At 34.6% G+C, this 57671-nt stretch carries 45 protein-coding genes, 1 tRNA gene and 1 pseudogene (2 of these 47 cut by a window edge); 14 read left to right on the top strand and 33 right to left on the bottom strand.

The window, feature by feature from the left end; all coding sequences use genetic code 11:
• From F6K15_RS10205 to F6K15_RS10185, 5 genes and pseudogenes are all read right to left on the bottom strand, one after another.
• Positions 1–628: the 5' portion of a tetratricopeptide repeat protein gene (locus F6K15_RS10205; RefSeq protein WP_363267656.1), read on the bottom strand. Its footprint begins 518 nt before the window's first position; 628 of the gene's 1146 nt are visible here — the first part of the coding sequence; its start codon is at positions 626–628; its stop codon lies beyond the left edge, outside the window.
• 280 nt (positions 629–908) lie between these two features.
• Positions 909–1037: a hypothetical protein gene (locus F6K15_RS10200; RefSeq protein ID WP_293060416.1), complete on the bottom strand. Its 129-nt coding sequence runs from the start codon at positions 1035–1037 to the stop codon at positions 909–911.
• 301 nt (positions 1038–1338) lie between these two features.
• Positions 1339–1905, bottom strand: a pseudogene (locus F6K15_RS10195) (Uma2 family endonuclease).
• A 322-nt stretch (positions 1906–2227) separates the two neighbouring features.
• Positions 2228–3499 carry a 4-fold beta flower protein gene (locus tag F6K15_RS10190; RefSeq protein WP_293060414.1) on the bottom strand — a complete coding sequence of 424 codons (1272 nt, stop codon included), beginning with the start codon at positions 3497–3499 and terminating at the stop codon, positions 2228–2230.
• A gap of 370 nt (positions 3500–3869) precedes the next feature.
• Complete coding sequence (locus tag F6K15_RS10185) at positions 3870–5363, bottom strand: isochorismate synthase MenF (protein WP_293060412.1); 1494 nt, start codon at positions 5361–5363, stop codon at positions 3870–3872.
• 770 nt (positions 5364–6133) lie between these two features.
• Between F6K15_RS10185 and F6K15_RS10180 the strand changes: the two genes are divergently transcribed.
• The 3 genes from F6K15_RS10180 (at position 6134) to msrB (ending at position 8220) form a co-directional block, all read left to right on the top strand.
• Positions 6134–6292 (top strand): hypothetical protein, encoded by a 159-nt coding sequence (locus tag F6K15_RS10180; protein WP_293060410.1) that lies wholly within the window; start codon positions 6134–6136, stop codon positions 6290–6292.
• A 68-nt stretch (positions 6293–6360) separates the two neighbouring features.
• Positions 6361–7257 (top strand): 2-carboxy-1,4-naphthoquinone phytyltransferase, encoded by an 897-nt coding sequence (gene menA, locus F6K15_RS10175; RefSeq protein ID WP_293060408.1) that lies wholly within the window; start codon positions 6361–6363, stop codon positions 7255–7257.
• 564 nt (positions 7258–7821) lie between these two features.
• The gene (gene msrB, locus F6K15_RS10170) at positions 7822–8220 is read left to right on the top strand and encodes a peptide-methionine (R)-S-oxide reductase MsrB (RefSeq protein ID WP_293060406.1); all 399 of its coding nucleotides are present in this window, start codon (positions 7822–7824) and stop codon (positions 8218–8220) included.
• 40 nt (positions 8221–8260) lie between these two features.
• On the opposite strand, the gene F6K15_RS10165 is transcribed toward msrB, so the two are convergent.
• On the bottom strand, positions 8261–9478 hold the full coding sequence (locus F6K15_RS10165; RefSeq protein ID WP_293060405.1) for a transposase: 1218 nt from the start codon (positions 9476–9478) through the stop codon (positions 8261–8263).
• Between the two features lie 257 nt (positions 9479–9735).
• Between F6K15_RS10165 and F6K15_RS10160 the strand changes: the two genes are divergently transcribed.
• The 5 genes from F6K15_RS10160 to F6K15_RS10140 all read left to right on the top strand — a co-directional run bounded on the left by F6K15_RS10160 (position 9736) and on the right by F6K15_RS10140 (position 16982).
• Entirely contained in the window at positions 9736–9912 is a 177-nt protein-coding gene (locus F6K15_RS10160) for an anacyclamide/piricyclamide family prenylated cyclic peptide (protein ID WP_293060404.1), read from the top strand.
• Between the two features lie 189 nt (positions 9913–10101).
• Positions 10102–10920, top strand: coding sequence for a 2-succinyl-6-hydroxy-2,4-cyclohexadiene-1-carboxylate synthase (menH, locus tag F6K15_RS10155; RefSeq protein WP_293060402.1), 819 nt, complete (start codon positions 10102–10104; stop codon positions 10918–10920).
• A gap of 770 nt (positions 10921–11690) precedes the next feature.
• Entirely contained in the window at positions 11691–12638 is a 948-nt protein-coding gene (locus F6K15_RS10150) for an o-succinylbenzoate synthase (protein ID WP_293060400.1), read from the top strand.
• A gap of 645 nt (positions 12639–13283) precedes the next feature.
• On the top strand, positions 13284–14777 hold the full coding sequence (locus F6K15_RS10145) for a 2-succinylbenzoate--CoA ligase (protein ID WP_293060399.1): 1494 nt from the start codon (positions 13284–13286) through the stop codon (positions 14775–14777).
• A gap of 1104 nt (positions 14778–15881) precedes the next feature.
• Positions 15882–16982 carry an alkene reductase gene (locus tag F6K15_RS10140; RefSeq protein WP_293060397.1) on the top strand — a complete coding sequence of 367 codons (1101 nt, stop codon included), beginning with the start codon at positions 15882–15884 and terminating at the stop codon, positions 16980–16982.
• Between the two features lie 498 nt (positions 16983–17480).
• On the opposite strand, the gene F6K15_RS10135 is transcribed toward F6K15_RS10140, so the two are convergent.
• From F6K15_RS10135 to F6K15_RS10045, 19 genes are all read right to left on the bottom strand, one after another.
• Entirely contained in the window at positions 17481–18482 is a 1002-nt protein-coding gene (locus F6K15_RS10135) for a glycosyltransferase family 2 protein (protein WP_293060396.1), read from the bottom strand.
• 214 nt (positions 18483–18696) lie between these two features.
• Positions 18697–19398 (bottom strand): TVP38/TMEM64 family protein, encoded by a 702-nt coding sequence (locus F6K15_RS10130; protein ID WP_293060394.1) that lies wholly within the window; start codon positions 19396–19398, stop codon positions 18697–18699.
• Positions 19399–19464: 66 nt separating this feature from the next.
• On the bottom strand, positions 19465–20433 hold the full coding sequence (locus tag F6K15_RS10125) for a glycosyltransferase family 2 protein (RefSeq protein WP_293060392.1): 969 nt from the start codon (positions 20431–20433) through the stop codon (positions 19465–19467).
• Between the two features lie 261 nt (positions 20434–20694).
• A complete protein-coding gene (locus F6K15_RS10120; RefSeq protein WP_293060390.1) occupies positions 20695–22296 on the bottom strand; it encodes a hypothetical protein in 1602 nt (533 codons plus the stop codon).
• A gap of 755 nt (positions 22297–23051) precedes the next feature.
• Positions 23052–24674 carry a 6-pyruvoyl-tetrahydropterin synthase-related protein gene (locus tag F6K15_RS10115; protein ID WP_293060389.1) on the bottom strand — a complete coding sequence of 541 codons (1623 nt, stop codon included), beginning with the start codon at positions 24672–24674 and terminating at the stop codon, positions 23052–23054.
• A gap of 190 nt (positions 24675–24864) precedes the next feature.
• Positions 24865–25146 carry a hypothetical protein gene (locus tag F6K15_RS10110; protein WP_293060387.1) on the bottom strand — a complete coding sequence of 94 codons (282 nt, stop codon included), beginning with the start codon at positions 25144–25146 and terminating at the stop codon, positions 24865–24867.
• A 51-nt stretch (positions 25147–25197) separates the two neighbouring features.
• Positions 25198–25539 carry a hypothetical protein gene (locus F6K15_RS10105; protein WP_293060386.1) on the bottom strand — a complete coding sequence of 114 codons (342 nt, stop codon included), beginning with the start codon at positions 25537–25539 and terminating at the stop codon, positions 25198–25200.
• Positions 25540–25680: 141 nt separating this feature from the next.
• Positions 25681–25893, bottom strand: a complete 213-nt coding sequence (locus tag F6K15_RS10100) for a hypothetical protein (protein ID WP_293060385.1) — start codon at positions 25891–25893, stop codon at positions 25681–25683.
• Positions 25890–26051, bottom strand: a complete 162-nt coding sequence (locus F6K15_RS10095; RefSeq protein WP_293060383.1) for a hypothetical protein — start codon at positions 26049–26051, stop codon at positions 25890–25892. Before F6K15_RS10095 ends, F6K15_RS10100 begins: the two co-directional genes overlap by 4 nt.
• Positions 26044–26445, bottom strand: a complete 402-nt coding sequence (locus F6K15_RS10090) for a hypothetical protein (RefSeq protein WP_293060381.1) — start codon at positions 26443–26445, stop codon at positions 26044–26046. The genes F6K15_RS10095 and F6K15_RS10090 overlap by 8 nt, the downstream gene beginning before the upstream one ends.
• Before the next feature lie 407 nt (positions 26446–26852).
• Positions 26853–28739 (bottom strand): HTTM domain-containing protein, encoded by a 1887-nt coding sequence (locus F6K15_RS10085; protein WP_293060379.1) that lies wholly within the window; start codon positions 28737–28739, stop codon positions 26853–26855.
• A 391-nt stretch (positions 28740–29130) separates the two neighbouring features.
• Positions 29131–30426, bottom strand: coding sequence for an arylsulfotransferase family protein (locus tag F6K15_RS10080; RefSeq protein WP_293060378.1), 1296 nt, complete (start codon positions 30424–30426; stop codon positions 29131–29133).
• A 663-nt stretch (positions 30427–31089) separates the two neighbouring features.
• The gene (locus F6K15_RS10075; protein ID WP_293060376.1) at positions 31090–31212 is read right to left on the bottom strand and encodes a hypothetical protein; all 123 of its coding nucleotides are present in this window, start codon (positions 31210–31212) and stop codon (positions 31090–31092) included.
• 180 nt (positions 31213–31392) lie between these two features.
• Positions 31393–32637, bottom strand: coding sequence for an NAD(P)/FAD-dependent oxidoreductase (locus F6K15_RS10070; protein WP_293060375.1), 1245 nt, complete (start codon positions 32635–32637; stop codon positions 31393–31395).
• 515 nt (positions 32638–33152) lie between these two features.
• Positions 33153–34148: a sulfotransferase gene (locus F6K15_RS10065; protein ID WP_293060369.1), complete on the bottom strand. Its 996-nt coding sequence runs from the start codon at positions 34146–34148 to the stop codon at positions 33153–33155.
• A gap of 97 nt (positions 34149–34245) precedes the next feature.
• The gene (locus tag F6K15_RS10060) at positions 34246–35706 is read right to left on the bottom strand and encodes an MBOAT family protein (protein WP_293060368.1); all 1461 of its coding nucleotides are present in this window, start codon (positions 35704–35706) and stop codon (positions 34246–34248) included.
• Between the two features lie 562 nt (positions 35707–36268).
• Entirely contained in the window at positions 36269–36676 is a 408-nt protein-coding gene (locus F6K15_RS10055) for an acyl carrier protein (protein WP_293060367.1), read from the bottom strand.
• Positions 36648–38450 (bottom strand): acyl-CoA dehydrogenase, encoded by a 1803-nt coding sequence (locus F6K15_RS10050; RefSeq protein WP_293060366.1) that lies wholly within the window; start codon positions 38448–38450, stop codon positions 36648–36650. The genes F6K15_RS10055 and F6K15_RS10050 overlap by 29 nt, the downstream gene beginning before the upstream one ends.
• A gap of 44 nt (positions 38451–38494) precedes the next feature.
• Positions 38495–40312 (bottom strand): fatty acyl-AMP ligase, encoded by a 1818-nt coding sequence (locus tag F6K15_RS10045; RefSeq protein WP_293060365.1) that lies wholly within the window; start codon positions 40310–40312, stop codon positions 38495–38497.
• 1031 nt (positions 40313–41343) lie between these two features.
• Here F6K15_RS10045 and F6K15_RS10040 point away from each other — a divergent pair.
• Together F6K15_RS10040 and F6K15_RS10035 are read left to right on the top strand one after the other, a co-directional pair.
• Positions 41344–41682, top strand: a complete 339-nt coding sequence (locus F6K15_RS10040) for a hypothetical protein (RefSeq protein ID WP_293060364.1) — start codon at positions 41344–41346, stop codon at positions 41680–41682.
• 608 nt (positions 41683–42290) lie between these two features.
• A complete protein-coding gene (locus tag F6K15_RS10035; protein WP_293060363.1) occupies positions 42291–44441 on the top strand; it encodes a pentapeptide repeat-containing protein in 2151 nt (716 codons plus the stop codon).
• Between the two features lie 528 nt (positions 44442–44969).
• On the opposite strand, the gene fba is transcribed toward F6K15_RS10035, so the two are convergent.
• The 5 genes from fba to F6K15_RS10010 form a co-directional block, all read right to left on the bottom strand.
• The gene (fba, locus tag F6K15_RS10030; RefSeq protein ID WP_293060362.1) at positions 44970–46049 is read right to left on the bottom strand and encodes a class II fructose-bisphosphate aldolase; all 1080 of its coding nucleotides are present in this window, start codon (positions 46047–46049) and stop codon (positions 44970–44972) included.
• 836 nt (positions 46050–46885) lie between these two features.
• Positions 46886–47098, bottom strand: coding sequence for a hypothetical protein (locus F6K15_RS10025; protein WP_293060361.1), 213 nt, complete (start codon positions 47096–47098; stop codon positions 46886–46888).
• Between the two features lie 107 nt (positions 47099–47205).
• Positions 47206–47277, bottom strand: a tRNA-Lys gene (locus tag F6K15_RS10020).
• A gap of 224 nt (positions 47278–47501) precedes the next feature.
• Positions 47502–48374: an aldose epimerase gene (locus tag F6K15_RS10015; RefSeq protein WP_293060360.1), complete on the bottom strand. Its 873-nt coding sequence runs from the start codon at positions 48372–48374 to the stop codon at positions 47502–47504.
• Between the two features lie 301 nt (positions 48375–48675).
• Complete coding sequence (locus F6K15_RS10010) at positions 48676–50433, bottom strand: CapA family protein (RefSeq protein ID WP_293060359.1); 1758 nt, start codon at positions 50431–50433, stop codon at positions 48676–48678.
• 697 nt (positions 50434–51130) lie between these two features.
• Here F6K15_RS10010 and F6K15_RS10005 point away from each other — a divergent pair.
• Positions 51131–51268: a hypothetical protein gene (locus F6K15_RS10005; protein ID WP_293060358.1), complete on the top strand. Its 138-nt coding sequence runs from the start codon at positions 51131–51133 to the stop codon at positions 51266–51268.
• 127 nt (positions 51269–51395) lie between these two features.
• A complete protein-coding gene (locus tag F6K15_RS10000) occupies positions 51396–51710 on the top strand; it encodes a DUF6679 family protein (RefSeq protein ID WP_293060357.1) in 315 nt (104 codons plus the stop codon).
• 114 nt (positions 51711–51824) lie between these two features.
• Here the strand turns inward: F6K15_RS10000 and F6K15_RS09995 are convergent, their stop codons facing one another.
• The 3 genes from F6K15_RS09995 to F6K15_RS09985 all read right to left on the bottom strand — a co-directional run bounded on the left by F6K15_RS09995 (position 51825) and on the right by F6K15_RS09985 (position 55085).
• Positions 51825–53426: an MBL fold metallo-hydrolase gene (locus F6K15_RS09995; protein WP_293060356.1), complete on the bottom strand. Its 1602-nt coding sequence runs from the start codon at positions 53424–53426 to the stop codon at positions 51825–51827.
• A gap of 9 nt (positions 53427–53435) precedes the next feature.
• Positions 53436–54683: a transposase gene (locus tag F6K15_RS09990; RefSeq protein WP_293060355.1), complete on the bottom strand. Its 1248-nt coding sequence runs from the start codon at positions 54681–54683 to the stop codon at positions 53436–53438.
• A gap of 156 nt (positions 54684–54839) precedes the next feature.
• The gene (locus F6K15_RS09985) at positions 54840–55085 is read right to left on the bottom strand and encodes a zinc ribbon domain-containing protein (RefSeq protein WP_293060354.1); all 246 of its coding nucleotides are present in this window, start codon (positions 55083–55085) and stop codon (positions 54840–54842) included.
• 761 nt (positions 55086–55846) lie between these two features.
• Between F6K15_RS09985 and F6K15_RS09980 the strand changes: the two genes are divergently transcribed.
• Both F6K15_RS09980 and F6K15_RS09975 read left to right on the top strand, forming a co-directional pair.
• Complete coding sequence (locus tag F6K15_RS09980; RefSeq protein ID WP_293060353.1) at positions 55847–56716, top strand: phycobilisome linker polypeptide; 870 nt, start codon at positions 55847–55849, stop codon at positions 56714–56716.
• 269 nt (positions 56717–56985) lie between these two features.
• Positions 56986–57671, top strand: partial view of a phycobilisome rod-core linker polypeptide gene (locus F6K15_RS09975; RefSeq protein WP_293060352.1) — the 5' portion only. Its footprint extends 76 nt past the window's final position; the window shows 686 of its 762 coding nt (coding positions 1–686); it begins with the start codon at positions 56986–56988; its stop codon lies beyond the right edge, outside the window.

Below are 57671 nucleotides of genomic sequence, written 5' to 3'. Positions count from 1 at the left end.
TTAGCCAAGACTCCAGGGAAAAATCTAACATTTGTTCTGCGAAAGTAGGATTAGATAAACCAGTCAAACCAAAAGCAATATCCGCAGCAAATTCTGGTACTAATTCCGAGCGGTCTTTTTCCATAGCTCTGAGACTTCCAATATAACTTTCAACTACCATTTGAAACAGGTGGTCTGCCAAACGTCGATCTATAGAAAATTCCGTTTCTAATTCTGGCAATAATTCTGGCAACTTCGGCGATAAGTTAGTGTGAATTAAATAATGAATGTCGGTAAATAGGGCGACAATAATATTATGATATGCTCCTAACAAAGCCGATAATTTGCCAAAATCTTTGCTATTAGTTTTGTAGTGACGTTCAAAATCTATTCCAGCTAATTTGTCTTGTTCAGATTTTCTATAAATCTGCAAATTTAAAAGATTATCTCCTCCATATTCTTGATTTATTTGTTGTTCGCTTCTGCCTTGCGCCAATAGTTTCTGTTTAATATTCGTTTGCCAATATAAGGCACGTTGAATAGCAAATTCATAGAGAATTTTGGGATAATGCAAATGAGAAATTATAGTTTTGTAGAAAGGATAAATTTCTTGTCCGCCACTCCAATAGGCAACTTGAATATTAATCAAATCTCCATATAATTTCTGATTCTGATTGAAAGTACCCCCGAAGCAATTTTAATTTCTGAGAGATTACTTTTCTAATGTTAGGTTTGTCTAGGCGATCGCCTCCACTCAAAATTCCTCAACCGAGATTATCTAGGTAAAAATTTCTCTACATTTTTTCTCCTCTCATTATTAATTTAGCAATTTGAGTAATATAAAATTTCTCCAAATTAGATGTAAATCTTATCTAAATGTTGGGTTTCGTTGCCATGACAGTAACATTAAAAATGGTGCGTCACGCTACCTACTCGACTGCGGGAAGTAAAGGTAAAACCATAATTTTTTTCTCCTGTAGTTTGAAATATTTAGTAGGTTCAAATAATTTGATAAATGTTGGTTTTTTTACCTCAATCAAACCTAGATTATCTGTCATTGCAAAGGGAATATTTCTGCATAATTTATGATTATTATTAAAAGTACCCCCGAAGCAATTTTAATTTCTGAGAGATTACTTTTCTAATGTTAGGTTTGTCTAGGCGATCGCCTCTACTCAAAATTCCTCAACCTAACCGAGATTATCTAGGTAAAAATTTCTCTATATTTTTTCTCCTCTCATTATTAATTTAGCAATTTGAGTAATATAAAATTTCTCCAAATTAGATGTAAATCTTATCTAAATGTTGGGTTTATCCTCCGAATAAGCTGCGAATATCGTTCCTCGACCTAACCTACGGCTAAACAGATAAAATTTTATCTACTGTTAATTGTAAATCTGAAAAAATACCAGAAATAATTACATCCCGATCGCTAAATTCTTCTGCTTCATAAAACCCATTTACCAAAGTCAACACAGATATTTTTTGTGCCTCATAATCAACTATCCAATATTCAGGAATTTCTCTAACAGCATATTCCGATCGCTTAAACCGATAATCATCATCTCTATTACCAGGACTGACAATTTCTACTGCTAAAATAGGAGCATAATCTAAAATAGCAGTAGTCATATTTTTGAGTAATTCTGTTTGTTCGGAAGTAATAATTGTTAAGTCGGGAATGCGAGATTTATTAATAGCAGTTCTAATGCCGATATTTCCTGGCATTACCTGCCAAGGAGCATTTATTCTGATAATTTATCGATAAAATTCCTGAAATAAAAAAGTCAAAATTAAAGCATGAATTCCACTAGGAGGTGTCAAAGATATAAGTTCTCCATTCACTAATTCATATTTATTATCTGTACTATCTTGATATTGCGAATATTCAGCAAAGGTGTAAATTTTTGGTTTAGTTTCAATCATTTGTCAGTCATCAAGAAAGTTATACCAATTTCATAAAATATTGTTACAGTGAGGACACAGGGAACAGGGAACAGGGAACAGGGAACAGAGAAAAAACATAAATATTAAAGAGGAAAAAAGGTGGAAATTTTAGAATTTATGGAATTTATAATTTTTTCTTTTAGGAATAAATCACAAATTAAGATGTAACTGCCTTTTTTGAATTTGGTATTAAATTGGAAACGTATAGGTTTGGTCTCCAAACCCTCCAAACTCCATAAATATTTGAGGTTGAATTAAGTTATTTTTTCTTTCCTCCTTCTTCCTTATTCCTTCCCAAAAATTAATTTGCTCCACCATAATAAGAACACAATAAATAGGCAGCAGCACCAACCACTCCTCTGCTAGTATGGTACACTTTACAACCTCCATTATTATAAACATTACCGTTATTATCTACCCAACCAACTGCATGATTATGGTTATCATAAACTTTGCCGTCTGTACCTGCATATCCTAGATAATTATAACCAGAATTATAAACTTTACGACCTTTTAAATAACCTACATAATGACCATAGCGATCGCTACTTGTATGTAGGTCAATATGACCTGAATTATCTATAGTTGTATAAGGATATTTATCGTCAGAATAATTATATGCAGCAGTGGTGGATGAATGAAATTCCAAACGATGACTAGATAAACCAATATTTTGACTCTCAAAAGTATGAGAACTTAAACTTAAATTATTTTGCTCATGCTGAAAATTAGAAATTTCTGGTGTTAGAGCATGAGAGTTTACCCCAGAAATTTCTGTACCAAAATTTTGATGTTCAAATTGCTGCTGCTGATGGAAATTATCGGTCAAATTCTGGTTTAAATCTTCATTTATCTCATCCAGGGTTGAGGATAAATCATCATTGTTAAGTAAACCAGAATTGTCACTAATACCACCATTTTGATTTGCCAAATTATCGGATGAAAAATTATTTTGAGCAAAGTCTGGATTTTCCCCTAAACCCATACTTGAATTTTGATAGTGGAACTGTTGTTGCTGATGGAAACCATCGGTCAAATTCTGGTTTAAATCTTGATTTATCTCATCCGGAATTGAGGATAAATCATCATTGTTAAGTAAACCAGAATTGTCACTAATACCACCATCTTGATTTGCCAAATTATCGGATGAAAAATTATTTTGAGCAAAGTCTGGATTTTCCCCTAAACCCATATTGAAATTTTGATAGTCGAATTGTTGTTGCTGATGGAAACCATCGGTCAAATTCTGGTTTAAATCTTGATTTATCTCATCCGGAATTGAGGATAAATCATCATTGTTAAGTAAACCAGAATTGTCACTAATACCACCATCTTGATTTGCCAAATTATCGGATGAAAAATTATTTTGAGCAAAGTCTGGATTTTCCCCTAAACCCATATTGAAATTTTGATAGTTGAACTGCTGTTGCTGATGGAAACCATCGGTCAAATTCTGGTTTAAATCTTGATTTATCTCATCCATGGTTGAGGATAAATCATCATTGTTAAGTAAACCATAATTATCATTAATACTGCTATCTTGATTTGCCAAATTATCAAATAAATTGTTCATAGTATGACCTGCTAAATAAATAGAATAGTTGTATTTCTAGCAAAGAAAAAGTTGGTTAGGACAGAGATTGATAATGAACCTGAGAGGATATCTGAAAAGTTTTTTGATACTGAATTTTGCCCCCCTGGCCCCCCAACTTTGGGGGGAACAAGATTCAATTTGCTTCTAAAAGTACCCCAAAATTGGGGGATTTAGGGGGCTTAGATGTGGCATAAGGGACTTCTCAGACAACCTCTGAAACAGAGAAAAGCTTTTACCGAATAATTAAGGTTTAAAGCCTCTCCTTTAAAGGAGAAACAAGAAAAAATTTTCCTTTTTAGGGAGAGGTAATGATCAATTATCCATTATTGAACACTGTTCCCTACTTTAATTAAACTAAAGCTTTTAATAAAGTCTGAAGTTTTAGTTGAACTTCTGCTAATTCTTTCTCTGGTTTTGAACCAGCAACTATGCCTGCACCTGCAAAAAGTCTGGTGCGGTCTCCGTCTATTAATGCTGACCTAATACCTACAACAAATTCTCCATTTCCTTGATAGTCTATCCAACCTATAGGTGCTGCATAAAGCGATCGCTCGAATGTTTCAAAATTATGTATTTGTTGTTTAGCTGTATCTCTAGGAACTCCTGCTACTGCTGGGGTGGGATGTAGTTCTGCTAGGATTTCTAATATATGAATATTTTGGGAAATTTCTGTTGTAATTGGTGTCCATAAATGCTGAATATTTGACAATTGTAATAAATGGGGTTGAGGTGGGTAATGAGGATTTAATCCTAAATCTTGGAGATGTTTAATAATAAAATCTATGACAAATTGATGTTCTCGTAAATCTTTTTCACTGCATAATAAATTCTTGGCTAATTTGATGTCTTGAGTGGAGGTTTTACCTCTGGGTGCTGAACCTGCTAAAGCGTCTGTAATTAATTGGTTATTATTAATACTAATTAACCTTTCTGGACTTGCGCCTATGAAGTTTTGACCTTTGCCATTACTGGTAGAAAATACATAGCAGTCTGGATAAATGAATCGTAAGTTATTTAAAGACTGAATTAAGTTAACAGGGGTTTGAGAATATATATCTATGGCGTGGGCTAAAACTATTTTTTTTAAAGAATTTGAGTTAATCAAATCTAGAGCGGAAGCTACCGATTTTTTAAAGTCCTGTAAATGATTGGGATTAATTTTACGAAGATTTCCGTGAGGCTTAATTAAACTTGATAAAGAAGTATTATTTATTTGAGTAATTTGCTGGTATTTCTGCCAAATTATCTGGGAAATATTTTTAATATTTATAGATGTAGTGATAACTGTATTAATAACAAGTATATAGCGATTATTTTTCTGAGTAATTTGCCACTGTGGTAAAAATATAGTTGCGGAAGGAAAGTGAGGGTTTATAGATGGTTTCTCCTGATAATTACCATTTTGAGAAATATGTAGATTGATTGGGGAATCTTGTTCAAAGAAAGTAAAACTACAAAAAAAGTGAGGACCTGAAAATGGTAAATGTGTTGCACCTAAAACAATTGTATTGTTAAGACATGACTGAATAAAAGATCGAGCTTGTGAAAAACGGTTCCCACTCGTAACAGTCAAGTGGGTAGCAGCATCTACAGCAGCGATCGCCAAAGTATTTTTGTCAGTATTTGTTTTTCCAATAACTTGTTTTTCTAGATAAAAATGTAGTTGATGGGGTTCACAAATTTCCTGCAATACTGTTAGGGGATCTACTGGTAATATTTCCACAGAAATACTAATGACTTTTTTCTGCACCTTTTTTGTTAATGTCTGTTGACAATTTAACAGAAACTGATGCAGGTCCTGGCAGCTTTGAAATAGATTAACAGAAGTAGGTATTACAGGCATGAAAACTAATGAATAGGAAATTGTCACTGAATATTAAGAGAGAGTGATTGGTAGGGCTGTTCAATTCCTAAAGGCGACCCAATTTATCCCCTAGTTTTAATTAAGATTATCACCTTTATTTACGTTAGATTTATTGTCAAAATTAAATTTTTTTTCCTCCTTTTATTTGTGTTTCTCTTTACTGTTCTCTTTTTGAGACTTTTATTTTACATATTGTTAGCGCTAGGATCTTGCCAAGAGCTTTAAGTTTGGTTTTACCATATTTAAGATATAATAGCAGTCCTAAGTAAGTAGGTATAAATAAATATCAAATATCAAACTAAAAGACAGGTATGAGGTAGGGTGAAAAAAATTGCTTAATTCCTTGTTTAATAAAGATTTTCTATAAAGTCTTAATTTGACCTACCTACTTAATTCTTTTTTGTAAAAAATCCCAAAATAGATAAAAAGTCTAAAACTCTTACCTTTTCTAGAGCTATTACCTAATTCCAAGATATTTTACACAACCACTCTGATAACTGCCATGTAAGTCATAGAGGATTATTTAGGCAAGTATCAAGGCCAAATCTAATTAAATGTAAAGGAAAAATAAATTAAATTATTTTTTGTTAAGTTTTATGCATAACTCGGAAATTAGAGTCTTCACAGAGGAACAATTGTTGTGAGCGAAAAATATTTCTGAAGTATGTTTATCATTATCTAGAGTTAGGATTGAGAAGTTTGTCACAACTCATTAAACTATAAAAATCAACGTCAGCATTTCCTGCGGAATGCTGCGCAAACAGCAGTCAGCTATCAGCTTTATTACCTTTAAAGGAGAAAAAAGTAATTTTATCAAAGCTTCAGAGTACGAATATCTGGTTGAGAATGTAGTAGAAATTAAACGAATGCTTGCTTTATTAATTAAAAAGCTGATAGCTGACCGCTAATAGCTGAATACTTACAAATCAACTTCCATAACTATTGCTACAATCTAAAGATTAATTATCAAATTAAGATGACATTTCAAACAATAAATCAATCTCAAAAAAAATTATGGCTAGCTGCCATCAAACTACCTATGTATAGTGTAGCTATTATGCCTATATGGGTAGGTACTGCAATAGCTTTCTGGGAAAAAAATTCGATTAACTGGTCGATTTTTTCAACATTTATTACATCAGCAATTTTAATTTTGGCCTGGGAAAATATTAGTAATGATGTATTTGATTCAGAAACAGGTATCGATAAAAATAAACATCATTCTTTAGTAAATTTGACAGGAAATAAATCTTTGATGTTCGTCCTGAGTAATTTGTTTTTACTGTTAGGAATTTTAGGAATTTCAGGAATTAGTTGGTGGCAAAAAGATGTAACGGTAATTGGATTAATATTATTGTGCTGTTTTTTGGGATATATTTATCAAGGTCCTCCTTTTAGATTAGGATATCAGGGCTTAGGAGAAATTATCTGTTTTTTTGCTTTCGGTCCTTTGGCAATTTCTGCTGCTTATTATAGTCAAACTAAAAGTTGGTCAATGATAAGTTTGACCGCATCAATAATTATTGGAATTACTACTACTCTTATTCTCTTTTGTTCTCACTTTCACCAAGTAAAAGATGACTTAGCAGCAGGGAAGCGATCGCCTATTGTGAGAATGGGAACTAAAGCAGGTTCTCAATTATTAAGTTGGTCTTGTGGTATTGTTTTTGTTCTCATTTCTATCTGTGTAGGTTTAGGAATTTTCCCAGTTTGGACTCTGTTAAGTTTTGGTGGTTTACCATTTGCTATTCAGTTATGTCGCCATGTTGGTAATTATCACGATCAACCAGAAAAAGTTAGTAACTGTAAATTTATTGCTGTTTATCTACATTTTTTTAGTGGATTATTATTTGGTTTGGGATTTATGATCTAAACATGAGATATGAGGAGCAATTAATAATTAATAATTAATAATTAATAATTAACAATTACCTCTTCTTTAAAACGGATAGGATGAGTGCATCTCAATATTTGCAAAAATACTTTTTTCCTATATATTCTCTGTTGCTTTCCGGAGCTGTTGCCTAAAAGCGATAAATTTTTGGCTTTATTCACGCATTGAGATGCACCAGATAGGATTGACTAATTATGAAAATTTTTCTTCTCTTGGTCGATTGGATATGGCGATGAGACCTCGCCATCCCACCCTTCGGGAAGCTACGCAACGACCGCTTATTATCCCCTTAAAAGGGGAGGCTTTAAACCACAATTTTTCGGTAACAGGGAAAAATGGGAAAAATATTTCCCTGTCTAAGATTTATCATCACTCTTGTGTTCTCAGTAACTCAATATTTTCTATATAATTTTCTGCCCAAGGAAAAAGACAATCCTCAGAACGCTTAACAATATGTTACAATTAGTCAAGCATGACAATCTATAGCACTTAAAAATTAATTGTTGTGCTCAAAAATAATCTGTGAATAGGAATATTAAAAGTATGGTTAGTAAAGTTCAAAAAAGTGAAAAAGAATGGAAAGAACAACTCACACCAGAACAGTTTAATGTAACTAGAAAGAAGGGAACTGAAAGACCATTTACAGGGGAATATCACAACAATAAAGAAAAAGGAATATACAAATGTGTTTGTTGTGGTGCTGACTTATTTACTTCCGAAGAGAAATATGATTCTGGCACAGGTTGGCCGAGTTATTGGGCACCGATTAATCAGGATAATATCAAAGAAGAAGCTGACTGGAGCTTATTTATGCGAAGAACAGAAATTCTCTGTAGTAATTGTGATGCTCATCTTGGTCATGTTTTTCCTGATGGTCCTCCACCAACTGGATTGCGTTATTGTTTGAATTCTGCTGCACTGAAGTTTGTTAAGTCTGATTGACGTTCTCTTCTGCCTAAAGGCAAGAGGATTCTAAATATCACTATTTAGACTTTCTCTTTCGTCGAGTCGGCTTATCTGTTTGGGTTTCCCCATCCAGACAGAGGCCAGTCTCTCCAGAGATGTTACTTTCCCCGCGCCCCGGGGTAGTTGATAGTTGCTTGAGAGCAGATTGGAGAATATTAATTGCGGCATTTTCGTCCCGATCTGCTTCATAACCACAGTGGGGACATTTATGGGTTCTAGTGCTTAAAGTTTTGCTTACTTTTTTACCGCAGTTCGAGCAGTTTTGAGATGTATTGAATGGCTCAACTGCAATAACCGGAACTCCATAAATTCTGCCAAAATATTCCAACCATTCCCTAAATTTGTACCAAGCTGCATCATTAATTGATTTGGCCAGATGATGATTTTTAACCATGTTACGCACTTTTAGGTTTTCTATCGCTACCAAGTCGTTAGACCGGATGACGCGCTGTGCTGCTTTGCAAGCCCAATCGTTACGTCTGCGTGATACTTTGAGATGCTTTCTACCCAACTGATTCCTTGCTTTTATCCTGTTTTTGCTACCTTTTTTAGTACCAGATAAACGCTTCTGTAGCTTTTTGATTTGGCGCTCATCTTTTCTGAAAAACCGAGGATTATCGACTTGATTACCTTCAGAATCGGTGTAGAAATGATTTAAACCTACATCTAATCCCGTTTGTTTTCCTGTTAATTCTTTTTTTTCCTCCCTAGTGTGGTCAATCAAAAACTGAGCATAATAACCATCATGCCTTCTAATTATTCTGACTCGTTTAATTTGTTTGAGTTGATAATAATGAAGGTTGCGACTTCCCCATAGTTTAAAAGTACCAGCCTCAAATTTATCCGTTAAAGTCAAATAACGTCTATCTTCTGAAAGTTTCCAACCAGAGGTTTTATATTCAACCGATGCTCTGAGCTGGTATTTTTTAAACTTAGGATAGCCTTTCTTTCCTGGGATTTGATCTTGGCAATTCTTATAGAATCTTTCAATAGCTGCCCAGCCTCTCTCGGCGTGAGCTTGTCTTGCCATTGAATTCAGCTTTTTTGCCCAGGGAAAATTGAGGTTATCTGCTAAGATTTTACAGTATTTGTAGGCATCACTACGACTCTTAACCTGCCCGTCAATCCATGCTTTGATGATGCTATTGCGGACAAAACGTCCAGTACGAATAGCTTCATCCAGCTGTTCGTATTGGACTTTTTCTCCTTCTAATTTCATCTCATAAACCAGCATGGTTTTATTGTTTTTACCTACGATAATGTTGTAGCATTAAAAGCCAGAAAATGACAACTAACTTGGCAAAAAAGCCGTCCTGAAAGGACGGGGCTTTAAACCCATTTTTTTCGGTAACTTTAAAAACTATCTAAAATAAAAGTTTAAAGTTACTAAAATTAAAGATATATCAAAAAAAATATTAAGAAACAGTTGACAATTTAAGTAGTGTAGCGATAATCTAAAATTGTAAAACTCTTTAACATGGAGAAAGCACAATGAAAAAAGAAAAGAAAAATCTTCTACCTCAACTATCTGCACCAGTCCAACGACAAATAACAGGTCAAGAAGTAACAGCTGAAAGCTCAAATAATGGGATAGCTTCATCTGTATGGGGTATTCAGGAGCGTGGTGACGGAGTTTATTTAACTTTTGCAGGAGATGATGCAGAGTAAAGCTCTTAAATAATTACATATCTCAGAATACTTCAAAATTTTTTCTCTAACTTTATCAGTTTTCATTAATTTTAAATCATGCAAAAGTAAATGAGTCTAGAGAAAAATAACAAAGGTAGTAAAAAATTAAATATCTGTGAATAATCTACCGCCCATTCTTACCCTATCTAGGGTTTTTTTTTGACAAAATTGGCAGAAATATCTCGTTATTATCAACTCAACTATTATTTAACAGGTAAAACTAATAAGCCTGTTATTCTATTACTACATGGATTTATGGGAAGTAGTAATGATTTTGTCGATTTTATTCCCCAGTTATGTAAATATTTTTGTTGTCTAACTGTTGATTTACCTGGACATGGAAAAACTATAGTTACTGGCAGTGATGGGTATTACGATATGGAAAATACTGCCATAGGATTGATTCATTTATTGGATGAGTTGAAAATTGATAATTGTTATTTATTTGGTTATTCAATGGGTGGCAGATTAGCTTTATATATGGCAATTAATTTTCCCACTAGATTTAATAGGGTGATATTAGAATCAGCTTCCCCAGGATTAAAGACTGAAGTTGAGCGATCGCTCCGTTGTCAATCAGATTTAAGGTTAGCTGATAAGTTAGAAAATAGTAATTTTCAAGAATTTTTATCTAATTGGTATAGTCAAGCATTATTTAAATCTTTGAGGCAAAATAATAGTTTTGAGAAAGTCATAGAAAGACGGTTAGAAAATAAACCATTAGAATTAGCAAAATCTCTCCTAAATTTGGGAACAGGCAATCAACCTTCTCTCTGGGATAAATTATCAAATCATCAGATTCCTACTTTATTAATGGTGGGAGAATTTGATGATAAATTTCAAGCTATTAATTTAAAAATAGTAGAATTATGTCAGGTTGTTCATCTGAAAATAATTCCTGAATCTGGTCATAATATTCACTGGGAAAATCCTCAAAAATGGATTGAAAGTCTGATAAATTTTTTAGTAGAAGGAAGTAAGAAGTAGTAGCTCAAGTAGGTATAAACTTCATAGAAACTATAAAGTCAGTTGTCGAAGATATGGTGGTGGTGCATAGTAATGGTAAAAATTAGGGGGAGCGATAATTTTTTCACCACTTACTATCAAAATATTGTTGAATATCTAGGAGAATAAATATTTGGGTAAATCTCAAATTTTTTTCTTAAACATTACTATGACTATGCAAGACTACCGAAGATATTATTCTCGTAAAAAGTAACCTTTTCCACACTCATCTAATTTTATAAATGCAGATTTAGCAGTTGCTTCATCTCAAGCAATAGCTAGGAAAAATTGTATATATTTAGATTCAGAAATAGTTTCATAATTATCAGCCTCAAGGTAACTGAAAATAGCATTAGCTTTGTTCATTAATGGATAATGGATAATTACTTCTCCCTTTTAGGGATAGGATTGACCAACGCCGAAAAAATTTCTTTTTTTCCCCTTGAAAGGGGAGCCTAATAAAGCTGAATTGTTTAATTATTTAATTATTTAATTATTAATTATTCGGTAATATGGGATTCCTAAATTTATCGTGAATTAGAAACACAATCGATATATACTTTGACAATTTTTTAGTATTTCTGAAGACTTACTTTTCTATCACAATTAATATCAGTAGGTTGACAGTATCGTAATTGAGCAAGATTTTTAGATTTAGCCTAATTTAATTAATACTGCTATAAAATCTCTCTTTACCTTGTAAAAAAGAGACAAAGAGGTTAAATTTTTCAAAGAAAACTTTCCCAAAAATTATGCACTACCAAATAAAATTTTTCCTCTACAAAAGGAACTTTAAACAACCCCTCAAAACCAGTCATGGTATCTGGGATATTAGAGAAGGAATTATTTTACAACTAACCAGCGAAACAGGGAAAATAGGTTTAGGTGAAATTGCTCCTTTGAGTTGGTTTGGCTCTGAAACTTTGTCGGAAGCTTTAGATTTTTGTCACCACTTACCAACAGAAATTACAGTAGAAACAATTTTATCTATTCCTGAAAGTTTACCTACTTGTAAGTTTGGTTTTGAGTCAGCTTGGGAAAATCTTAGGGAAAGAGAAGTAGATAAGAAAGAAGAATCGAAAAACTCTAATTTTTACAGTGCTTTATTACCAGAAGGAGAGGCAGTTCTAGAAGTTTGGCAACAACTATGGCAAGAGGGATATCGTACTTTTAAATGGAAGATAGGAGTTAGTAAAATTAAAACGGAACTACAAATTTTTCAGCAGTTAGTTAAAGCACTTCCTACAGAAGCAAATCTCAGATTAGATGCTAATGGTGGATTAACTTTCGAGGAGGCAAAACAATGGTTAGAAATATCTGAAAATTTCAATTTAATTGAATTTATAGAACAGCCTTTACCTGCTGATAAATTTGAGGAAATGTTGAAATTAAGTCATCAACACTCGACTCCTATTGCTTTAGATGAATCTGTTGCCAACTTCAGTAAAATGCAACAATATTATCAACAGGGTTGGCGAGGAATATTTTCGATAAAACCTGCTATTTTTGGTTCACCTTCGCAACTCCGTAATTTTTGTAAAAATCATACTATTGATGTAGTTTTTTCTTCAGTATTTGAAACAAAAGTTGGTAGAAAATCAGCACTACGACTGGCGATAGAATTACAACCAAATCTACTCAAAAATCGTGCTTTTGGTTTTGGAATTACCCATTGGTTTGATGAACAAGAAGAAATATGACAAGATAATTTATGAATCAAATTTTTAACTATCTGAGTGCAAGTAGTAATTTACCGAAAAATTGTGGGTATGAGCCTCCCTTTTTAAGGGGATAAAAAAAGAGAATATTTGCCAAGGTCAAGCCTCCTTATTACAGAGGTATTGATAACTGATAACTGATAACTGAAATTACCCATTGGTTTGATGAACAAGAGGAAATATGGCAAGACAATTGATGAACCAAATTTTTAACTATCTGAGTGCAAATAGCAATCGAATAATTGGTAATAATACCGTTTCATGGAAGTCAAAAATTAAAAGTTAAAAGTTAGATTTTATAGGATCAAAACTTTGATGCACTCAGTAATTTCAGGAAATTATTTCACATTTCAGTATAAGATAATTAATGTAGCCTAATTTGATTAAATTAGTATAAGTAGGTAGGTATAATTAAACGTTAAAAAAATTGTAGGGGCGGGTTTAAGCGAAAGACTTGAAGTAAGAGCTTCTAGTTCTCAAAACCTGCCCTCTTTATTCCATTTAGTATTTGAAACAAAAGTTAGTAGAAAAAAAGCACTATGACTCGCGCAGAATTACAACTAAATCTACTCAAAAATTCCACCTTTTGCTTTGAATTACCTATTGCTTTGATGAACAAGAATAAATATGACAAGACAATTTATGAACCAAATTTTTAACTATCTGAGTACAAATAGTGATTTACTGATTAGTAATGAAAGTAGCGTCCTCTATTCCATTAGTCAAAAAAAGTTTGATTACTTGAGCGAAAAATTTCATTCAGAATCTGCACCAAAGATATTTATATCAGAATCAAAATCAACAGAATTTATTACAAGTTTCATTGCTGCTGTTGCTACTGGTTTTCAAGTCTTTCTATGTAATCCAAATTGGGGGAAACATGAATGGGAACAAGTATTAGAATTAGTACAACCAGACATAATTTTTGGAAATACTCCCGACGAAAATTTTCTAGGGTCATATATAGATAACAATGATGTATCTCCTGAAAATAGCATCTCTCTAAAATCAATACATACTAATAATAAAACCAAGGAAATTTTTCCAGAAAATTTGATTATGATTCCTACTGGTGGCTCATCTGGAAAAGTTAAATTTACCATTCACACATGGGAAACATTAATAGCATCAGTAGAAGGTTTCCAAAAATATTTTCAAGTACAACAAATTAACTCATTTTGTGTTTTACCCTTATATCACGTCAGTGGTTTAATGCAGTTTATGCGCTCCTTTACTACTGGAGGAAATTTAGTAATTTTGCCATCGTATAAAGAAATTTTCGACAAAAAAGAATGGAATATTAATCCCAATAAATTCTTTATTTCTCTAGTACCAACTCAGTTACAAAAGCTGATACAAAATTCAGAAACAGCCAAGTGGTTATCTAATTTTCAGACAGTTCTTTTAGGTGGCGCACCTGCTTGGCAAGAATTATTTGATGTAGCCAGAAAATATCAGATTAAATTAGCACCTACTTACGGAATGACTGAAACTGCTGCTCAAATTGCTACTCTTAAACCGGAAGATTTTTTGACAGGAAATAATAGCAACGGTCAAATTTTACCCCACGCAGAAATTATGATTAAAAGTGAAAATGGCGATATTTTAGGCAAAAAGAAAAAGGGAATTATTAACATCAAAGCTCATTCTTTAGCATTAGGGTATTATCCCAACTTATTTAATTCTTCTGAAACTTTTGTGACGGATGATTTAGGATTTTTGGATAATCAAGGTTGCTTAAATATAGTAGGTCGTCGTAGTCAAAAAATTATTACTGGTGGGGAAAATGTTTTTCCGGCAGAAGTAGAAGCAGCTATTTTAGCAACTGGATTAGTTATTGATGTTTGTGTAATAGGTTTACCCGATAAATATTGGGGTGAAATTGTTACTGCTGTTTATGTTGCTGATTACTTAGAAGTTTCTGTAGAAAAGTTTCTGGCTGCTATTGATGGAAAATTGAGTAAATTTAAACAACCTAAATATTGGGTTAAAGTTGAAAATTTACCTCGTAATTCTCAGGGTAAAATTAATCGGGAATTGTTAAAGAAAATAGCAATTCAGAAGGAAGAAGGAAGAAGGAAGAAGGAAGAAGGAAGAAGGAAGAAGGCTTTAGTTATCTAGGAAAGAGGAAAATCTTAAATTGCCTAAATTTTCAGCTTTTGATATTTCGGCAACTTTCCTTTCAGAAGGAAAAAGGAAGAAGAAGGCTTTAGTTATCTAGGAAAGAGGAAAATCTTAAATTGCCTAAATTTTCAGCTTTTGGTATTTCGACAACTTTCCTTTCAGAAGGAAAAAGGAAGAAGAAGGCTTTAGTTATCTAGGAAAGAGGAAAATCTTAAATTGCCTAAATTTTCAGCTTTTGGTATTTCGGCAACTTTCCTTTCAGAAGGAAAAAGGAAGAAGAAGGCTTTAGTTATCTAGGAAAGAGGAAAATCTTAAATTGCCTAAATTTTCAGCTTTTGGTATTTCGGCAACTTTCCTTTCAGAAGGAAGAAGGAACAAGAAGGCTTTAGTTATCTAAAAAATAAGAAAATCTGACATTGCCTGAATTTTAAGATTTTGATATTTCGGAACCTTTCCTTTCAGAAGGAAGAAGGAACAAGAAGGCTTTAGTTATCTAAAAAATAAGAAAATCTGACATTGCCTGAATTTTAAGATTTTGATATTTCGGAACCTTTCCTTTCAGAAGGAAGAAGGAACAAGAAGGCTTTAGTTATCTAAAAAATAAGAAAATCTGACATTGCCTGAATTTTAAGATTTTGATATTTCGGAACCTTTCCTTTCATAAGGAAGAAGGAACAAGAAGGCTTTAGTTATCTAAAAAAGAAGAAAATTTTACATTGTCTAAATTTTCAACTTTTGGTATTTCGGCAACTTTCCTTTCAGAAGGAAGAAGGAACAAGAAGGCTTTAGTTATCTAAAAAAGAAGAAAATCTTACATTGTCTAAATTTTCAACTTTTGATATTTCGGAACCTTTCCTTTTTGACTTTTTAACTCATACTAATTCAAGCTCTAATTAAACTGAGACCTGACTGCTGAATGCTGAATGCTTACATAATCTTGCTCTTGACTAAGCAAAAATATTTAATTCTAAACCTATAGCTATAGATAGTTAAATGTCACTCAAAATTCTGATTTTTTGAGAAATTAAATCTATTATTAATTCCATGTAAAATAAACCAATGAATATCAAATTCTCATCCTAGAAACTGAGCAATTAAAAAATGACTACTCAAACAAATTCACAAACTCTACTAACTCCCTTAATGATGGGAGATTTAACACTAAAAAACCGAGTTGTCATGGCTCCAATGACTAGATCGCGAGCAGGTACAGAACGAATGCCCAATACTATGATGGCCGAATATTATGCTCAACGAACTGGGGCAGGTTTAATCATTTCAGAAGCAACTGTCATTTCCAAACAGGCTAATGGCTGGGTCAATTCTCCAGGCATTTACTCAGACGAACAGACAGAAGCTTGGAAACAAGTTGTAGATGCTGTCCATAGCAAAGGTACTCCTATATTCCTTCAACTTTGGCACTGTGGACGAGCTTCTCATAGTAGCTTTCACGAAAATGGTCAATTGCCAGTAGCTCCCTCTGCTATTAGATTGAATCAAGAATACGTTCATACTCCCATTGGCAAACAACCATTAGAAACTCCTCGCGCTCTAGAAACAGAAGAAATTCCAGCAATTGTAGAAAATTATCGTTTAGCTGCCGAACGTGCAAAGTCTGCTGGTTTTGATGGAGTAGAAATTCATGGAGCAAATGGCTATTTGATTGACGAATTTCTACAGTCAAAAACTAATCATCGGAGCGATCGCTATGGTGGCAGTCTGAAAAACAGATTTCAGTTTCTCAAAGAAATTGTAGAGTCTATTTTAACTGTTTGGCCTGATAATAGAGTTGGGGTAAGAATTGCTCCTAATGGTAATTTTAACGATATGGGTTCGCCAGATTTTCGGGAAACTTTTATTTATGTTGCGCAACAGTTAAACAATTATGGGTTAGCTTATCTTCACGTTATGGATGGTTTAGCTTTTGGTTCTCACGAATTAGGTGAACCGATGACTTTGGCTGAATTTAGAGAGGTTTTCACCAGCACTCTTATAGGAAATTGTGGATATACTCAAGAAACTGCTGAAACAGCAATTAAAGCTGGAAATGCCGACTTAATTGCTTTTGGGCGACCTTTTATTAGTAATCCAGATTTAGTAGAACGTTTTGCTAATAATTGGCCCCTTAATCCACCTGCAGATGTGAAAATTTGGTATTCATTTAACAAAGAAGGATATATTGATTTTCCCACTTATCAATAATCCTCTGTAACTTAGATAAGGAGTCAGGAGTCAGGAGTCAGGAGGTAGAAAAGAATTTTTCAGTGACTTTAGAGTCAGAAATAGGCATAGTCCAATACGGTTCAGTTAAGGATTTTTTTTGGCTGTTCTGTCATCTGAAAACCTCATCTAATAGTTCCATACCTTATGAGTTTTGGTCTTATCTGTTTGCGCAGCATGACCTAGGAAACTGTATTGAAGTATAGTCCCCACTATTGTTTTGGGCGAAAATTTATCACTAATACCAGTTTGATATGAGGTTGCATAGAATGATGAAATTCATTAAATCTATCTATACTTTATCTAAGCTTACCTGCGGTCAATTATGCTTGAAATATTATTCTATGCAGCTTCATTTCAATTTGGTAGAATTTAATTTTATACATTTATTCAGAAACACCTAAATACCTTCTTACTTCTTCCTTCTTCCTTATCCCTTCTTACTTCTTCCTTCTTCCTTATCCCTTCTTCCTTCTTCTGTTAATTTCTACCAACAATTTCTCTAACTCGATAAATAGGTCGTTCTTGAGATTCGTGATAAGTTCGCATCAGTAATTCTGCCAATAAACCAAAACTAAATAATTGTAAACCTGCAAGTAATAAGACAACAACTAAAATTAGTAGAGGGCGATCGCCAATCCGTTCGTTAAAGCCAAATTTTAGGATAGTTAAATAAATCCCAAAAAATGTACCAAATGCCCCAGAAACCAAACCCAACATTCCAAAAACGTGCATCGGTCTAGTGAGGAATTTTTTCATAAAAAATACTGTTAATAAATCCATCACAACTCGAAAAGTTCGCCCTAGACCATACTTACTTTGACCATAGCGACGAGCATAATGTTTTACAGGTATTTCTGTAATTCTTGCCCCTTCAATAAAAGCTAAAGCTGGTAAAAATCTATGTAATTCACCATAGAGATTCATATCAGCAATTAATTCCAAACGATAAGCTTTTAAAGAACAACCATAATCATGTAAATTTACCCCTGTAACTTTACCAATTATCCAATTAGCAATTTTAGAAGGAAGTAGTCGTGTAACAGCATCATCCTGCCTATTTTTTCGCCACCCACTCACTAAATCATAACCCTCATCTAGCTTAGATAATAATAGTGGAATATCAGCCGGATCATTTTGTAAATCTCCATCTAAAGTGACAATTACTTTGCCTGTAGCATGCTTAAACCCTGCCGCCATAGCTGCAGTTTGTCCATAATTTCGGCGGAGAATTACTGCTTTTAAATCTGTACGTTTTTGAGCTAATTCTGTTAGTAGTTTTGTCGAACCATCCTGAGAACCATCATCTACACAGATAATTTCGTAAGTAAGTTGATTTTCTATTAAAGTAGTAGAAATTGTTTCTAGTAATTGGGGAATACTATCGACTTCATTATAAATAGGTGTAACTATAGATAAATCTGTTTTAGTCGGAGAGTTTGTCTGCAACGCCATTTCTTGAGTTGATAGATAGTCACTCATTTTTATGTACCTAAACTTTTTGATCAAAAAACTTAGTATAAGTTTATCACGGTCTGGGATTAAAACTTGGAGTTTATCTATTTTAATTTTTATTTATTACTTTAACTCGAGCATTTGATTGATTTTATTAATTAATTTTTTTCACCTGATTTTCCTGATGAATAATTTTTATTTTTTGTTATTTGGTTATTTTTGGATATTAACAAACAGTAATTTAATCATTAGACAAATCTGATGAAGATGACTTATTAATTTCTTCTATAACTTTCTTTGGTAGACTGCGACGGCGACGATACCAAGTTGCGCCTCCTACTAACATTGCGATGAGACTTAATGCTCCAATTAAAGGTAAAACGTCACCTGTTTTTAATGCTGTTAAACCAGAACTTCCTAACATTACAAAAGGCAAAACACCAGGTACAGTTCCCAAGGTAGTACCTAATAGATAATCTTTAAAACTAACAGATGTTAAACCAGCAGCAAAATTTACTAAACCATAAGGAATAATTGGCAATAAGCGAATGGCAAACATATAAAATAATCCTCCCTGACACATTTCAGCATCCATTGCCTGCCATCGTCCAGCTAACTTTTGAGAAATCCATTCTCTACCTATAGTACGAGAATAATAAAATGCGATAATTGCCGCAATTATAGCTGCTACACTTGTCCATAATGTACCTATCCACGGTCCAAAAATTGCACCTCCAGCCAGATTAAGTGCTGTGGAAGGCAACACTAAGATAGTTGCTATTGTATAAATAACTATATAGATTATTGGTGCCCAAATACCTGCTCGTTCTAGCCAAGTTTGAACTTGTTCTGGAGCCAAACCTCCTAATAAATAAGCTGCTATTCCAGTCGCAACTATACAAATAATTGTCAGGATAAAAATACCAGTTTTAAAATTGAACATTAAATCTCTACTCCGACCCAAAACTACTGCTTTAGTATTTTTTATTTAATGACAAAAATTGTGAGATTACTCACTCCTAGTAATCTGATTTTTAAACCCATAACTTTCCCTAACTAAATAAAGAGGTCTTCTCTTAACTTCTTCGTGAACGCGACCTAAATATTCACCCAAAATTCCGAGAGATAATAACTGCATTCCACCTAAAAATAATATCGCTACTATTAATGAAGCATAACCAGGAACATCAATTCCAAATATCAAAGTCCGAATCACTAAAAAGCTAGCATAAATAAATGAAATTAAAGAAATTAATACCCCAATATAACTCCAAATTTTTAGAGGTTGAGAACTAAAAGCAGTAATACCTTCAATTGCAAAATTCCAGAGCTTCCAATAATTCCATTTTGTTTGACCTTTGAAACGAGGATCTCGGTCATATGATATGGAAGTTTGTTGATAACCTACCCAAGAAAATAAACCTTTCATAAAACGGTTAGTTTCTGGCAATTGTTTGAGAGCTTCTACAACTTTTCGATCCATTAATCTAAAGTCCCCAGTATCCGGTGGAATTTTTACAGAAGTTAGCCCCTGAATTACCCTGTAGAAACTTTGAGCTGTAAATTTTTTGACCCAACTCTCCCCTTGTCGCGATCGCCTAGTTGCGTAGACCACATCATATCCCTCTTGCCACTTAGCTATAAGTTCTCCAATTAATTCTGGTGGGTCTTGTAAATCTGCATCTATGGGTATAATTGCATCTCCTATTGTATAGTCAATACCTGCTGTTAGCGCAATTTCTTTACCAAAATTACGAGAAAAATTAACTACTTTAATTGCAGGATTACGTTTATGATATTCTACTAATAACTTGAGAGTATTATCCTTACTACCATCATTAACACAGACTATTTCATAAGTTATTTCTAGAGGTTCTAATACTGATATGAGTCTTTCAAATAAATAGTTAATATTTGGTTCTTCGTTGTAACAAGGAACCACTATGGAAAGTTGTACTTTTTCTTCTTTCATAAGCATATTAAACCCAAGCAATATAGAGTTAACAGTAGCACCCCGAATAAATTTTATTGGTTATTAGTTAAGACCATTAACTTTTCCATAAATAATAATTACCCATCGCCACAGAAAAAGCTTATATCTCCTAAAAATTTACCTTTGTCAAATATATTCATATTCTACTAGGAATAGGATGATTTTTATAGAAAACTACCTAGGGCACGAGATTTCATTTTTTCTTTTGTGCCATCGTCCATCCCCCTTTCAATAGTCATAATTTATTTAATTAATTTGATAGAGATAGTAAGTGCTACCCTCTTTGATTATTGTCATGGTTTTGTCATTCACAGTCTTCTTCATTTTCTTAGAAGAGTAAACCTTAAAAGTACTTGGATTTAAGCCAAATTTACTAGACATATAATAATCACCAGCAGTGCAATTATCTGAGAATTTTAAGTTTTTTGCTGTTACATACTGATCGGTATATTCATAGACTCGTAAATTTTTAGATAATCCTTTTGGAGCGCAAATTGTTGACCTTTCTGGAAGAGTATTAAGAACTTCTGCGATAGTATTAGTTGCTAGTAGTTGATTCTTACCGATGTGGCTGTTAATGTAGTTAATACTTAGTCTCAGATTATTGAAGATAGAAAAACACAATGCAAATACGATGATAATTAAAATTATTTTTTCTAATGGTTTAGATATATTCAAATAAGCTATACTCACTGCGGTCAAAAATAAAGGCAAACAATATATTAATAATTTGTAAAATACAGGGTTATAGGTTTTCTCTTGATCAGCGGATGAATAGGCGAAAAAAAATAGAATTGAAGTTGCCAATACAATCAGGTAAATATTCTTATTACCTCTAAATTTAAGTAATCCAACTAACAAAATAAGACTCAGAAAAGTAACTGACAAAATAGAAAACATTAATAGTCTTCTAGAATCAGCCATAAAGTAAATATCGTTCCCCAGACTGAAGTAGGATTTGATGATAACTATTACTCTTTCCCACAAATTTAACGAATATTCTTCATCGCTACTTACATTCCTAACAAGGGAAATAATTCCAATCGTATTTATCCAGTTACGTTGTACTTCACCTATCCAATATGGTAATAAGGTTATAATAGAAGACAGCACAGCATATAAACATAATACTAAGCATTTCGGGTTCCTATTATTTTTGAAAAACCAATAGATACAGCTAATTATAAAAACTACTGGCATTACAAAAAGAGCAGAGAAATGTAAATTTACTAGAATAGCTAAGACTATACCGTATCCTATCCAAGATAAAACAGAATTAATATAATTTTTAGGCTGACTTAGCTGATAGTTATATAGCCAAATAAAGAGAAGAAGAAAAAATGGAATAGAACCAGGATTACCTGCTAGACTACCGCCAGAATTCATACCCATATTTCTGACCAAAACACTATACCAAAAGCCAATTAAACTAGCGATAAAAAATCTTTTTGAAGTCTCTATTCCTTCTAATAATTGGTAGATTACTGCAACAAGTAAAGGAATACTTAGAAAAGTGAAAAGCGCGTCAGGAAAAGCTTGAATTGATAATTGACTGCTTAAAATAGTGAAGGGGAAGACTAAATAGAAATAGAGGGGAGGTAGGTAAACAAAATCTCCCCAAATAAATTTCCAAGCTGAGTGAGGTCCGAGAGTAGGAAATTTCCCTTGCCAAATTTCCATAGTTGCGTAAGCATCTCGTATTTGATCGCCAGATAGAATAGAAAATTGAACAACACCAACAATCCTAATGAATAAACCAAAGATTAGAGATAGAAACAATAATATTGATCCGAATAAAAGCCACTTATCTGATAGAATTACGGTTGTATGTTTCAGCGGATTTTTCATAATAAAGTTTACCTTGCAAATATTCAGAACATTGGCAAAGCTAGATAATTAAGTCGATCACTGCAAAAAATAGGTGTCGTATTAATTGGAGAAATGAGCCAAGATAGTAAACAAGAGGCGGGTAGAAAACAAAAGTGGGATTACCATAGCCGTAGTTAGTCCCAGCAAGCCATCTAGGGTACAAAATTCCTTCAGAAAGTTGTTTAGAGAAATGCTGAATCCATGTAAGATGCCATTTGAGATCGACTTCATGATTAATATTAAGTCCATCCCTAATCATTCTCCAATTTATAATTACAGTCGCTAAAAATATAAGACAAACTATCCCTCCTTCTATTAAGTAGGGTGGAAGAGAGAATTTAGAGATAAATTTAGATTGTCTGGATAAAAACCTTTTTAAACTTGTTTCTTGTTTCATAAGCTTACCAAACTACTTAACTTCTCAAAATGTTTATGCAAACATTCTTTTAGTTTCTAATTGAGCTTCGGCAGTAAATCTAACAACTGGATAATTAAACAAAATTCAAATTATTAGCAGAAACAAATAAGGGTATCTACTGAAATATATGATTTTATATACTAAGAGAGTATCTGTAAATAATATATCAAATCATGGTGTAGGGTGGTTTGCGCAGATTACATGGTTAAAGTTAATAGTTAGCTTTGTGATTCACCGTAACCCAGTAAAACGTAGACTTTTGAGCATCTATTAAGATTTATTTTACAGATACTTTTTAAGAATTCTTATTATTACTTCAAGTAAATTTATACCAGTAGATCCCAAGTATAATAATACTAATAATACTGGTAATCATACCTACTAAAAATGGATAAGTCCAAGAATAAAAAAGTCTAACTGTATAGTCACCCGGATTTAGCTTGAGTTCAATTGTTCCATCATTAGATACAATCATTGGATAGGGTAGATTATTTACATATAAACGCCAAGCTGGATAGTAGAAAGTTCCTATTTTTAAATTAGTATCTTCTGTGGCTGAGACACTAAAAATTCTATTGTAACTACTCCATTGATCGACTTCTATTAATCCTTTTCCTTGAACAATAGAGACAGGGGGTTGATCGAGTAAAGGTTTGGCAGCTACTCCCTCTGGTGTTAATAGTAGGTACTCAACTCTACCTTGTAATTTACTTATTTCTTTTTCATCAAGAGCAAGCTTGATGACATTAAAGAAATCTTCTGACTTATATTTAGGGTTAAGTGCAGCTTTCTGTAGATTGCCAGGGTTATTAAAACCTGATAAAGTTCTAGATAAATTATAGGAATAACCAGCATTAGCTAGAAAAATCACTGCTAAAATTAAAGATAAAATTAACTTGAGTTGTGATTTACTATTCAAAACTCTATTAATAGCAATTGCCAGCATAGCAACTACTCCAAACGAAAACATTCCCATGAGTCTCCAAGGAAATTGAACCATTTGCAATGTTCTGCTGCTTTGCCAAATCTTTACAGAGGGATAAGTCATCAGAAATGATAAAGTCCCTAAAAAAATCAGCCAAAGAATAGCTTCTTTCATTTTTTTAGGTTCCTGCCGACAGCAGAAAAATATTATTATTATCAAAACAATAATAATTAATAGTTGATATGTAAAAATATCTGTTATTTGATTCCTCATAAATCCATTAGCCCAGCTGACAGGAGTCCAAATCAAATTGCCTTGAAATCCTCCAGCAACTTTTCTCATACTATTTACATTTACTAAATTCTTTTCCAGAACAGCTGGTAATAAGTAGAAGGATGCTATTCCTAAACCTACCATTCCAGAACCAATGGTCATTACAATAGCTTTCCAAGAATATTTTAGTAAGAAGCAAATTACATATAAAAACCAAAAAATAGTGTAAAGAAGTAGACTAGGTGCATGTGTCAAAGATAAAACTGTGAAAAACAAAGCAAGACCTATTCTCCATTTTGGTTTGCCAAAAGCTTGGTCTGTCAAAAATAATCCCAAAGGAAATAATGCTACAGCAAATGTCTCTGGTAAAGCAGCTCTTTGATATATATTTAGGACTACATAAGGAGATGTCATATAAGCTAATGCAGCTAATAAAGCAACTTTCTTACCCCATTTATTTCGACCATAAACATAACAACTAAAACCGGCCAATAAAGATGCTAATAAAAATAGCAAAGCAACTGTTTTCTGAATATCTATTCCAGTTAGTTTGATCAGGGAGCCAATGTAGTAAACTCCAGGAGGATAAAATACAAAATCAGGACTACCGTATCCATAGTTAGTATCAGCAAGCCACCTAGGATACCAAATTCCTTCTGCAAGATGTCTTGAAAAATGAGTTAACCATTGAAGGTGAGGCCCAATATCATGGGATTCAAAAATAATTCCGTTACGAAACATATATTCAGTAATGATTATAGAGCACCCTAATAAGAGTACAAAAGATATCAAAACTTCCCTTAACAATGGGTTAATAGATAGTCGATTATTCATGGTAATATGTACTTGCAAATAAAAATTTATTTTAGTAATTAAAGCTATCTTTTATTGATTTTTTTTTACTTATTTTTTCATCAAACTTTTGTTTAGTTTATTTTACTAACTTCACTTCATCAGGATGATTTTTAGCCCAAACTTCACGGTCTTGACGAATTTTTGTGAGATGAGATTCAATATTTTCTGAATTAATTAAAATTCCAAAATATTCTGGAACTTCTTCCTGCTGATAAAATAAAATCCGGTTGAGAATTAAATCGCCCACTTTTTTTGTGTAATGAGAATTATCTCTATAGTTTTCCATATCATTATGGATAGGTTCAGTTGTGATACTGTTGTACCCAGAAAAATCAAATACAGGAGTAATTTTTACCACTTCACGTTTTCATTCTTCAAAAGTTGACCACTCACCTGTTGCTCTAATAACTTACCATTGAGTTGCATGAGAAGGAGAAATAAATAGTATTAACTTGATGTTATTTTCTTGACACAAATCTACTATTTTCTTTAATTCATCATTATAAGCTGGTTGATGATTTTTTAAAGCTGGATAGTTAGGATCTATAGCGCGTTTCGTTCTCGATGAACCCATCAAAACTGTTACAGGTTTAATGCGAATAATATCAATTGCTTTAAAGAGGCGATCGCTATTATCTTTCCGAGGTTTTGAATGATTTATTCCTAAGAAATTTGGAGTATTAAATACATCATAAGGATCTGCAACAATATTGAATCTTCCTACTGCTACTACAGGTAGTAGAGCCGACAATAAAAACAGCCAATTATATCTGCGGTATCTTCTCTTAATTTAATACAGATTTTTCTGATTTTGGGGTAGATGAAGCTTGGGAGTAAGTAGAACTAAGTTGATTATTTATACTCATATTTACCTCAACATTTATCTAAAATTTTAAAATTGGAAATAAAGAAACTCAAACACACGATTCAGCGATAATAAAGCTACACTTTTCAAAACACCAATCCAAACTGCCCACCACCAAGTAGGTTTCAACTTTGCCAAAATTTCCTGAGTATTAGGTAGGAAACTTACAGAAAAAGTTAAGCCTATCAAAGTCAAAATTGAGAAAATTTTACTACCAAAAAATTCCGGTAGATAACTCATATCTTTCCAAGATTTAAGCTGAAAACCAAAAGCTGAAAACCAAAATTAGTTAACACAGATAATTTACCTTGAGTTTCCCCTGGTATAGCTACTCCATTCAAGCCTGGCATTGTCTGTAAAATATCTAGACCATCCTGAAAATTTTGCGCTCTAACCAAAAGTATAAAAAGAAATAGCCAAAGGCAAAATAATTTGCCCAGCATTCAAATTTGTAGAAACTATTGAATTAAAAGTATCCAAGAAAAAATTCGCATATTTATAGTAAGAAATTATGGCTAAATTAACAGCTATACCTACCCAAAGTAAAACATTTGCTTGCTTACTTTCAGGTTTAGCCTGAGCAATAAATTTCCCCATTCGATAATTCCACAAAATTGAAATTATTAGCAAAGGCAAATAAGCAACATTCCAATAACCGTAAAAAGCAAATGAACTAGCTGTCAACCAAACTTTTGCAGCCTTGATTAAACCAAATCTCGTTAAACCAAAGAATATAATCAGAGTTAAAGGTAAAAAACAAAAGATAAAAACGTAAGAATTAAATAATACCAAATTGATAAATTTTTGCTACAAATATATAGGGTATTTCTTAGGAGTCAACCCACCCCTAGCCCCTCCCAGGAGGGGAAGTCAGGAGTCAGGAGTCGTATGGAAATAGCTTTAATACCATTTTTTAGGGCTTAAATTATCTTTTTCTTTCAAAGGAACATCTACTATAAATTATTTTTATCGATCTTACTATTCGTAACATTCTTTTTTCAAATTGGTATAACATACCTAGTAACCGAAAAATTGGGTAGTTACGTCTCCTGTTTTAAGAGGATAAAAAACAGTCGAGAGATGGCGAGGAGACCTCACCATCTCTAATAGACCAAGAGAAAAAGAATATTCCGTATTTTCAAGTCTCCTTATTGCAGAAGTACTAAAAACTGATAACTGATAACTGAAATACCATCCTCCTAATTTTCTTTTTGCTCATCCGAACAAGATTTTTGCATAATATTTTTCTTTTCCACAGTTTGTGTTTCTCCTGGCGGAACAGTTCTCTCATCCATATAAAAAACATCCAAACTTTCTAATTTTTCAGAACCCTCATGATTATTATTCCATTCACGACAAAGATACTCTGCATAATAAGGATAAAGCTTTCGACCCATAGCTCGGTTTAGAGTAATCAAATAACTCCGCCACTGCATATTCTTATACAGCTTATTAAATTGTTTCATCGTTGGTTTATCCCAACTTATAGACTCCCCTTTTTCATATAAAACATCAACCTCTTTCCCATTTTTTAAATTACCCTGAATAACGTGCCAACCATCATCTCTGGGTGGAGCAGGTGCAAAAATACTCCAAGATTGGTCTAATCTTGTCACCCTACTCAATACATCTAGCCTTTGTACAGTCTTACGTTTAAATAATTGGTCAGCTTTAGTAATAAAATCCTGTTTCTTTTCTTCTCTTCTGTTATAAGTTTGTTGGACAAAAACTTTAAAATTCCAAATCAAAGTATAGATAAGTAGTAAAGATACAACAATATTTAATCCTAAATTAGGACCTACATTTAGAGGACGAAATTGCAATGGTTTAGTAAAATTTCCAGCAAATTTTCTATTATTAGCAATAGATTCATAAAATTTCGTTCCTAGAGGCATTATTGCTGATAATCCCATTAAGAAAGCCAAAGGTTTAAAAATAGGAGACAAACTAAATACATAAACCAAAGCTTCCCATTTGAAATGTCGATTTCCTTGCCAGTCTACAACAACCCAAGAATTTTTATCCTGCATATCAGCGTAGATAGATTCATCAGTTTGAGCAGTAGTTAATGGTGTTCCTGGTAATATCAAAAAAGTGCGTAACAGATAAACAACTTTCTTACAAAATCCACAGTCTGCATCATAATAAATCCTCAATCCTTGACGTTCATTACTCTGGATTTTTTCCTGCCAATTATCCCAAAGTGCTGTAGGAATAAAAACCAACCAAATAACCACACATAAATAAGGAAATACCCCTAGTTCAAAAGATAAAGCAAAACTAATATGTAAAAGAATAAACAAAACCACAGAAACGCAGCGGAAAAATGTAATTCCAACAGGAATAAAAATCATCAAAGGTCCTAACCATTCAAACCAAAGAGCTGCCCAAGTTAGTAACTTTAATATAGGTTCAGGAAAACTTAGTAAAAATTGCCCAAATGGCGTAGCATAGCCATCAAAATTCAAAGCATAATAAACCGCATCTCCATCAGGCCACCAAATCTCACTCTTAGTCTTATAAGCTGCCGAACCTGCATAAATCAGCACTATTTGAATCATCAGTGCCACAGTAGCAGCAGAAGCAATTCGTTTAGGTAATTTTTCTGTTGAAGAATTAAGAGCGCTATCTATTGAATAACTTGCTCCCAATGGTAAAAACATTGCCCAAAAAAGCAAAGCACGCAGTACAGCATCCCCAGCAAAACTTAAAGCTGGATTTCGATTCTGAATAGAAATAACAAATGCCCACATAGCAATAGTTGCTAATCTAGTTCGATATCCTACCAACAAAGCTATAGCAATTAATCCAACAATTAAGAAAATTAAGCCCTGTACAAAAGGTTCCCCACTAATTGAATTTATTGACCAATAAAAGGGATTTGCAATTTCCTTAAGTAATGTCCGAGGTATAACTCCAGCATCACTATAAAGAGACCTTAAATCTCCAGCACGGATAATTAAATCTACAATAATTACTAATGCTAAACCCACTCTAAATAGAGCAAGCGATCGCAAATCTAAACCAAATAATTCCTCTAGTTTAGTGTTTAATTTTTTTTCCTTCTTTAAATCATTTACTATCATTGTACTAGCTTTTATTTTTTAGCTAAATTAAACATCAAGTTATATCAATTACTATGCTTTAATGCTACATTTAGGTAACACTTAAATTTTTTAAGTAATTAACACAGTCAAAATAATCTTTTTGATAACTACTAGCTAGTAGAGTGTTAATTATTAAGGTTAATCGCTGTTTCATTTTTCTGGATATCAAAGTTAATAAAATTGAATTCGTTTCTACTTCATGGATAAATGGTATGAGATAGCTGAAAAAAAATCAGAGACAGAGATAGGAGTTATTACAAACAGTTGAAGAACAATGATAAATTATAGTTAATTATTAAAGCTATCAAAAGAGAAAAAAGACCATTGAAAGGCACGGACAAGATAGCTTTAAGAGTGAAGTTCAGATATATTACTCGTTGACTAAATTAAATTTAAACTTAAAAAACTCTGGTTTGAAACGCTGTGCTTGATAGACAGTTCCTACAATTTGCTCATCATTTGGAGACCTAAATGGACTCATAAATTCCCAGACGATTTTTTGATCGGATGTAACTTCAAAAATTCGTCCAAACTGGGTTTGAGTAATGAGAGTATTGCCATTTGGTAATCGCTGCTGCGACGAACCAAATGGGCTATCAAAAATATTATCTTGATCCCCTGTGTATTGCCAAGAAATTTCCATCGTTTTGGGGTTAATTTCCATCACCCTTGATTTTCCACCCTCTCCAATATGACCCTTATTATCAAATAAAAGGATATTTCCGTTTGGCAAAAAATCAGGATCATGTTGCTGTCGCCATGCTCCTGTAGTTGCCCATACAACTTTTTCCTCCTCTAGATCAACCACAGCAATTGCGTTAAGATTTCTCGGAGAAATTAACACCTGACCTTTCTTAAATAAAGGAAACTTGTCAGCTATATTTTCATTGAGAACTTCCACTGCATTAGTATGAAGAGGATCCCAATTGCGAATGTTTTCAATAGTCCCTGAATACTCTGAATTTCGAAAGGCTTTTGCCACTGAAAGTTTCTTAAGTTCTTTCCCATCAGGTGATAGAACAATTATAAAATCGTCATACCAATCAATGTTATCTCTAACTAATTCTTGTGTAAGGGTATAAATTTTTCCATCGTTACCAACAGTAACATCGTGATGGACATAGTAAGGATATTTCCAGATGACCTGAGAATTCTTGTCTACTCTAGCTAGTCCATATCCATAAGGAGTATCATTCATACTTTGATGAATAACTAAAAGATCTCCATTAGGATAGATATGAGCCTTTGCTAAAACAACGAAATCATCGGAGTTAGGAACTTTGATATGCGGTGGAGATGATGACCAAACTTTTGAGAAAGGGATTTCCCATTCATGTACTATCTGACCCTCCATTGACAGGAGAAATGCTTTTTGTTCATGACTAGAAGTGAACACAGTATAACCTTTGTAAGCTTTTTGTTGATTAAATTCCAATACCCCACTGCCTTGGCGAGGAGATGGACCAAAAAAACCTGTTTGATAACGATCTACTGGCTCTAATTTTTCTTTCCACGCTCTAGCAGCAGCGTAGGCTTTTCTCAATGAACCATACGGCCATATTTTAAACTCATAAAATAGTGTTCCTAAAATAAAGCTTAAAAAAACTATGGAGGAAATCCAATAAATGATCAGAAGGGGAGATGGAGAATTTGTTTTTTGACTCATTGAGTTTTTACCATTTTTATAACTATACTTCACCAATAATACTAACATAAATCACAAGCTTAAATTAATAGCAAATAATCATCTTTAACCAATAAAAATATGTTAATATATTAATTAATGTAGTTTCAAATAAATAGTTGAATATACAACTAAATAAACTATAAGTCATATCATGTTTGCTTGAATACTTACACTTATAGTGGCTAGAGGCAGAAGGAAAGAAAAGGCACTTAAGGGAGAAAGTTTTTTGATAACTGATGATCCGGAAATGATATAAATCCTAATTAGTCTCTCTTGTTTCCCCATGATAAGCATCTACTAAATAAGCTATCTTAGTAAAAGTATAATATTGAATTTATTGACCAATTAAAAGGATTTGAAATTTCCTTGAGTAATGTCCGAGGCATCACTATAATGGTAAGCATTCAGCGGTCAGCAATCAGTTAGCCTCCTATGGTCGGAACTGCGTTAACAGCTATTGCTTTTAGTTTAAGATCAAAGCTTTATTAATTCTCTTGCTACAAAAGTTTGCTCCTTTGCCATTAAAGTCTATATTAATTCAAACACTGTCTTGAAGGAGAGAATCTTGTTGATGTTTGCGCAGTATTCCGCAGGAAATGCTTACCTATAATGAGATGTTAAATCTCCAACACTGATAATTAATTATACAAGAATTACTAATGCCAAACCCACTCTAAATACGGCAAGCGATCGCAAATCTAAACCAAACAATTTTTCCAGTTTGGCACTTAAGTTATTTTTTTCCTTTTCCATACTTACTGTCATTTTAATTATTGATAGTAATTTCATTTGAGTTGGGTAAAAAACATGGTAGCTTTTAGGCAGCAGGCAACAGGTAAGAAGGTTTGCCACACTTTTTACTGTTAGTAAATAACTAACTATTGTTTGACATATCATCTGAAAACGCTATAGTTATTGACTTTATTAAAATTATAAATTATCTACTTATTTCAATTTTTTGTGACTAGCTGATTTGCCAAATAAATTTTTCCACCAAACTTTTAATCTATGGCGAATAACTTGAATTTTATGAGATAAAGTAGGTAATCTTTGAATATAAACTCCTAACCTAAAAAAAGCAGCCAAAGAGCCAGATAAACTAATACCAAAACTAGAAATAGCTGCCGTATTCATCCCTAAAGTAATCATTTCTCCCAAATGTAAATAATGAAACGGTCTTGGGCGTTTATTATTTAAACTTTTCCACAGATTTTTTGCTGCTTGACTTGCTTGTTGATAAGCAACTTGAGCTGTTGCTGGAAGTTGTTTATTATTGGGGTATGAAATCTCTGCAATATCTCCCAATGCAAATACTTCTGGATAGTCAACTAACTGTAAAGTTGGCTCACAAATAAGTTGACCTCTAGAATTATGAGAACAATCCAAATTTTTCACCCACTCTCTCATTTGAACTCCCGCAGTCCATAATATTAAATCAGTGGGAATAACAGCAGTTTCTCCAGCTTGTAAAATAGTAACTTTGTCAGCTTCAATAGCATTCACACCCGTCTGTAAACTGATTAAAACATTTCTTTTATCTAGAGCACGTTGAGCATTTTTCCGAGTAGCAGGAGTAAAAGTTTTCAGAATTTCTTTTCCTCTTTCTATCAGGCGTATTTCTCCCCTTTTCCCTAATCTATCTGCTATTTTTCCTGCTAACTCTACCCCACTCGGACCCCCACCAACAATACTTACCCGAATTTTTTCTTGGCTAGAATTTTCCAAACTTTGTAACTTTTGTTCGAGGCGTTGAATATCAGCTAAAGTTCTGAATGTCAAAACATTTTCTGCACCATTTGGCATTTTTCCATTAGTGACACCCACAGCAATAACTAAATAATCATAAGGTAAACTTCCTCCCTCTAAAAGTTTAACTTCGCGAGCTTGAAAATCAATATCTTTCGCTTCATCTTGGCAAAACTGAATATCTTTATTTTTGAGTAATTTATCAAAAGATGGAGCTATTTCCCAAGTTTTCAGTTCATCTGTAATCACCTCATAAAGTAAAGGAGTAAATGCAATATGATCCTGTATATCTATTAAAGTTATTTGACAGTTTTTCTGTTTAAATCCCCGAAAGCTTTGTAAATACAATGCTGTATAAAGACCGCCGAAGCCACCGCCTAAAATACAAATTTTTGTAGGCACATTACTTCCTTTTACTGTTTCAGATATTTTTCCAGTTTCCACAGCTTTTAATATTGATAATTATTGATTTTTTACCTATTCTATAAAAATTACTCCTGACAAATCCCGATATGAAATTTTTCAGGAAGCAGTCTTCAACAATTAATTATTAATTATTAATTATTAATAATTAACTGTCCTTGAAAATAAGAGGATTGACTCAAAGAAAAAATCTTTCTTGTTTCTCCTTTAAAAGAGAGGTTTTAAACCTTAATTATTCGGTAATTTATTCCAAATTAACTTCAAACGTTTTACAAGCAATTAAACTTTTGAATCAAGTTAAATACAACTTTTTTGTTAGAGCAAAATATATTAGTATCTAACCAATTTTACTATTCAATATTATCCTACAGATAGCAGTCGAAGCAAATATTAGGCTACCTCTAAAACTTCACTTATCTTACAAGTAATAGTTTTGAATCTGGCTGTTTGCGGAGCATTAGATAGGAAATGCTGAATGCTGAATGCTGATAGCTGATAGCTATACATCAGCACCCCTAAACTAAAATGTAATACAATCAAACCTCATCTGTTAACCATGGTATGTCACGCCCCAACAGTTCTTGCAAATTTAAAATATCCTTCCGAAATAACTGTTTTAAATCATCTTTAACAGTAGTCGGAATAGGCGGTATAACACCTTTATTCGATTTCTGAAAAAACTTTAAAGCTTTATTGTATGTCTTTTTAGGTAAAGCCTTTTCTAAAGTTAATTTAATAACATTCGGCTCCTTAAGCAAACGATGGAGAACCAAACTTTTAGGCCAATATCCTGACAATTTACGTTTAGAGCAGTTTGGTATAAAGCTATCATCTACATCAATAAAGCGATATAATTCCTGCATAATGCCTATAGTATCTCGACAAAAATCGTCATAAATAATTACCTTAATTTGCTCTGGAGAAAATAAATCTAAGTATAGCTTTACCTGATTGTAATAACTACTTAGCTTAGTATAGTGCCAAGCACAGTCCCAGTTTTTACTAATTCTCTCATCTTCTGCAGTAATGGCTTCACTTAGTGGCAAAGGTTCCAGTAAGTCGCGAACATTCATCACATACTGAGAATATAATCTATTTACTGGGTTGCGTAGCATAATAATCATCTTGGCATCAGGGATATACTTTTTAATCCTTTCCGCAGCTTGAGGAAAATATAAGTAGCGCACCGAAGCTTCACCAATAGCTTTCACTTCTCCCACATCTTGAAAAAGTTTTTGATAAGTCTCAAAGTCAGTAATAGTACCTTGATATAGCTTTCGGATCAACGCCTCTTCATCATCAGGTCCTGAATAATATGGTAACTTTACCCCTTCAAAAATGAAGAAGTTTGGTTCTTTTGGTTTGGACATAAAAACTTGAGGATGTTGCTTCAAGTATGACCAAACAGAGGTAGTACCTGATTTTGCTGCACCTATAACAAGGAAACTTGGTAAATTCATAGGCCAAACTTGAAAACTTTGAACAAATAAACTCCATAGCGCTACGCACAAGTCAGTAGGGGCGAATAGCATTCGCCCTTACTTATGGAAGTCAGAATTTATCCCTGACTAACTTTGAGTATTTATAAATGTCCGCGCTCTATTTGCGTAGTACTCTAGAACTTCATAATTAAAACTCAAAGTAAATAAATGCAGAAGGAATAGTTGCCCCCAGCAAAATAGTTAAACCTAGCAGACCTCTTGATATCCAAGGAGATAACAAAAATTCATACTCATCTCGCTGCTGCCAAACTGCCAAATGTTCTAAAAATAATGTCCCTATCGCCACAGCTAAAGTAAAAACTAGAGCCCAACCCTCATTTATGCTATAAGAGCTAAAAGCATCGATCGCCCCAGAAATTGAATAAGCTCCTGGTGTCACTAAAGTTACTAACTTAGTACCCAACCTACTAATATTAGTTTCCATAAAAAATAAACAGCCTAGAGTCACGGCCATAAACGTCAAGGCCCAGGAAACTAACTCAGTTTTAGAAGTCCATCTACCCACAAATCTTTGAAAAGGTCTCCCGGCATATCTGAGTACCAATAATAATGCCCCATGGTAAGCTCCCCATAAAATAAAATTCCAGGCTGCCCCGTGCCAAAAGCCTGAAAGAGTAAAAGTTATAAATAAATAGAATGGTGCCCACTTTTTATTTGCACCCATTAGTGGGATAAAGACATAGTCCCTAAACCAGTTACTCAGAGTAATGTGCCAACGTCGCCAAAATTCTTGAATACTGACAGAAGTATAGGGTGCCAGAAAATTTAATTCTAGTTTAACTCCTAAAATTCTAGCGATACCAACAGCCATAAAGCTGTATCCAGCAAAGTCAAAATATATTCTTAAAGTAAACAAAAAGGCATGAAACCAAACTAATAAAGCATTTGTTGCTTGTTGTAGGTCTATATATGGAGTAATGTTATCTGCTAGAACAAATTTCATAAATAAACCTAGAGATAACCATCGCAAACCTAATTCAAAGTTTTCTACAGTAAATTTAAATTTAAAAGATTCTAACTGGGGTAATAATTGTTTACGTCTTTCGATTGGACCTGCTACAATTTGGGGGAAAAATGCAATAAAGTTTACGTAATCTATAAAATTAATTGGCTTTTTCTTTTTAGCTGTAAAAGAATCTACAACAAATGCCACCATCTGAAAAGTATAAAAAGAAATCCCTGGAGGAATTCTATTAAATACTGGTAAAGGAAAACTTTGTTCCCAATTTGGAGGCATTCCCCCGACTACTAAACCTACTACATCTTCTACAAAAAAGGTAAGATATTTAAAGTATGCTAATACCGCTACATCAAATACTATTAAAAATGTAGCGATCGCCCTTGACTCCCAACCACGTCTTTGCAACATTAGTCGCACTATTATGTAGTTGAAAATCACCTCGAATATAAAGACGGCAAAACTTTTTAAATTAGCATTTAAAAATAATGTTAGTGATAATACCATCAAGCCGATGGTATCAAAATTATCTTGCCAGAAATTTAACCTTTTTCCTAGAGCGCGGATGGTGAAGAAAGGCAAGCTAAAAATCAGCAGCACCCACCAGAAGGAAAAATCAGAAAAATTCAATTAACTATTTCCTCCTCTTATTCTTGATAGCGACCTATCCCAATAAATTATGGTATGAGGTATTTGTCAATCTCTGAAATATTGAAATATTTTTTAGTTACCAAAAGCAATTTTTTATTGGTAACTAAGATTTTTAATTTTCTGAAGATCAAGTCTTAATCTATACTAAAAATCATTAGTATAAATAAGTAAAAATTCAGCCGTGAGCCATCAGCTATCAGCTATTAGCTATTCCTTTTGGTAAACGTTCAAAGCTGTATTAATTCAGCCCAGATTAAATCTTACAACAAAAGTTGTCAAGTCTATTTTAATTTCAACCCTGCCCTCAAAAGCAGAATATTATACCAGTTGAAGCAAAGGTTAGAACAGTTCAAGAGTCATTAACTTAGACCAGGTAAGATTTTTCCTTCTGCTTTCTGCCTTCTGCCTTCTGCCTTCTGCTATATTGCTGAATGCGAGCGCATCCCCCAGGGAAGTGCTGACTGCTAATAGCTGTTTGCGTAGCAGTCCGCAGGAAATGCTTACATAACTAAGACTTTTCTCCTAGGTTTCTTCAGTTCTTTTATGAACCACTTACTCCCTTCCAAAAACCACCCCAACCTTTACCAGATTTTTCAGCAGTTTTTTCAGCTTCTTCTGTTGTTTCTTCAGAGCTTTCCAAGTTTTCTAATGCCTCAGAAATATCAAACTCAGAAACTAAATATTCAGCAGATTTTTCTATAGTTGGATAATCCCAAAATAAAGTAGAAGGTAATTCTAATTCTAGTTCATCTTCCAGCTCACCAACTAGAGTTACGGCATCAATTGAGTCTAAACCATAACGAGTTAAAGGTTCGGTAAATTCGATAGTACTTTTATCAACATTCAATTGTTCTGCTAACTTTTCAGCAATCCACTTTTGTAAGATTTCTAAAGGGGAACTTTCTGTTTTTGCTTCAGTATTAAGCGTGCTGGAGTTCTGAACTTGCATTTGTTTTATTCTCCTGTTTTTGAGTTTGTGCTAGTTGAAAAGGAACAATAGAAAATACTTTATTTTCGTTATAAAGTTTGAGCATTTCTTGAGTAACTTTTTCCCAATATAATTGGTCTACTTTTTGTGAATGCCCAAAAGGTTGCAGTAAACGATTTAAACACAGTACCAACCATTCACCACCTGCAAAAAACTCACCCAATATTTCGCGATTATAAATCCACATATGCACACACGCAGCAGCAGCGTGTAAAGCACAGTAATTTTTCGCTATTTCAAATAATTCTGGTGACTGGTTGTGACCAAACTCAAATGCTGAATTAGCAATTTGTTCATCGTGAGCGTTTACTTCCGCAATAACACACTCAGTCAGTGCAGTAATTTGCTCTAAAACTTTAGTGTTTAAATTATCAGTTTTTAAATCTTTTAACTGTTCTAACGCAATTTCTAATCCTTGTAAAGCATCATCAGCACCCCGCCCTGTAATTTCCAGTTTTTCTGGTTCAAAAGTAGGCAGTTGTTTCTCCAAGGAAAAGATGATTTCTAGACGAGATTTAATTCCTTCCATCTTAGCAGAATTACGTCGAGAACGATGTTTTGTTAACTGACGAAACTGTAAAATTAGAGCGTGCAAATTAACAGTTGTACTGCCATCAAATACACTAATAATTGAATTATCTCTCAGCACTTTTTGGAATATTCCCCAGTCATGTTCTTCTCGCATATAAAAGCGAGAACCTAACACTGATGAAATATTATTAATCATTGTTTCTAACTGAACAGTAACAAAATATTTCACCACTGCTGCCCAAACACTAAATTGTCCAGGAATAACATGAAATCCTCTTGCTGCTCCAATAGTTTCACAATCACAAATTAATAGGTCTAAAAAAGCATCTACCAGAATTTTCCTAGGTTGAGGAATGTCAAAAACTGTTTTATTGTAAATGACCCGATTAATAGCAAATTTTAGTGTAGTTCTTAAAGCTGTATCAGCCGCACCATGAGAAAAAGCTGCACATAAAGTTCGAGTAATTTGAAATCCTTTCAGAGCTACTTCTAGACCTGCTCCTTCCCCTTTGATCAACATATCTTCGGGAACAAAGCAATCCTTAAAACCTATGCCACTCATATCAGAAGCTCGAATTCCGTGGGTAAGAATTTTTGGTAAATTGTAGTAATTTGCTGGATCGAGTCGGCTTTTTTCTACCATAAATAAAGACAGACCTCTAGCTCCTCCATCCTCTTGGTCAGTCTTTGCTAATATATAAGATACTCCAGAAATAGTTGCGCGATTTATCGGCCACTTTTCCCCATTAAGTAGATAACCTCCAGGAACCTTTGTTGCGGTCAAATCTCCACCAATTAGGTCAGCACCATGTTCCTTCTCTGAATAACCAAGGCACATTGTCCCGTGTTCATCTTTAATATAAGTTGCTAACTTTTGCTTTTGTTCCTCTGTACCTGCCATCCAGGTAATAAAAGACCAAAACATGGTAGTAAAAGCAATTCCAATTGTTTGGTCGCGTCTACACAAAACTCTAACGAAGGCCACAAACTCTTCAAAAGAAGTAAACTCCCCCCCACAATTAACAGGGATATAGTGATGTTGTAGCTTCCAATTATAGAGCCATTCAATTTCCTGATGTGGAAATTCTTCACTCTCATCAATTTCAATTACTCTCTTAAAAGACATTGTACTGTCTGGATTTTCTGGATCGCCAAGAGCACGCTCTAACTCTTCAGCTACCCAATATTGCTTGAGTTTATCCATGCTAAATCTCCTAAATTTTTTGTATGGGCGAATGCCATTCGCCCCTACGGGCTATTTTTCATTTGGGATGCTAATGACTCAACTTCTTCTTGTAACTTTCGATACTTGGAGGTTAGTTGAGGATTTTCACTCCAGTCAGATATCACGTCTAGGGTTCCGGCCAAAAAATTGGAACGACAAGCACGACGTTGAATCTTGCCACTAGCAGTCTTGAGAATATTTCCTGGTTTAGCCAAAATTACAGCATAAGCTTGTAATTCATGGTCTTCTGAAACAGCTTGGCGGATATCATTGATTACTTTCTCCGTATCCAAATCTTGAGTACGACGCTCTACCTCTTGAACAATAACTAAATGTTCATCACCCCTAACTTCGACTGAAAAAGCAGCACCATAATCTGGACGAAGTGCCGGGTGAACCTGTTGTACTGTCCACTCAATATCTTGGGGATAGTGATTTGTACCTCGGATAATAATTAAATCTTTAATCCTACCTGTAATATACAACTCCCCATCTTTCATAAATCCCAGGTCTCCAGTCCGCAAAAACGGACCTTCTCCACTATCTTTGATGTAAGCTTGAAATGTTTCTTTGGTAGCTTCCTGACGTTCCCAGTAGCCCTGAGCTACACTGGGGTCTGATACCCAAATCTCTCCCACTTCATCAGTAGCACATTTTGCTAAAGTTTCTGGATTAACAATAGCTACCTGAGTTTCACAAACTAAGCGACCACAAGATGGATAAGCTCTTACCCCTGTTGCATCAGGAGACACTTCTACAATTTTATTTTTTTCTACTAGAGCTGTTGCATCTATGGTGCAAAGTACCGGATCTGTGAGTTTAGATTTGGCTGAAACCAATAAAGTATCTTCTGCTAGTCCATAACATGGAGCAAAAGCATTCCAACGAAAACCACAAGCTGAGAAAGTCCCGTAGAAACTCTCCATAACTTTTGGGTTAATAGGTTCCGCCGCATTACCTGCTGCTTCCCAATTACTTAGGTCTAAAGTAGATAGTTGTTTTGGCTTAACTCGTCGAACACAAAGGTCATAAGCAAAGTTAGGTGCTTGAGAGTGGGTCGCCTTGTAATTTGACAGAGCTTGCAGCCATCTCAGGGGTTGCTTCACAAATGAGAATGGGGACATTATGTAGCATGGAGTTCCATTGTATAGGGGTTCCATCATTCCTTCCACTAACCCATAATCGTGGAAGAAAGGCATCCAGGTAATAGTTTTGCTTTCTGGCGTGTACCCACAAGCTCTCTGTAAATAGCTTAAGTGGTGAATCAAGTTTTTGTGGGTCAGCATTACCCCTTTTGGAGTAGAAGTAGAACCAGAGGTATACTGCAAATAAGCCAGTGTATCACCAGTAATACCTGGATCTTTCCATTCCTGAGCTATTTCTAGATCGACAGATTCAGTATCTATCCAGCGCATTGTCTCGAACTCAGGAAATTCATCAGCCACTTCTTCTACAAGGGAAATAATTGTGGCCGTTGTCAGAACTATGGAAGCTTGAGCATCTTGAACTATCGCTCTGAGTCTAGGCAAAGTTCGTTTGAGACGACCTGCTTCTGGAGGAGGTACTGGAATTGCGATAACTCCAGAGTATAGACAGCCACAAAAAGCTGCTATTGCTTCTAGTCCTTGTGGATAGAGTAGTAAACCTCGCTCTCCTTTGACTTCATGTTTTTGTAGCAATGCTGCAATAGCTCGTACTCGATGCTCTAGTGAAGCATAGGTAAAGTTTTCCCCTTCTTTTTTACCGTCAACCAAAAAAGTGTATGCTAGTTTTTCCGGTTGTTCTGCTGATAAAGTCTGAAGTAGGTCTATTAGGGTAGAATATTTCACTGTCTCACTCATTAGAATAGGAGAAGTATTGGCTCATTTTATTTATTCAGATATTATTTAGTTATCTGGATTTGACTTAGGATTTTACTTTAGATTATTTATCCTGAGTCATACACCTATTATAATGTAACTTTAGTCACATTATAGTTGTTTTGCTTGACCCTCAAAGCTTGATAAAGCGCTGCAATAAGTGGGTTTTTAACTATGAGAGGGTAATTTTTTTTACTATACCCTTAGCCAATTTTTTTTATTCTGGCATAAGTTGATTAACGATGGCAACTTTTAGGTTGCTTCTTTATGGAATCTTTAAGTAATTCGGATAGAATTGCATGGAATTTTATCCTAACTTTATATTCTGTACGCCATTTCAGTTATCAGCTATCAGTACCGACCGCTGTTTGCGCAGCATGATCTAGGAAAGCATGAGGCTTGAAATAATGAAGTTTACTTTTTTTATCTCCTTAAAAGGGGAGGCTTGAGACCCTCTTTTTTGGTCAAATTTTAATACTATAAAGTAGTACGGCAAGAGCAAGAATGGTGAAATACTTAACTTAAGCTTCCAAATCAAAAAAATCCAATTGAACTGAAAGCAGGATAGCAAGGTAGAGGAGCCGTTAAGTTTGATGAAGTAAGGAGGAGTCCAAAAATTCAGGGCATTGATAATCACCTGAATGTGGAGAGTGTGAGAGGTTTGGGGACCTACTCCTAACCTCTCCCAGGAGGGGAATGTGGGGAGTGTAGAAAAAAACTACAACCCTTATGGTTGAATTAACTATTTGGGGGTTCGATCTTTGCTATATCCCCCACCAACCTATACCTCCCAAACTCACTCCCCAAAAACGTTTCATCTTTAATAAAACAGCCCTGCCAAAAATGGGAAATTTGATTTTTTGTTATTTCCTTTTCCTTTATACTTGGTCAATCATCTAGATATTTTAGATTGTAGAGAATGAAATCGGCTTTGTTGATAATTTATAATTATTCCTGAGCAAATATTATCTATAATTTGATGAGTTGATTAGTTAAAGTAAAACTTTTTTCCGATGAATCATTACAACAATAATAACTTCCAAAAAAATTCTGAAGTAGACGAAGGATATGTACCAAACTTATTGAACCCTCTATCTAATATTTTAAAATCACTTCAAGGTTTTTATTCCCAATTTTTAAAATGGTTTCAGGAACTTCCTCAATGGGCAAAAATCATAAGTTTAATTATTATTCCTCTATTCATAATCAAGATATTAGAGGCGATTATAAGTTTAGTTTCTTTGTTAATTACTATAGCTGTGTTTGGAGGAGTAATTTATATAGGATATAAATTTTTATTCTTACCTAATTATTCAGAAACAGGTACAGATGAAAGTGAAAAACAGAAATAAATTATGATTATTGCTGTTATTTGTTAATAATAAATGCTCTAAAATATAGATAAATTGAGATATTAATAAATATATAAAAAAAGATTAATACTAGATTTATTGGCAGTATTAATTTGAGTAAAATTTGCTCAATTAGATTAGTTCTAGTATTTGTCTATAGCAGTCCCAAATGATTTGTCAAAAATATCAGGATATATAAAAACTCTGAAACTTTTACCTCTATTCAATGTTCCCAGAGTCGATGTTCTCTAAATTAAAAGATATTTTTTTACAACTGAAATAGGATTGCTATAGTGTTAAAGAAAGTGTGAAAATTAGTTTGACCACAAAACAATAATAGTATATAGTATTTCTGCGATCGGTTTCCAACACTGTATGAATTGATTACAGGTTTTATCTGTTAACAAGATTTTAGACATAACAGACAAGTTTGGAAAGTATGGGAAAATAGATATAGAACCAGTTTAAATGTGATATTAGCTCCTTATATGTTCCTAGTTAGGAAAGTAAAAAAAAGGGTAAAAACAGGTAGCCTTAACAGTAATACCATACTTACGGTGCACAATAATTAGTCTAAAAGTTGAGAATAATAGAGTAAGCACATCAATATGACAAGCCCAACTTTTGGTTCAGATATCTCAGATATCAATAATAGTAATAACCCAGAGGCATCGTGGCAGCCAAAATCCAAGCAATTACCTATCTGGGTCCGTAGATGTGGTGCTTGGACTACAGAAGTATCCCTGGTTGTGCTTAGTGGAATAATTCCATTTGGCCTTGGTCAATTGGCTAATAATATAGGCAACAAATCTGTTCCTCTTAACCCAGTAGTAGCAACAACCACAGAAGTAATTGCCAATACTTTAGGAATTCCTTTACGAAACCGTTATCAGAAAGTAACGCCTCTGGCTAATTTATTTTGGTCTGGAGCATTATTGGCTCCTGTCACAATTGTAGGTTGGCAGTTATTTTTGTTAGCTAGAACAGGTCAAACATTGCCTAAGCGTTGGTTTGAAATCAGAGTTGTGACAGCTTTAGGAACTTCTCCAGGCTGGAGAAAAACCCTTGTCCGTGAAGGCTTTGGGAAGTGGGGACTACCTATGGGAACTGCCTACTTGGTTTGGTATCTAACTGGGGCATTTCCTTCTTTGGTAATTCTTTTAGCATTGTCGGGATTAGCATTACTAGGTGATATTTATTTTTTTCGTTTCAATAAGCTACGTCGCACAGGACACGATCAATTAGGAAACACTTTTGTTGTAGATGCCCGTTCTGGCCAATTAGATTCTAATCCTTTTAATTTTATCGATCCTCAGACACAAGCTTCTACAGCAGCAATTGTTACTACTCACAAAAAATCAGAAGGTTTTCATCTTTGGCCTTGGATGCGAAAAAATCCAGGTATGACTTTACTGATGATAACTGCTTTAGGTATGGTCTCGGTTTTGGGGACAATTTTTGGCACTCATGTTTATATTCAAAATCAAGCAAATTGGCGAGAGTTTAAACAACAAGATAATGATATGTTTCTGGCTCTTGTGAATAAGTTGTCTCTGACTTCTACTAAACCTCAGCAACGACGAGTGGCAGTTTTAGCTTTGGGTTCTACTAAAGATCCTCGTGCCATACCATTGTTAGTAGATTTGTTGGGGCAAGAAAATGAACCAAGTATACTTGATGGGATTCAACAATCTTTAGTTAGTGCTGGACCAACGGTAATACCGGAACTACGTCACTTAAATCAAGCCCTCAAAAATGATCTAGATTCTCTAAGTTATGGAGGCAACTCTCAAGAACAGCTTTTGGTATCTCTGCGACTACGAGCTGCTCAAAAGGCGATCGCTAAAGTTCTCAAAGTTTATAGTGGGTCGGTTAAAGAGGCTGACTTAAGTGGAGTTGATTTAGGTCAGATAACTTCTGGCCCGGCTAGCTTTACCTTGATATTAGAAAATACTGATTTGTCTGGAGTGAAATTTAGAGGCGCTATTCTTAATCAGGCTAGTTTTAAGAATAGTCGCTTTTATGGACCAGGAAAAGATAATCGCTTAGGAACTTTTGACGATTTAATTGCTGATTTGAGTGGAGCAAATCTGATAGAAACCAATTTAACGGGAGCGGTATTTGGCCCAGTAGTGATGAAGCGTGCAGATTTATTTAGGGCAATTCTAAATAAAGCAAAAATGCCTGATTCGATTCTGACGGAGGCCAACTTAAGCAGTGCCAAGTTAATTGAAACTGATTTACAGCGAGCAAATTTAACAGCAGCAAGTTTGACTGGTGCAGATTTAGGAAGTGCTAATTTATCAGAAGCTAATTTACGCAGAGCTAATTTAAGTAAAGTTAAGGCTGAAGGAGCTAACTTTCAATCATCTAATTTAATGGAGTCTAATTGGCAAGGAGCAAATTTATCAGGGGCAAATTTCAGTAAAACTAATTTGAGAAAAGCAGATTTGAGTTTAGCCCAACTTACTAATGTTAATTTTCGGAATGCTCAACTACAGAATGCTAATTTACGAAATGCAGATTTGAGTTTAGCAGATTTACGAGGAGCAAATTTGAGTGGAACTGATTTAAAAGGAGCGAAATTAGTAACTCCAAAACCGGCTCAATTAGATCAATTTTTGGCTAGTCCACTTGATACATTCAAATCCGATCATTTAAGGGGAGTTAATTTTAATTTTGCCAAAAACCTAGAACCTAATCAAATTAATTACATCTGTAAACAGGGGGGAATTCACGAGCAATGTACGAATAATTAGGGTTTGTGGGAGATAGGAGACAGGAGATAAGAGACAGGAGACAGGAGACAGGAGAAAACCCACCCCTCGCCCCTCCCAGGAGGGGAGGGGAAGACAGGAGAAATGGGAATGACCGAGGAGGTAGGAGTAACAATTGTCAATTTGGGATTTTTCTGCCCAACTATGAGCCTAAAATACTAGGGCGTGTCATCATTTAAATCCCAGACCCCTGTCACGGATAGGTTTTGAGCGGTTGTGACTGCCGAGTCACTCACGGCATGAAATTCAGTCATAGCATGGCACCTAGAGCTAATTGATGACACGCCCTAACTTTTTGAGCATCAATAGCTGAAAAATTTGCACTGCAATTCGACCCCAAAAAGGCACTTTTCTTTATATGTCAATGCTTTTAGATTTAATCAGCAGAGCAATAATTAAATTAAAGTAGTGGCTTTCTTGATTGAGCAGTTAAGAATGTTAAAAAAAAATGAGAAACCCTAATTATTTTCAGGGCTTCTCATTAACTAAACTAATTAGATATTTCAGAAATTAGACTGCTACTGCTTTTTTAGTAGTCGCAGCTAATTCTCCACTAGCATATTTAGCAGCAAACTCATCCAAAGTCTGAACCTTAATTTTGCTAGCATTACCAGCAGTGCCAAATTGTTGATAGCGATCGGCACAAACCTGTTTCATGTACTTGATAGAAGGCTTCATAAAGTGACGAGGGTCAAAGTTAGAAGGATCTTTAGCCGCAGCTTCACGAATAGCAGCGGTAATGGCCAAACGGTTATCCGTATCGATGTTTACCTTACGAACACCACTCTTAATTCCTTTTTGAATTTCTTCTACTGGTACACCATAAGTTTCTGGAATTGAACCACCATATTTGTTGATCATTTCCAACAAGTCTTGAGGGACAGAAGAAGAACCATGCATAACCAAGTGAGTATTGGGTAGGCGACGGTGAATTTCTTCAATACGGCTAATGGCTAGAATTTCTCCTGTAGGCTTACGGGTAAACTTGTAAGCACCATGGCTAGTACCAATAGCAACTGCTAGAGCATCTACTTGGGTACGTTCTACAAATTCTACTGCTTCATCTGGGTCTGTCAAAAGTTGTTCGCGAGAAAGGACGCCTTCTGCACCATGACCATCTTCTTTATCGCCCATACCAGTTTCTAGAGAACCTAAACAACCTAGTTCTCCTTCTACACTTACACCAATGGAGTGAGCAACTTTAACTACTTCAGCAGTAACATTAACGTTATAGTCGAAGCTAGCAGGAGTCTTAGCATCTGCCTCTAGAGAACCGTCCATCATCACGCTAGTGAAACCATGGCGCATAGCGGAATAGCAAGTAGAGGGTGCATTACCATGGTCTTGGTGCATGGCGATGGGAATATGAGGATATGTCTCTACGGCGGCTATAATTAAGTGACGTAGAAAAATTTCACCCGCATATTTACGCGCTCCACGAGAAGCTTGAAGAATTACAGGACTGTTTGTTTCATCAGCCGCCTGCATAATGGACTGAATTTGCTCCATGTTGTTGACATTATATGCAGGAATTCCATAACCGTTTTCTGCTGCGTGGTCTAATAATAACCGCATTGGTACGATAGCCATACCTTGTCCTCCTATATTTTTTGTTATTAGCCGATCGGTAAATTTGATTTACTTAAGCTTAAATCTTACGACAATATTAAGACATATTGAAGATTATGTCTATCTATTAGTTCATAAAAATATAGTCACATAAGATATATCCTTCGGAGCGCAGGTGTTACCCTGACGCTCGTGTTAGCGTAGCTCCTCCGTTTGCGCAGCATGACCTAGGAAAGGAGGCACTACAACAACCTCGCTTCCTATAGTCAAAGACATAAGAGAGCTGCTTTTTCTTTTCCTCTTTTTCGATTATCTCCCTGATTCAATTTCTACTTGGTCATAATACAGAGGCTTGGACGTAGGTTCTTATGTATCTAGAGGTAGCGTGTCAGTCGGTGGAATTTCACCCTATTGAAATCAGATCGTTGACTCTTGAGGCTATTTGATTTTCTATTATCACAGACATTGTTAAATTATCGAAGGTCGTCGCCCAAATTTATGGAGACAAAAAACTATATTTAACTACATATGACTATATTTATGTACAACGTTTATCTCAACGTTGGTTGAAGGCCCGCGCTCTCTGCTCAGGGGAGCGTCGGGATGTTTGCGTAGCATGACCCAGGAAAAACCAATTTGACAATTACGAGCTAGGAGCGTGTTAATTACTCTTATCTTTACTTCTACCACACTCTCCTACCTCCCTATTCCCTTACTCCCTTTTCCTGTATTGCCTCTACTCCAGTTCCTACTCGTAGCTCAAAAATTTTTACCCAGGCTAATATTCCAAATGGCTTATATATTATATTGAAGTTAACATCCTTCCGACGCTGCTCTCACGAGACAGCGCGGGATTCCTAAACCTCGCGGTTGCTGGACTTTCTGCTTCGCTCCGCACCTGCCTCCAAGGCCAAACCTCTTTCTGGTCTAAAGGCGCGCTCCACAGACAAGTCAGCGCGGTCTTGGGGGTTTCCCCCATGAGCGACTGGCGCTGACATTGCTAGCCCAGCAGCCTTCTTTAAGACTAAGACACTATTGGCATGCGCTGCAAAATTGATTGGTTTTCCCATGCGACGCTCCCCTTCAGGAGAGAGCGGGTCTTCAACCAACGTTGAGATCAAAAGCTTATAGAGCAGTGGTTAAGCTCTAAATTAATCATTTTTAAGTTTTTAATTAATGGGTCGCCCGGGATTCGAACCCGGAACAAATCGGTTAAAAGCCGAGTACTCTACCGTTGAGCTAGCGACCCTTCCTAGTTATTTCTTATTCCACACTTATACTAAATATAGCATAGTCATAATTAATATTGCAATAGCTTTCAGAAAAAAAATTTTAAATATCGTGAAAACTTGATGGACAATTTAGTTCTGTCTCTATATAGCTAAGGGACAAATCAACACTAAACTAAATATGTAAGGATAACGATATTGATTAGTCAATCCTTCTCATAGATATACATATAATATGCAAGTATCACAAAAATAGTGCAGTGAGTCTAACTATCATTTCACAGGAAGATCCAGGCTCTAAATCAATCAAGCGATAACCCGTATTTAGAGAATTTGGAGGAGCTGTCCATGGTTCTAAACAATAAAATTCTTGATTTTTAACTGTCCAGAAAGCCATAGTAGAATAAGGAGATGTATAACTCAGAATAATCTTTAGACCACGACTTTGATCGTAAACGGTAGTGGCCAAGCCTGTTAATTTTTCAAATAGTGCATTCACTTCACCTTGATTAAGGTCAAATTTACCATTATTATCGTGGACCGTTCCTGTTTTTGTTTCAACATATTGCATTGAAGGAATATCAAAGCGAAGCTGATGCTTATTTGGAGCAAAAAAATAAGGATGTAGCCCTGTCGAAAATTGCATCCTTTCTGTATTGCTCAAATTAGTGTAAACTTGGAATATTTCTAGAGAATTACCTTTTACTCGATAAGTAAAAGTTAACTTAAAATCGAAGGGATAAACAGTTTTTGTTAATCTATTACTGGTTAAAACTAGAGTTATTGAAGCCCGGTCTTTAGTTGACTTTTCTATGACTTCCCAAGGTAGTTCTCGTGCAAATCCATTTTTTTTGAGAAAGTAATTATTACCATTATATTTATATATATTATTCGGCAAGTTGCCACAAATGGGAAACAGGATAGGTATACCACCTCTTACTATTAATTCTTGATTTTCCAGCCTTTTGGAATCAAAGTAAAGTAGCTCCTGATTATTAATACACCAACTTGTAATTATTCCTCCTCTCTCTGGAATGACATTTATACTAGAATTAAATCCTAAATCAGAGAGAGTATAAGTCTTGTATTGTTTTTGTTGAAGTGCGATGGCAAACACAGTTTTTAATTCAGGAATTGATTATTTAATATTGGGCATTGGGTGATGATAACTAGAAATAAAAATCAACTTTTTTGGTGATTTGCCCAATAATTATTTAGACCTCTAGTTTTTATATGATTACAGTATAGTAATTTCCGAAAAACCATCAATTTTTTTTAGATAGTATGTTCATTTTGCACTTTGTTCTACGTCATTCGATACCTCATATTTTCAGAATAATTGAGCAGGAATAATTGAATAGAAAAAATATAGTATATAGCCATAGTTATTATAGTTATTAATGTTTGTATGATTTTAATTAAATTCTTAAACGTGGTAATTCAATAAAAGGTTCTTTGATAAAAGGTTCTTTGATAAAAGACTCTCTTTCTTCTTTAGCAGTTGCTTCAGGATTCAATATTGGTGGTAGAGAAAAGCTATTCTGACGATCTACACCAGCTTCTCCTCCAGACAAATTCTGAGGATCATCTGTGGAATTTTGCTCATTTTCTGTCGTTTCAGGTGGCAACTCAGGTAAAGTTGGTGTTGATAAAATATTAGAGTTTGATCTACTTGGATTAGAATTACTACCAGCAAACTTTACAGAAGAATTGATCGTATCTATCTTGAGAGGGGTTCTCATGGGTTGATGAAAAACACTAGAAATTTGAGCAATGTGACTGAGAATTTCCTCTCCTTTTTTACCTGTAACAACCTGAGGTTGGAATTTGCTAACCACTATCGGCAAAAACTCAATCTTCATTTTGCCTGGTTTTAAAGAGACTTTCAAGATTGCTGTCTCATAGTCATTCTCTTTGTTAGAAGTATCTCCAGAAATCAAATTACCCAAAGAATATATAATAGGTTGCCCCTTATAAATTTCTGCCCCCTGCAATACCTTGGGGTGATGTCCTACCACTAAGTCAGCACCTTGATCTATTGTTGACCTAGCTATATCCATCTGCCAGTCTCCAGGATATTCTGATAATTTTACTCCCCAGTGATAGTTAACAATAATCCAGTCTACCTGCTTTCTCAGAATTTGAATATCTGTAGCTATCTGGTCTTTATTGCGACTGTTAACTCCTACTATTCCAGTATTTGGTTGAATATCTGTATCATCATAGCTCAGGTAGGCAATCTTTTGGCCTTTAACCTCAATAATCTTTGGTTTTCTAGCCTCATCTTTTGTTTTGCCCGCTCCTACAGAGTGAATATTTGCCTGCTCTAGAATATCTATTGTTTCAACTAAGCTTTTTTGGTCATTAGTCATATTTTGATCGTTGGCCAAATTGACTATATCCACTCCTCCAGAAGTTAAGACATTGACATAGTTAGAATCTACTGCTAGTTTATTATCACTGTTTGTACTGCTGATAGTAGAACGAGTCAGAGGATTTTCAAGATTCACCATTGCCAGATCGGCTTTTCTATACTCATCCATTTTGGCAAAAGGTAACTTATAATCCCCTTTTACTACATCAGAAACTGGATGAGATAAATTTACATCTCCACCAAACATTACAGTAACTGTAGGGTCGTTTGGGTTTGTGACCCTTATATCATTAATCACTCGTACTTTTCCAGCAGCAGTTTCCACCGATGAAATTGAATTTCGCACCAACACTTCATAATAACTTATCCAACAACCCAATATAAAGGTAGCCACCACTGAACCTATTAATATTAACGAGCGGAATATTTGAAATTTTAAATTATTACTTTTGGTGGGAATATTAGATTGATTATTTAATGTTCTTTTTGGTTTGATTCTAACAGATTGTTTCCAGAGGATATTGGGTGAACCACGAAAACGTCCTATAATGTTTACTCTTTCTAGCAAAGGAGAATTTAGTTGATAAAGTTGGTGACAAATAAACTTGATTAATCTATCTGTTGGAGGTTCTTGCTGAAACTCTACTAAAACTTGTAAATATCCAGTGGTTTCTTTAGCTAAACTAGCTGATATCCCTTGAGGTTTTAATTCTTTATTTATCCAGGAACTAATCGCCTTAAAATCACCGGAACGTGCTAATTCCAAAAGAGATGGTGGAGTTAAAGTAGGTGTGTAAGTCATATCTTAACCTAATAGTTAAAGCTTTCAGGTAGTAGGTACAGAAGTTTGAATAAATCAACAATACTATAATATTGTCTAAACAAGTATGTCATGCTGACTCCGATCATAAGTTTTGTCTAAGTCTTTATAAGTAAAATTGACATACGTTACACAACAATTTCAATATGTATGACAAAAATTATCTGTAGTTTAGTATGGAAATAAAAAAATATTTAAAGAATTAAATCAGGAAGATACTTAAAGATATAAATAATATAAATATATATAGCTTAAATTTATAAATTTAAGCTTTGATGATTGGGGAATTATGCCTGATGAAATTTTAAGTTTTATAGTAGCCCATGAATTTTAAGTTGATCTATTTAAGATATGAATAAATTAGGAATTAGCGCTCGTATGGACAATGATGACCATAAGTAACGCAAATATTTCGATGTTGTCCTCGTATTGTAAAGTATGACTACTAAAAAAAATTCAAAAATTATCTAAAGTTAATTGAGTTAATCAGCTAAAAGCTTTAATAATACTAAAATAGAAGTGGATAGTTTTACTTTAAATTATCAATTACTGTTGTATAGTAGAATTAAAAATAATGAAAATCAAGTATAACAATATAGTAAATATTCTTAATATTGTAGATAAAGGCAACAAATTGTTCTAAAAACTTAGATTTAAGCTACAATATATCTAGGAGTGAATGTTTAATGTAGTATTACAAACTAACAGCACTTCCTATTACCTTTTAATGTTGCAAGTTAAAAAATTAATTTCTCCTCTAATAATTCCTGGGTGGGAGTTATGTGTTGATGGTAGTGATGCTAGTCATAGAACTTAATATAGTTTTGAGTGTCCACTAAACTTAACAAGTCTAGAGAAAAAATTTGTCTTTGTCAACATTTTCAGTAAATAATCTTCTGTAAGTATATTCGAGCAAACTTATTGACTGGGAGTATAGAAAGCCAATGCTACAACGCAAGATATATCAACTTTGTTGTGATGGTCGTGAAGTCTGTATTTTTTTGCGAGATCAGCAGCGTTGGATTGAAAAAGCAAAGATATTAGATATAGAGGGAGATTTAGTAACTATACGCTATGAAACAGATGAAGATGATGAAATCTGTTCCTGGGAAGAAATGGTACGTTTAGAAAGTATAGGGGCGATTACCCAAAAATTAGCATCTGTCCCAAGGAATAATATTGACCCTCTAGTATCTGAAGATTGTCCAGAAGCTGAACGAATTCGCGATCGCAAACCAGAATCAAATCAGCAAGAATAATATTTAAGATATGATATTAATATAATATGTCTTTAACTGGTTTATTATGGTCAAATACAAAACCATATCTTAAACAGGTTTTTTCATGTAATGAAGCTTGATGAATTAATCATTTCATTCTATTTCTTCAGTAGAAGGAAAATGAAGGGACTTAAACATAGGACAGTACCCATCAAATGTTACCCTAAATCCATATAGAGCTGAAGTAGGATTTGAGCAACGTTGTCCTCGATAATATAAACAATTACCGCAACAATCTAACTCAGGAGAAATAAAGCGATCGCCAGTCTGATAAAGAAGTTGTCGTTGAGAAATTCCTCTCATAACTAGCTCTTCTCCTTGCCAACGAACTTCCACAATACCTGTATCCGCAAAAATTGGCCAACGACTATCATTTGTAATGCTCTGAGGTAAAGAAACTATTACCTCTGTGTCCAACTCAGTTAATTCTCCCTCATAATTAGTTTCAGTTAATGTAGGTACTATAAATGTATCACCAATTGGTAACTCTACCAAAACACCATTACCTGGAGAGTGGAGTTGATAACGGTTGTGTAACTCTTCGAGATTAGTAAGGTCAGCTAAATAACTAGGACTGCCATGAACAAAAACTATATGTTGAGGACGTAGGTTGTGAATTAACTGTGTGGTTCCCAGTCCATCGCAATGATCGGTCAGAAGATATGTTTCAGTATGAACAAAATTCAACTCTTGTGAAATTTTTCCTGGTGTTTCAGGTATTAATACAACAAAAGAATTATCTTGATTCATAACATATTGACTTAAATCTGTATCCTGAGCAGCAATGAGAATATAAGGCTTTTCTCCAGAAGGAATTTTTCCTGGCAACTGCCTCAGCACACGCGGTCTTACCTTTTCGTCCCAAAATAAAGGTTGATGTTGAGCAAAATTTTTAACTGCTGGAGGAAATTCGGATAATAGTTGCAAATAAAGGTCACAAACTTGGGCAACTTGTTCCTCTACCCAAATGTCCAGATCGCGACCTGTGAAATAATGATGGCTGCGCAGGAGCATTAATAATTCTTGTGCTAATCCTAAAGCAGGAGTGGGCAAAATAACCGATTTTCCAGAAGTAATAGCTTGATATATTCTTTCTGCAAGATGATTTTCTAACTGTCGGCGATGTGGATAACGAGCTGTACCATAACTACCCTCAATTATTAACACATCTGGTTTTAGTCCTCGTAAATCTCCTAGAGGCAAACCTTCGACTAAACGACTATTGGATAAAAATAAATCTCCTGTGTATAAAAGCTTATAGGTTCGATTATCTTCAGCTATATAAGTTAGAAGAAAAGCTGTTGCTCCAGGTAAATGACCAGCAGGAAAAAGCTCTACAGTTAGACCACTACAAAGTTCTATTGGTGAGTGCCAAGGTAAAGGTTGACAGAAGTCAGGGATTTCAGAAACAGCAAATTTTGACCAATTGAGGGGCAAAAGTTTAGTTGTTGCTTCACTAGCATATATTGGTAACTGTGGAAAAGCTTGATGAAGTGCAAGTAGTCCTTGAGCATGGTCTGAATGTGCGTGAGTACATAGGACAATATCTGCTGGGACCAGTTGTTTATTTTCATTAGTCAATAATGAAATATCTGTAATACCACAATCTAATAAAATCCGGTGTGGACCTATCCTAGCCAGCAGACATATTCCATCATCTCCATGACCTACACTGTAAGCTAAACATTGTAACATACTCCCACACTAAGCTAGCACTATAGTGCGGGCTTCTCGTTTCGTAGCCCTGCCATTGCATCGGGATCCACGAGCTTTAAGGACGGAATGCCCTACCGTCCTATTTTTGATATTTATCGCTGCATTTCCTAGGTCATGCTGCGCAAAGTCGCGGTCTATTACAGTACCGCAATGCCGACAAGAATGAGTTCGTATGTTTAATTCTTTGGGGACTTTTTCACCACAATTTGAGCAATCTTGGCTGGTATTTTTGTGGTTTACTGCTATAGTTTTCTGTCCAGCATTTCCGGCTTTGACAGTTAAAATAGACAGGAATTGACTCCATCCAGCATCGTTCATTGATTTACTCAAACGAGTCTTTGCTAACCCTTTTATGTTTAAGTTTTCTTGGGCAATAACATCCGCTTTTGATAACAATTTATTGGCTGTTTTTAAATGAAAATCTTTACGTTTATCGGCAACTTTTTTATGTCGTTTTGCTACAGCTAGAATAGCTTTTAACCACCTTTTGCTACCTTTTTTCTTTCGATATAAACGTTTTTGTCGAGTCTTTAATCGTTGCTGAGATTTTCGATAGTATTGAGGTATGGGGACAGATTCTCCTTCACTTTTTACTAAGAATTCCTTCTCTCCCATATCAATTCCCAGAGTGTTTTTTAATGTAGGTTCCACTTCAGTTGTTAAATCTGGAACTGATTTGTCTTCTAGGGATAAAGTCACATAATAACCATCAGCTTTACGACTAATCGTCACTGTTTTTATTATAAACCCTTCTGGTATTGGACGATGCTGAATTAACTTTACCTTTCCAATTTTGGGCAAATTAATTTGATTTTCTTCAATACAGTTTTGTTTGATTTGAGGATAAGTAAAACTGCGATAACGCTCTTTTCCCTTAAACCTTGGTTTCCCTAATTTATGTCCATTTTTGTCGACCTTAAACCATCTATCAAAGGCAAGTTTTACCCGTTTTATGCAATCCTGTAAAACTTGAGAATGAATTAGCTTGTACCCAGAAAACTTGTCTTTGGTATTGACCAAATTTCGTTTTTGAGAGTAATAGTTTGGATTTTCTCTTAGTTGAGGAATGGGCATGACTAAGGGGCAAGCGTTAATTGGACAACGGTTTTCTGACCACCACGAGAACCGCTCGCCTAACCGATAGTTGTACTGCCGACGCAACAATTCTAACCACATTTCTATGGTGGCTATTTGTTCTTTGTTCGGCCTTAATTTATATTGGTAAGCAGTGCGCATGGTGGAAATTTTCCGGGGTTGATAGAAACATAATGATACAAGTTTTTCAACTTTTTGATAATTTCAAAAAATTTCTACAATAATCTATATTTTTCACAAGTTTTTTAAATATTGCATCGCCAAAAATGTGACATACTCCCACACTATAGTGTCAGCTTAGTGTAGGCTTCTCGTTTCGCAGTCCTGCCACTGCATCGGACAAGCGCGTGCTTTAAGGACGGGATGCCCCGCCGCCCTATTTTTTATATTTATTGCCACATTCAAGTCGCGGTCTATGATGATACCGCAGCGTAGGCAAGAATGAGTTCTTTGAGATAATTCTTTCGGAACTTTTTCACCGCAATTCGAGCAATCTTGGCTGGTATTTTGAGGATTCACTGCTATGGTTTTCACCTCCAGCATTTGCCTCCTGCGGAGGAGCTGCGCTAACAGCTTTGACAGTCAAAATAGTTAGAAATTGTCCCCCAAATCACATCATTAATTGATTTACTCAAACGGGTCAATGCTTGCCCTTTAATGTTTAAGTTTGCCTCCGGCACGCCGCTCCGCGTCTACGTGGGCAATAACTTCAGCAAAAATTAGTTCGAGCATTGTTATGATAACATCAACTTTTGAGTCTTGAGCAAAAAGCAATATTTGTAAATTAATGGGGTTCAATGCCCCATTAATTTACCGCCGATTTATATCGCGCCAAATCAGAGATTATGGCGCGAGACTTCTCGACGATTTAGCTAATACTTAAAAAGTTTTGATCTATTTTTTTTTTCTGAACAATTTTTTTTCATGTTACAGCATTTTTGAGGAAGTATGAAGTACAGTGATAAGACTATATTATTTCTGTATTTCCTGTTCCCTGTTCCCTAGATAAACTTTGTACCTCATTAACTCGATAACTTCTGTAATTGCTAGCTTAACTTTAATGAGAAGAAATCTAGTATATATTTCTGTATATTTACAAAACTTTATAATTCTTTATAAATAAGAGCTTGCTAGCAGTGTATATTCCAAAAAAGTAGAAAACTTAAAGAAATAAGCTCATAAATTTATACAATCTAAGTTCCTGAACCAGGAATAGATTGTAGGAATGAGCCAAAATTTTTCAGTTTTGTAACTAAAAAATACATTTTTTCAGCAAACCAGATTTTACCTAGGAGATAGTTCAAATGGTTTTTGGACCAGCATCTCAATTAGGGGTTGGCCTTTTTGAAGATACAGAACCCGTGGAACTGTTACCCGGAAGCTCATCAGAAGAAAAAGAAACTGTGATTCGAGCTGTCTATAGACAAGTTCTGGGTAATGCTTACGTCATGGATAGTGAAAGACTCTCTGTACCAGAGTCCAAACTTAAAGAAGGCGAAATTACTGTCCGTGAATTTGTACGTGAAGTTGGACGTTCTGACTTGTATCGTTCTCGGTTCTTTGAAAGTTGCCCCCGCTATCGTGCAATTGAATTAAACTTCAAGCACTTTTTAGGTCGAGCTCCCGATGGCTACGATGATATGAAGTTTCACAGCAATATCCTTGACGAAGGAAGTTTTGAAGCTGATATTGATTCCTACATTGATAGTGAGGAATATGATAGTGCTTATGGGGAAAATATAGTTCCTTATTATCGAGGCTATAAAACCCAAACCGGCAAAAAAATGGTTGGTTTTACTCATATGTTCCAACTATTACGAGGTGCTTCCAGCAGCGACTTAAAAGGAAGTTTGTCTGGAAAAAGCCCTGCTTTGAATAAATATGTGATTCAAGAAACACCTTTGGCAGTGGTTCCTCCTTCTGGTGGTTCAGATGGTTGGTCATTCCAAGATACACCTTTAGGTGCTAGAAGTAGACATGGAGTAGGAGCTAGTTCTAGTGGTAAAGTTTACCGCGTTGAAGTAACAGCTTACCGCTCAAAAGTAGTAAATCGTGTTTCCAAATTCCGCCGTAGTAACCAAGTATTTTTGGTGCCTTTCGATCAACTTTCTAAAGAGTACCAAAGGATTCATCAGCAGGGTGGTGTAATTTCCAGTATTACTCCTGTTAGCTAGGGCTTAAAATTAGAAAATTATTTACTCTTTTCCATGAATATCTTAGTTGCTAGATTCCTAATAACTAAAAGTTAAATTAACACAATTAAAGTTGTGATAATTTAGCAATATTAAGGATAAGTCAAGGGTAAAATTTTTCAAGAATTTTGCAGTGATTCATGGTTAATGGCTATGATGTTTATACTTGTTAAATTAATGGCTATTAACCATGAAAACTGCAATCATAATCAATAGAAAAAATCAAAATCTTTTAATTAGAGGAGTTAAGAATGTCACTTTGGGTAGACACAGTAGATCCAATAGAACTACGTTCTAATGCTACAGAAGATGAAATACAAGCAGTGATTCGAGCTGTTTATAAGCAAGTTCTGGGAAATATCCATGTAATGGAGAGTCAACGTCTAACTAGCGGGGAATCATCACTCCGAAATGGAGATATTTCTGTCCGCCAATTTGTTAGTATGGTTGCTAAGTCAGACCTATATTTCTCCTTGTTTTTTGAATCATCTTCTCCTTATGGATTCATAGAACTAAACTTTAAGCATTTATTAGGTCGTGCTCCCCAAGACCAAGCAGAAATTTCTGAACATATCCTTATATACAATGAACAAGGATATGAGGCAGAAATTGATTCTTATATAGACAGCGAAGAGTATGCTGAAAACTTTGGGGAAAACATTGTTCCATACCCACGGGGTAATAGCACTATAGTTGGCATGAAAAATGTCACATTCAATCGGACATTTGCTCTGGAAAGAGGATATGCTACAAGTGACAGAAACAAATCTTCCCGACTAACTTCAGATTTAGCGACTAACCTTGCTACGGAAATTGTTCCACCTTCATATTTAAGTGGACCTTATAACAACAGAATCAAACGTTTCCAAATCTTAGTTACTAAAAATGGTATTGGTCCTACTGTAAAACTGAGTAAAACAACTTATACAGTATCTTA

The organism is Okeania sp. SIO2B3, assembly GCF_010672525.1.
Classification (GTDB): domain Bacteria; phylum Cyanobacteriota; class Cyanobacteriia; order Cyanobacteriales; family Microcoleaceae; genus Okeania.
The sequence above is the reverse complement of the archived record's forward strand: the minus strand, read 5'-3'. Positions and strand labels throughout refer to the sequence as shown.

Excerpts from the sequence above, each read along its gene's own strand:
- F6K15_RS10200 (WP_293060416.1), bottom strand. The coding sequence starts at position 1,037 with ATGACAGATAATCTAGGTTTGATTGAGGTAAAAAAACCAACATTTATC.
- F6K15_RS10190 (WP_293060414.1), bottom strand. The coding sequence starts at position 3,499 with ATGAACAATTTATTTGATAATTTGGCAAATCAAGATAGCAGTATTAAT.
- F6K15_RS10185 (WP_293060412.1), bottom strand. The coding sequence starts at position 5,363 with ATGCCTGTAATACCTACTTCTGTTAATCTATTTCAAAGCTGCCAGGAC.
- F6K15_RS10180 (WP_293060410.1), top strand. The coding sequence starts at position 6,134 with ATGCTGCGCAAACAGCAGTCAGCTATCAGCTTTATTACCTTTAAAGGA.
- menA (WP_293060408.1), top strand. The coding sequence starts at position 6,361 with ATGACATTTCAAACAATAAATCAATCTCAAAAAAAATTATGGCTAGCT.
- msrB (WP_293060406.1), top strand. The coding sequence starts at position 7,822 with ATGGTTAGTAAAGTTCAAAAAAGTGAAAAAGAATGGAAAGAACAACTC.
- F6K15_RS10165 (WP_293060405.1), bottom strand. The coding sequence starts at position 9,478 with ATGCTGGTTTATGAGATGAAATTAGAAGGAGAAAAAGTCCAATACGAA.
- F6K15_RS10160 (WP_293060404.1), top strand. The coding sequence starts at position 9,736 with ATGAAAAAAGAAAAGAAAAATCTTCTACCTCAACTATCTGCACCAGTC.
- F6K15_RS10150 (WP_293060400.1), top strand. The coding sequence starts at position 11,691 with ATGCACTACCAAATAAAATTTTTCCTCTACAAAAGGAACTTTAAACAA.
- F6K15_RS10145 (WP_293060399.1), top strand. The coding sequence starts at position 13,284 with ATGACAAGACAATTTATGAACCAAATTTTTAACTATCTGAGTACAAAT.
- F6K15_RS10140 (WP_293060397.1), top strand. The coding sequence starts at position 15,882 with ATGACTACTCAAACAAATTCACAAACTCTACTAACTCCCTTAATGATG.
- F6K15_RS10135 (WP_293060396.1), bottom strand. The coding sequence starts at position 18,482 with ATGAGTGACTATCTATCAACTCAAGAAATGGCGTTGCAGACAAACTCT.
- F6K15_RS10130 (WP_293060394.1), bottom strand. The coding sequence starts at position 19,398 with ATGTTCAATTTTAAAACTGGTATTTTTATCCTGACAATTATTTGTATA.
- F6K15_RS10125 (WP_293060392.1), bottom strand. The coding sequence starts at position 20,433 with ATGCTTATGAAAGAAGAAAAAGTACAACTTTCCATAGTGGTTCCTTGT.
- F6K15_RS10120 (WP_293060390.1), bottom strand. The coding sequence starts at position 22,296 with ATGAAAAATCCGCTGAAACATACAACCGTAATTCTATCAGATAAGTGG.
- F6K15_RS10115 (WP_293060389.1), bottom strand. The coding sequence starts at position 24,674 with ATGTTTCGTAACGGAATTATTTTTGAATCCCATGATATTGGGCCTCAC.
- F6K15_RS10100 (WP_293060385.1), bottom strand. The coding sequence starts at position 25,893 with ATGAGTTATCTACCGGAATTTTTTGGTAGTAAAATTTTCTCAATTTTG.
- F6K15_RS10085 (WP_293060379.1), bottom strand. The coding sequence starts at position 28,739 with ATGATAGTAAATGATTTAAAGAAGGAAAAAAAATTAAACACTAAACTA.
- F6K15_RS10080 (WP_293060378.1), bottom strand. The coding sequence starts at position 30,426 with ATGAGTCAAAAAACAAATTCTCCATCTCCCCTTCTGATCATTTATTGG.
- F6K15_RS10075 (WP_293060376.1), bottom strand. The coding sequence starts at position 31,212 with ATGACAGTAAGTATGGAAAAGGAAAAAAATAACTTAAGTGCCAAACTG.
- F6K15_RS10065 (WP_293060369.1), bottom strand. The coding sequence starts at position 34,148 with ATGCTATTCGCCCCTACTGACTTGTGCGTAGCGCTATGGAGTTTATTT.
- F6K15_RS10055 (WP_293060367.1), bottom strand. The coding sequence starts at position 36,676 with ATGCAAGTTCAGAACTCCAGCACGCTTAATACTGAAGCAAAAACAGAA.
- F6K15_RS10050 (WP_293060366.1), bottom strand. The coding sequence starts at position 38,450 with ATGGATAAACTCAAGCAATATTGGGTAGCTGAAGAGTTAGAGCGTGCT.
- F6K15_RS10045 (WP_293060365.1), bottom strand. The coding sequence starts at position 40,312 with ATGAGTGAGACAGTGAAATATTCTACCCTAATAGACCTACTTCAGACT.
- F6K15_RS10040 (WP_293060364.1), top strand. The coding sequence starts at position 41,344 with ATGAATCATTACAACAATAATAACTTCCAAAAAAATTCTGAAGTAGAC.
- F6K15_RS10035 (WP_293060363.1), top strand. The coding sequence starts at position 42,291 with ATGACAAGCCCAACTTTTGGTTCAGATATCTCAGATATCAATAATAGT.
- fba (WP_293060362.1), bottom strand. The coding sequence starts at position 46,049 with ATGGCTATCGTACCAATGCGGTTATTATTAGACCACGCAGCAGAAAAC.
- F6K15_RS10025 (WP_293060361.1), bottom strand. The coding sequence starts at position 47,098 with ATGGGAAAACCAATCAATTTTGCAGCGCATGCCAATAGTGTCTTAGTC.
- F6K15_RS10010 (WP_293060359.1), bottom strand. The coding sequence starts at position 50,433 with ATGACTTACACACCTACTTTAACTCCACCATCTCTTTTGGAATTAGCA.
- F6K15_RS10005 (WP_293060358.1), top strand. The coding sequence starts at position 51,131 with ATGTTTAATGTAGTATTACAAACTAACAGCACTTCCTATTACCTTTTA.
- F6K15_RS10000 (WP_293060357.1), top strand. The coding sequence starts at position 51,396 with ATGCTACAACGCAAGATATATCAACTTTGTTGTGATGGTCGTGAAGTC.
- F6K15_RS09995 (WP_293060356.1), bottom strand. The coding sequence starts at position 53,426 with ATGTTACAATGTTTAGCTTACAGTGTAGGTCATGGAGATGATGGAATA.
- F6K15_RS09990 (WP_293060355.1), bottom strand. The coding sequence starts at position 54,683 with ATGCGCACTGCTTACCAATATAAATTAAGGCCGAACAAAGAACAAATA.
- F6K15_RS09985 (WP_293060354.1), bottom strand. The coding sequence starts at position 55,085 with ATGCTGGAGGTGAAAACCATAGCAGTGAATCCTCAAAATACCAGCCAA.
- F6K15_RS09980 (WP_293060353.1), top strand. The coding sequence starts at position 55,847 with ATGGTTTTTGGACCAGCATCTCAATTAGGGGTTGGCCTTTTTGAAGAT.